At 66.3% G+C, this 57,671-nt stretch carries 47 protein-coding genes (1 of these 47 running past the window's edge); 31 read left to right on the top strand and 16 right to left on the bottom strand.

From position 1 onward, the window contains the following. The 3 genes from fepB to QMX96_RS07680 all read right to left on the bottom strand — a co-directional run. A protein-coding gene (gene fepB, locus QMX96_RS07690; RefSeq protein ID WP_282361503.1) for a Fe2+-enterobactin ABC transporter substrate-binding protein crosses the window boundary here: on the bottom strand, window positions 1-135 show its start. Its footprint begins 804 nt before the window's first position; the window shows 135 of its 939 coding nt (coding positions 1-135); it begins with the start codon at window positions 133-135; its stop codon lies off the left edge, out of view. Between the two features lie 3 nt (window positions 136-138). Beyond that, entirely contained in the window at window positions 139-1,449 is a 1,311-nt protein-coding gene (locus QMX96_RS07685; protein ID WP_213607423.1) for an NtaA/DmoA family FMN-dependent monooxygenase, read from the bottom strand. Window positions 1,450-1,513: 64 nt separating this feature from the next. Continuing rightward, the gene (locus QMX96_RS07680; RefSeq protein ID WP_282361502.1) at window positions 1,514-3,604 is read right to left on the bottom strand and encodes a TonB-dependent receptor; all 2,091 of its coding nucleotides are present in this window, start codon (window positions 3,602-3,604) and stop codon (window positions 1,514-1,516) included. 215 nt (window positions 3,605-3,819) lie between these two features. Between QMX96_RS07680 and QMX96_RS07675 the strand changes: the two genes are divergently transcribed. Continuing rightward, window positions 3,820-4,620, top strand: coding sequence for an IclR family transcriptional regulator (locus QMX96_RS07675; protein ID WP_229590123.1), 801 nt, complete (start codon window positions 3,820-3,822; stop codon window positions 4,618-4,620). Here the strand turns inward: QMX96_RS07675 and QMX96_RS07670 are convergent. The 6 genes from QMX96_RS07670 to QMX96_RS07645 all read right to left on the bottom strand — a co-directional run bounded on the left by QMX96_RS07670 (window position 4,588) and on the right by QMX96_RS07645 (window position 10,677). Then, window positions 4,588-5,412, bottom strand: coding sequence for an ABC transporter ATP-binding protein (locus QMX96_RS07670; RefSeq protein ID WP_282361501.1), 825 nt, complete (start codon window positions 5,410-5,412; stop codon window positions 4,588-4,590). The two genes, QMX96_RS07675 and QMX96_RS07670, sit on opposite strands and share 33 nt — an antisense overlap. An 86-nt stretch (window positions 5,413-5,498) precedes the next feature. Beyond that, on the bottom strand, window positions 5,499-6,557 hold the full coding sequence (locus tag QMX96_RS07665) for an NAD(P)/FAD-dependent oxidoreductase (protein ID WP_229590264.1): 1,059 nt from the start codon (window positions 6,555-6,557) through the stop codon (window positions 5,499-5,501). A gap of 5 nt (window positions 6,558-6,562) precedes the next feature. Next, the gene (locus QMX96_RS07660; protein WP_282361500.1) at window positions 6,563-8,506 is read right to left on the bottom strand and encodes a LodA/GoxA family CTQ-dependent oxidase; all 1,944 of its coding nucleotides are present in this window, start codon (window positions 8,504-8,506) and stop codon (window positions 6,563-6,565) included. A 130-nt stretch (window positions 8,507-8,636) separates the two neighbouring features. After that, window positions 8,637-8,852: a PLD nuclease N-terminal domain-containing protein gene (locus QMX96_RS07655; protein WP_282361499.1), complete on the bottom strand. Its 216-nt coding sequence runs from the start codon at window positions 8,850-8,852 to the stop codon at window positions 8,637-8,639. Between the two features lie 87 nt (window positions 8,853-8,939). Then, entirely contained in the window at window positions 8,940-9,686 is a 747-nt protein-coding gene (locus tag QMX96_RS07650; RefSeq protein WP_043861224.1) for a hypothetical protein, read from the bottom strand. Between the two features lie 118 nt (window positions 9,687-9,804). Beyond that, window positions 9,805-10,677, bottom strand: coding sequence for a LysR family transcriptional regulator (locus tag QMX96_RS07645; protein WP_043861265.1), 873 nt, complete (start codon window positions 10,675-10,677; stop codon window positions 9,805-9,807). 106 nt (window positions 10,678-10,783) lie between these two features. Between QMX96_RS07645 and QMX96_RS07640 the strand changes: the two genes are divergently transcribed. From QMX96_RS07640 to QMX96_RS07615, 6 genes are all read left to right on the top strand, one after another. Further along, window positions 10,784-12,175 (top strand): aldehyde dehydrogenase family protein, encoded by a 1,392-nt coding sequence (locus QMX96_RS07640; RefSeq protein ID WP_282361498.1) that lies wholly within the window; start codon window positions 10,784-10,786, stop codon window positions 12,173-12,175. A 257-nt stretch (window positions 12,176-12,432) separates the two neighbouring features. Continuing rightward, complete coding sequence (locus QMX96_RS07635; protein WP_229590265.1) at window positions 12,433-13,434, top strand: polyamine ABC transporter substrate-binding protein; 1,002 nt, start codon at window positions 12,433-12,435, stop codon at window positions 13,432-13,434. A 129-nt stretch (window positions 13,435-13,563) separates the two neighbouring features. Further along, window positions 13,564-15,117 carry a PucR family transcriptional regulator gene (locus QMX96_RS07630; RefSeq protein ID WP_100632735.1) on the top strand — a complete coding sequence of 518 codons (1,554 nt, stop codon included), beginning with the start codon at window positions 13,564-13,566 and terminating at the stop codon, window positions 15,115-15,117. A gap of 245 nt (window positions 15,118-15,362) precedes the next feature. After that, window positions 15,363-16,823, top strand: coding sequence for an NAD-dependent succinate-semialdehyde dehydrogenase (locus QMX96_RS07625; RefSeq protein WP_054914469.1), 1,461 nt, complete (start codon window positions 15,363-15,365; stop codon window positions 16,821-16,823). A 52-nt stretch (window positions 16,824-16,875) separates the two neighbouring features. Next, window positions 16,876-18,168, top strand: coding sequence for a 4-aminobutyrate--2-oxoglutarate transaminase (gene gabT, locus QMX96_RS07620; RefSeq protein ID WP_043861219.1), 1,293 nt, complete (start codon window positions 16,876-16,878; stop codon window positions 18,166-18,168). 122 nt (window positions 18,169-18,290) lie between these two features. Beyond that, complete coding sequence (locus QMX96_RS07615) at window positions 18,291-18,782, top strand: winged helix-turn-helix transcriptional regulator (protein ID WP_043861218.1); 492 nt, start codon at window positions 18,291-18,293, stop codon at window positions 18,780-18,782. Here the strand turns inward: QMX96_RS07615 and QMX96_RS07610 are convergent. Continuing rightward, the gene (locus tag QMX96_RS07610; RefSeq protein WP_043861217.1) at window positions 18,779-19,669 is read right to left on the bottom strand and encodes a LysR family transcriptional regulator; all 891 of its coding nucleotides are present in this window, start codon (window positions 19,667-19,669) and stop codon (window positions 18,779-18,781) included. The genes QMX96_RS07615 and QMX96_RS07610 overlap by 4 nt on opposite strands. A gap of 125 nt (window positions 19,670-19,794) precedes the next feature. Here QMX96_RS07610 and QMX96_RS07605 point away from each other — a divergent pair, with 125 nt between their 5' ends. Next, window positions 19,795-20,976 (top strand): acetyl-CoA C-acetyltransferase, encoded by a 1,182-nt coding sequence (locus QMX96_RS07605; protein WP_043861216.1) that lies wholly within the window; start codon window positions 19,795-19,797, stop codon window positions 20,974-20,976. A gap of 111 nt (window positions 20,977-21,087) precedes the next feature. Here the strand turns inward: QMX96_RS07605 and QMX96_RS07600 are convergent, their stop codons facing one another. From QMX96_RS07600 to QMX96_RS07590, 3 genes are read right to left on the bottom strand one after another with little or no spacing between them, the layout of a single operon-like run. Beyond that, on the bottom strand, window positions 21,088-21,879 hold the full coding sequence (locus QMX96_RS07600; RefSeq protein WP_282361497.1) for a transglutaminase family protein: 792 nt from the start codon (window positions 21,877-21,879) through the stop codon (window positions 21,088-21,090). Beyond that, complete coding sequence (locus QMX96_RS07595) at window positions 21,876-22,826, bottom strand: alpha-E domain-containing protein (RefSeq protein ID WP_043861214.1); 951 nt, start codon at window positions 22,824-22,826, stop codon at window positions 21,876-21,878. Before QMX96_RS07595 ends, QMX96_RS07600 begins: the two co-directional genes overlap by 4 nt. Window positions 22,827-22,829: 3 nt before the next feature. Next, window positions 22,830-24,239 (bottom strand): circularly permuted type 2 ATP-grasp protein, encoded by a 1,410-nt coding sequence (locus tag QMX96_RS07590; protein ID WP_043861213.1) that lies wholly within the window; start codon window positions 24,237-24,239, stop codon window positions 22,830-22,832. Between the two features lie 302 nt (window positions 24,240-24,541). On the opposite strand from QMX96_RS07590, the gene QMX96_RS07585 reads away from it, so the two are divergent. Next, entirely contained in the window at window positions 24,542-25,423 is an 882-nt protein-coding gene (locus QMX96_RS07585) for a bile acid:sodium symporter family protein (RefSeq protein WP_043861212.1), read from the top strand. A gap of 87 nt (window positions 25,424-25,510) precedes the next feature. Here QMX96_RS07585 and QMX96_RS07580 read toward each other — a convergent pair whose 3' ends face one another. Beyond that, window positions 25,511-26,776 carry an MFS transporter gene (locus QMX96_RS07580; RefSeq protein ID WP_282361495.1) on the bottom strand — a complete coding sequence of 422 codons (1,266 nt, stop codon included), beginning with the start codon at window positions 26,774-26,776 and terminating at the stop codon, window positions 25,511-25,513. Next, complete coding sequence (locus QMX96_RS07575; RefSeq protein ID WP_196932198.1) at window positions 26,776-27,696, bottom strand: aldo/keto reductase; 921 nt, start codon at window positions 27,694-27,696, stop codon at window positions 26,776-26,778. The genes QMX96_RS07580 and QMX96_RS07575 overlap by 1 nt, the downstream gene beginning before the upstream one ends. 130 nt (window positions 27,697-27,826) lie before the next feature. Between QMX96_RS07575 and QMX96_RS07570 the strand changes: the two genes are divergently transcribed. The 4 genes from QMX96_RS07570 to QMX96_RS07555 are packed head-to-tail and all read left to right on the top strand — an operon-like array spanning window position 27,827 to window position 31,281. Next, window positions 27,827-28,426, top strand: coding sequence for a paraquat-inducible protein A (locus tag QMX96_RS07570; protein WP_043860615.1), 600 nt, complete (start codon window positions 27,827-27,829; stop codon window positions 28,424-28,426). After that, window positions 28,423-29,055 carry a paraquat-inducible protein A gene (locus tag QMX96_RS07565; protein WP_043860614.1) on the top strand — a complete coding sequence of 211 codons (633 nt, stop codon included), beginning with the start codon at window positions 28,423-28,425 and terminating at the stop codon, window positions 29,053-29,055. The genes QMX96_RS07570 and QMX96_RS07565 overlap by 4 nt, the downstream gene beginning before the upstream one ends. Then, the gene (locus QMX96_RS07560; protein WP_100632732.1) at window positions 29,048-30,703 is read left to right on the top strand and encodes an MlaD family protein; all 1,656 of its coding nucleotides are present in this window, start codon (window positions 29,048-29,050) and stop codon (window positions 30,701-30,703) included. Before QMX96_RS07565 ends, QMX96_RS07560 begins: the two co-directional genes overlap by 8 nt. Window positions 30,704-30,720: 17 nt before the next feature. Then, window positions 30,721-31,281, top strand: a complete 561-nt coding sequence (locus QMX96_RS07555; protein WP_043860612.1) for a PqiC family protein — start codon at window positions 30,721-30,723, stop codon at window positions 31,279-31,281. Window positions 31,282-31,299: 18 nt separating this feature from the next. Here the strand turns inward: QMX96_RS07555 and QMX96_RS07550 are convergent, their stop codons facing one another. Beyond that, entirely contained in the window at window positions 31,300-32,997 is a 1,698-nt protein-coding gene (locus QMX96_RS07550; RefSeq protein WP_104572482.1) for a sulfatase-like hydrolase/transferase, read from the bottom strand. A 408-nt stretch (window positions 32,998-33,405) separates the two neighbouring features. Here QMX96_RS07550 and QMX96_RS07545 point away from each other — a divergent pair, with 408 nt between their 5' ends. The 18 genes from QMX96_RS07545 to QMX96_RS07460 all read left to right on the top strand — a co-directional run bounded on the left by QMX96_RS07545 (window position 33,406) and on the right by QMX96_RS07460 (window position 57,560). Then, window positions 33,406-34,758 carry a UDP-glucose/GDP-mannose dehydrogenase family protein gene (locus QMX96_RS07545; protein WP_043860610.1) on the top strand — a complete coding sequence of 451 codons (1,353 nt, stop codon included), beginning with the start codon at window positions 33,406-33,408 and terminating at the stop codon, window positions 34,756-34,758. After that, window positions 34,755-35,837, top strand: coding sequence for an NAD-dependent epimerase (locus tag QMX96_RS07540; protein WP_282361494.1), 1,083 nt, complete (start codon window positions 34,755-34,757; stop codon window positions 35,835-35,837). Before QMX96_RS07545 ends, QMX96_RS07540 begins: the two co-directional genes overlap by 4 nt. Then, window positions 35,834-36,580 carry a sugar transferase gene (locus QMX96_RS07535; RefSeq protein ID WP_043860608.1) on the top strand — a complete coding sequence of 249 codons (747 nt, stop codon included), beginning with the start codon at window positions 35,834-35,836 and terminating at the stop codon, window positions 36,578-36,580. Before QMX96_RS07540 ends, QMX96_RS07535 begins: the two co-directional genes overlap by 4 nt. Next, window positions 36,581-37,228 carry a CpsD/CapB family tyrosine-protein kinase gene (locus QMX96_RS07530; protein ID WP_043860607.1) on the top strand — a complete coding sequence of 216 codons (648 nt, stop codon included), beginning with the start codon at window positions 36,581-36,583 and terminating at the stop codon, window positions 37,226-37,228. It begins immediately after the preceding gene. Between the two features lie 23 nt (window positions 37,229-37,251). After that, entirely contained in the window at window positions 37,252-38,274 is a 1,023-nt protein-coding gene (locus QMX96_RS07525; protein ID WP_043860606.1) for a polysaccharide biosynthesis/export family protein, read from the top strand. A 20-nt stretch (window positions 38,275-38,294) separates the two neighbouring features. Next, window positions 38,295-39,887 (top strand): GNVR domain-containing protein, encoded by a 1,593-nt coding sequence (locus QMX96_RS07520; RefSeq protein WP_043860605.1) that lies wholly within the window; start codon window positions 38,295-38,297, stop codon window positions 39,885-39,887. 8 nt (window positions 39,888-39,895) lie between these two features. After that, window positions 39,896-40,981, top strand: a complete 1,086-nt coding sequence (locus tag QMX96_RS07515) for a glycosyltransferase family 4 protein (protein WP_123753062.1) — start codon at window positions 39,896-39,898, stop codon at window positions 40,979-40,981. Further along, window positions 40,978-42,348 carry an O-antigen ligase family protein gene (locus QMX96_RS07510; protein WP_054914458.1) on the top strand — a complete coding sequence of 457 codons (1,371 nt, stop codon included), beginning with the start codon at window positions 40,978-40,980 and terminating at the stop codon, window positions 42,346-42,348. Before QMX96_RS07515 ends, QMX96_RS07510 begins: the two co-directional genes overlap by 4 nt. Continuing rightward, the gene (locus QMX96_RS07505; RefSeq protein ID WP_282361493.1) at window positions 42,345-43,310 is read left to right on the top strand and encodes a glycosyltransferase; all 966 of its coding nucleotides are present in this window, start codon (window positions 42,345-42,347) and stop codon (window positions 43,308-43,310) included. The genes QMX96_RS07510 and QMX96_RS07505 overlap by 4 nt, the downstream gene beginning before the upstream one ends. Next, entirely contained in the window at window positions 43,303-44,439 is a 1,137-nt protein-coding gene (locus QMX96_RS07500) for a glycosyltransferase (RefSeq protein WP_043860601.1), read from the top strand. Before QMX96_RS07505 ends, QMX96_RS07500 begins: the two co-directional genes overlap by 8 nt. Window positions 44,440-44,447: 8 nt before the next feature. Further along, entirely contained in the window at window positions 44,448-45,458 is a 1,011-nt protein-coding gene (locus QMX96_RS07495; protein ID WP_043860619.1) for a polysaccharide deacetylase family protein, read from the top strand. Further along, complete coding sequence (locus QMX96_RS07490) at window positions 45,455-46,759, top strand: oligosaccharide flippase family protein (protein WP_043860600.1); 1,305 nt, start codon at window positions 45,455-45,457, stop codon at window positions 46,757-46,759. Before QMX96_RS07495 ends, QMX96_RS07490 begins: the two co-directional genes overlap by 4 nt. Continuing rightward, window positions 46,756-48,684 carry a hypothetical protein gene (locus QMX96_RS07485; RefSeq protein ID WP_282361492.1) on the top strand — a complete coding sequence of 643 codons (1,929 nt, stop codon included), beginning with the start codon at window positions 46,756-46,758 and terminating at the stop codon, window positions 48,682-48,684. Before QMX96_RS07490 ends, QMX96_RS07485 begins: the two co-directional genes overlap by 4 nt. Before the next feature lie 45 nt (window positions 48,685-48,729). Next, a complete protein-coding gene (locus tag QMX96_RS07480) occupies window positions 48,730-49,419 on the top strand; it encodes a GNAT family protein (protein ID WP_043860598.1) in 690 nt (229 codons plus the stop codon). A 4-nt stretch (window positions 49,420-49,423) separates the two neighbouring features. After that, entirely contained in the window at window positions 49,424-50,599 is a 1,176-nt protein-coding gene (locus QMX96_RS07475) for a GNAT family N-acetyltransferase (protein WP_282361491.1), read from the top strand. After that, entirely contained in the window at window positions 50,571-51,371 is an 801-nt protein-coding gene (locus QMX96_RS07470) for a ChbG/HpnK family deacetylase (RefSeq protein ID WP_043860596.1), read from the top strand. Before QMX96_RS07475 ends, QMX96_RS07470 begins: the two co-directional genes overlap by 29 nt. A gap of 60 nt (window positions 51,372-51,431) precedes the next feature. Then, on the top strand, window positions 51,432-55,832 hold the full coding sequence (locus QMX96_RS07465) for a leucine-rich repeat domain-containing protein (protein ID WP_282361490.1): 4,401 nt from the start codon (window positions 51,432-51,434) through the stop codon (window positions 55,830-55,832). Window positions 55,833-55,943: 111 nt separating this feature from the next. Next, window positions 55,944-57,560 carry an NADP-dependent glyceraldehyde-3-phosphate dehydrogenase gene (locus tag QMX96_RS07460; protein ID WP_282361489.1) on the top strand — a complete coding sequence of 539 codons (1,617 nt, stop codon included), beginning with the start codon at window positions 55,944-55,946 and terminating at the stop codon, window positions 57,558-57,560. Window positions 57,561-57,671 lie beyond the last annotated feature (111 nt).

Raw genomic sequence — 57,671 nt, 5'->3', positions numbered from 1 at the left:
CACGATGCGCTTGGGCGAGGCCTGCGCCGACGCCGTCGGCGCCTCGTCCGCAAGCTCGGCGGGCTGCCGGGCCAGCCACAGGGCGGCGCTGGCCACAGCGACGATGGCCAGCACGGCCACCACAGTCTTTTTCATCGTCTAGCCCTGCTCGTCAAGGTGGTGGGCGAAGGTCGAGCCGCTGTAGCCCTCGCGGAACAGGCCGGCCTGCACCAGGCGTGGCATCAACTGGTCGAGAAACAGGTTCAGCGACTCGACCGAGCCACCGGGCGCGGCTATGAAGCCGTCGATGGCGCCACTGGCAGCCCAGTCCGCGATCTGCTCGAAGGCATCGTCGACGGTGCCGACCACCTGCCAGTGCGCCGCCGAGATCACCTCGGGGCGCAGCAGCAGTTGGTCGATGCTCAGCGACTCGCGCTCGATCAGCCGGCGCAGCAGGCTGCTGTGGGTACGGCTGGAGGCGTCCGGCGCAACCACCGGCAGGTCGGCGCGGGTCACCGGGCGGTCGAGGGGCCAGTCGGCCAGGTCCAGCCCGGTCATTTCCTTGATCGAGGCCAGCTTGCGCGCGCGGTTCATGCGCCCGTGGGTTTGCATGAACACCGCCCGGGCCTGCTCGCGGGTGTCGGCCAGGTACAGGCTCAGGCCCGGCAGCAGGCGGATCGCCTGCGCCGAGCGGCCATGGCGTTCGGCGCGCCGGCCCAGGTCACGGCGCAGTTCAAGCGCCGCTTCCTTGTCGGGCGTGGGTGCGAACACCAGGTCGGCCACCGAGGCGGCGAAATCCCGCCCCGACTCCGAGGCACCGGCCTGGATCAGCGGAATGCGCGTGCCGGGGAAGGCTGGCAGGTTCAGCGGGCCCTTGACCTTGAGGTAGGTGCCCTCATGGTTGACCGGGCGCACCTGGGTGGTGTCGGCATAGCAGCCATTGGCACGGTCGATGGTCAGCGCCTCGAACGGGAAGCTGCCCCACAGCTGGTGCACCAGCTCGGTGAACTCGGCCGCCCGCGCATAGCGCTCGTCGGCGTCGGGCATCTGCTCAAGGCCGAAGTTCTCGTGCCCCTGCAAGGCGGTGACGATGTTCCAGCCCACGCGCCCGTTGCTGATCCAGTTCAGCGATTGCAGCTGGCGCGCCACCACATACGGCGGATAGAAGGTGGTCGACACCGTCGACACCAGGCCGATGTGCGAGGTCTGCTGGGCCACGGCGGCCAGCAGGATGGTGGGGTCGAGGCTGGTGAAGCCAGGGCCGCTTTCGAGCATTTCCACCGGCAGGCAACTGACGTCGGGGCGGAACACGAAGTCCAGGTGCGCCGCTTCGGCGCGCTGCGCCAGATCGATGGCGAAGGCACTGGTGAACAGGCCCTCGACGTTGCTGTCGGCGCGCCGCCAGGCGTCGCCGCTGAGCCAGGTGGGGGCCAGTGAAAGGCCGATATGGAGTCGCTTGGGCGAGGTCATCAAAGCTCCGGGTGCAAGTGATCGAGTACGGCGGCCCCAGGGCCGCCGTTGACAGTGGGTTGATTCAGAACGAGCCCTTGACGCCCACGCCGAACATGCGTGGCGTGGTCATGCTCGCCTCGGTGCCGCCAATGCCGCGGTTCTGCTGCAGGTAGGTGGCCGAGCGGTCGTCGAACACGTTCTTGACGTAGCCGTACAGTTCCACCGCCGGGGTGAACTGGTAGCTGGCACGGGCATCGGTCAGGGTGTAGGAGTCGACCGAATACGACGAGTTGTTGGCCGTGTCGGAGTAGTAGCCGTCGATATGCCGCACCTGGGCCGACAGGTTGAGCTTGTCGGTCACGTCCCAGCTGGGCCCGAAGCTCAGGGTGTAGCCGGGCGACTTGGCAAACTCGTTGGCCTGGTAGCTGTCATTGCTGGTGATGCGGTCGATGCGCGTGCGCAGGGTGCCGGCGCTGGCCTTGAGGGTCAGGCTGTCGAGCAGCTGGTAGTCGGCGCTCAGTTCCATGCCGTAGGCGTGGGCCTTCTCGGCATTGATGGTGTAGGACTGGCTGATCCCGGTGGAGATCACCACCGGAATGTTGTACTGCGAATCCTTCATGTCCATGTAGAACAGGTTGCCGCTCAGGCGCAGGCGGTCATCGAGCAGGCTGGCGCGGGTGAACAGCTCGTAGTTCCACACCGACTCTTCCTTGAAGTACTGCCACTGGCGCGTCGACAGGTTGAGCGAGACACCGCCCGGGTTGTAGCCGCGGCTGACCATCGCGCCCACGGTCCAGTCCGGGGTCTCGGCGTAGGCCAGCGATACCTTGGGCAGCACGGCGGTGAAGGTCTTCTGGTAGTCCAGCGCAGTGGGCGCCAGCACCGAGTTGCCGTCGCGCTCGATACGGTCCTGCTGGAAGCGCAGGCCCGTGCTCAGGGTCCACAGGTCGCTCAGGCGGTAGTTCAGCTCGCCGAAGAGGCCGAGGTTTTCCTTGGTGTCGTCGAACGCCGACAGCCCGGCCAGGTTGAGGGTTTCGTCGGTCCTGGTGCGCGCCACGTAGAGGCCGGTGGCGCCGCTGAGCACGCTGTGCTGGTCACCGAACACCAGGCGGGTTTCGTTGGACAGGTTCTTCTGCTTGATGTCGGCGTCGCCCTGCCCCGGGATGCCGGTGTAGCGCTGCACGCTGGACAACGAATACTGCGCCTGGTTGATCAGCTTGAGGCCGTTGTCGAAGTCGTAGCTCACGTCCAGCACGCTGGTGTTGGTGCTCTGCTCCCAGCTGGGCATGGTCGTGGTGGTGTGATCGAGCTTGTGGTACGGCGCCGAGGCGGCTTCCTGGGTGGGGCGGTTGCTCTCGTTGTGCGAGAAGGTGAACTTGGCCTCCAGCCCCTGGATGTCGGTGGGCAGCCATAGCAGCTTGGCGCGGGTGGTGAGCGCGCTGAAGTCGTGGTCGGTCTTGCCCTTCTGGAAGTTGGGGTTGGTGTAGTCGATGAAGGTATCGCGCGCCGAGTAGTCCACCGCCAGGCGCCCGGCCAGGTCGGTACCCATCAGCGGCCCGGACAGCGCGATGGAGGTGCGCTTGGCGTTGTAGTTGCCGATCTCGGCCTGGTAGGCGGCCTCGGGGGTGAAGGTCGGGTCCTTGGTGTTGACGATGATCGCGCCGGCGATGGCGTTGGCGCCTTGCGAGGTGGTCTGCGGGCCGCGGAACACCTCGATGCTGTCCACGTCCCACACCGAGGTGGCGCCGAAGAACATCTCGTTGTAGTTCAGGTAGTGGCCGTCCAGGTTGATGGTGGCCCGTGGCACGGTGCCGCCCCAGAACTGGTTCTGCCCGTTGTTCGGGCCCTGGGTGTCCTGGCCGCGGATGATCGGCGCGCCTACCGAGCCGGTATAGATCACGTTGGGCACGTCGTTGAGCACTTCATGCACGCTGGCGTTGCCGGTGTTCTGGCGCTCGATGTCGCGGGCAGTCTTGACCGACACCGAGGAGGCGGTGTTCTTCAGGTCACGCTCGAGCTTTTCCCCGGTGATCATGATCGGTTCGAAGGTGACTGCGCCTTTGCCCGGGGCAACAACGGCATCATCGGCCATCGCGGGCGCCATGCCGAGCACGGTCGCCAGGGTCAGCACGCTGAAACCGCAGGTGAGTTCAAGGGGTGAATAGGCCTTCAAGATACGCTCCAAATGATAATCATAATCGTTTGTGCGAAAGGTATCATGTGGCCACTTCATTCCTCAATAGAGAATTGATTCTGCAATGTGGTAAATCCAGGGGCCCGGCCAGCGCTCGGAAAAGTCGGTATCATGCGCACCGACGCCGCGCACAAGCGGCGCACACTTGATGCCTGATGAGGAACAGCCGCCAGCCGGCGATGAGGAGAGGCCCGTTGAAAAAAACCATTCCAGCTGCGGATGACGCCCCGCACGCGCCGGGCGAAAAACGTTCGGGCACCATTCAGTCCGTCGCCATCGCCGCCCGCTTTCTCAACGTACTGGCCAGCGCCGAGCACGAACTGGCCCTGGGGGAAGTGGCGCGGCGCACCCAGACCGGCGCGTCCACCGCGCACCGCTATCTGCAGAGTCTGGTCAAGGAGGGCCTGGCCAGGCAGGACCCGGCCAGCAGCCTGTACGACCTGGGCCCGGCGGCGCTGAGCATCGGTATCGGTGCGCTCAAGCGGGTGGATGCAGTGGAGATCGCCGCGCAGCACATGAAGGCGCTGGCCCACCAGCATGCGGCCAGCGGCGGCGTGGCGATCTGGACCGACCGTGGCCCGACGCTGGTGCGCTGGTACCGCAGCGCGTTCTTCTCGATCAACCCGCTGGCCCTGGGCGACGTGCTGCCCATCGACAACACCGCCTGCGGGCTGGTGTTCCAGGCCTTCCTGCCCAAGGCCACCATCGATGCGGCGCGCAAGCTGCAACCGGCGCACTTTCGCGGCACGGCGCCGGCCAAGGCTGTGCTGGACGAGGTGCGCAGCAGCCGCTGGGCCGAGAAGACCAGCCACCTGCTGTCGAATGTCACCGGGCAGGCCGCGCCGGTGTTCGACGCCCAGGGCGAGATCGTGTGTGTGGTGACCACGGTGACCGACCTGGGTCAGCTCAAGACGCCCGAAGACCGCGATGCGCTGTTCCGGGCGGCCAGCCGGGTCAACCAGTCAACCGGCGGCCTGCCGTGGCAAGGCGCCTGACACCATCGCCCGCTCGCGCGACAAGGGCACCAGCAGCGGCGTGCCGCTGACCGGGTCGGCGATGATCATCGAGGCCACGCCGAACACCTCCTGCACCAGGGCCTCGGTGAAGATGCGCGCCGGGTCGCCCTGGGCGACGATGGCGCCGGCCTTCATGGCGATCAGGTGCGAGGCATAGCGGCACGCCTGGTTGAGGTCATGCAGCACCGCAACGATGGTGCGGCCCTGGCGATTGAGCTCGGCCAGCAGCTCCAGCAGTTCGATCTGGTGCGCGATATCGAGGTAGGTGGTGGGCTCGTCGAGCAGCAGTACCGGCGTCTGCTGCGCCAGCACCATGGCGATCCATACCCGCTGGCGCTGGCCGCCGGACAACTCCTGCAGCAGGCGCTCGGACAGCTCGCTGACCTGCGCCGCCTGCATGGCTGCGGTCACGGCCTGTTCGTCGGCCTGCGACCATTGGCGCAGGAACGACTGGTGCGGGTAGCGCCCGCGGGCCACCAGGTCGGCCACGGTGATGCCGTCGGGCGCAACCGCGCTCTGGGGCAGCAGGCCGAGCCGCCGGGCCACGTCCTTGGCCGCGAGCGTGTGAATATCGACCTGATCGAGCAGCACCGTGCCGCTCGAAGGCACCAGCAGGCGCGACAAGGCCCGCAGCAAGGTGGATTTGCCACAGGCATTGGGGCCGACGATGACGGTAAAGGACCCTTCGGTGATAGCCACCGAAAGGTCCGTGGAGATCGTGCGCTGGTCGTAGCGAAGCGTCACGGCGTCAGCCTGCAGGCGATACGTCATGGAGAGGGTGTTCCAGTGAAGGGATTCGGCGCCAGTATTGCAGATGAGGAATTTATTCCGCAATCCGGAACGCCGGCGCCCTGCCCTCAGCCCGCGGCCATCAACGGCTGGCACTGCGCGTAGTGCCGCGCCAGGCCCTTGAGCGAATGCCCCAGGGTGATACGGGTGTGCCGGTCGTACTGGTGCAGCAGGTCCAGACGGCCCTGCTGCAACCTGGCCAGGATGGCGCGGGCAGCCAGGTCGGTGGCACCCAGCGCGTGGGTCAGGCCCTGGGACGACACCGGGTCGAAGGCGATGGCCGCCTCGCCCACCGCCAGCCAGTGCGCCGATGCACAGCGCTGCAGTGCACTGCAGCCGGCATCCAGTACCTGAACCTGCGCTGCGGCCAGTTCGTCGGCACCTGCATAGCGCTGCATCAGGCGCGTGCGCTGCAGTTGCTCGGCCAACTGCGGCGCGGTGCGCTGACCGTCACCGCCGGGAAAGAAGCGCACCAGGTGACGCTGGCCGCTGGCGGTGGTGGCCCCGGACCACCAGCCCTGGGCATCGGCCTCGATCAGCAGCCACTCGGTGTCGGCCAGTTCCGAGCCACCTCGCGGCAGGCGCGCCGCGACCGCCACCTGGCGACTCAGGCGCTGGCGCCGTGCCCCGCCGAGCCGGGCGATGCAACTGGCCTTGCCGGTGGCATCCACCACGAAACGTGCCTGCCCGCGCCAGGGGTGTTCACCTCGCCGACCGCCCAGGGTAATGCTGTCGTCGGCAAAATCGGCATGGGTCACCCGCACGTCGTCTTCACGGGTGATCCCAAGCGCCGCCGCCCTTTCCCGCAGCCGGGCGTCGAACACCCGTCGTTCCAGGAACGCGCCATGGGCGGCGCGCTCGCAGAAGTAGTCGCGAAATACCGGCTCGCTGGTCAGCCAGATCGACTGCACGCCGCAGCAGCGTCGCGCCACGGTGCTGTCGTCGAGCAGGTCGGCGTGCCCCAGTGCGGCAAGTGCAGGCAACGCCTCGGGAGACAGGCACTCGCCGGGGCGCAGCGCCGCCTCGGGTTCACGCTCCACCAGCCCCACCTGCAACCCGGCCTGCGCCAGGCGGATGGCCAGCGCGGTGCCGGCCGGCCCGGCGCCCACCACCAGCACGTCGTGCACGGGGTTCAAATCTCGTCCCTGCGCAGCCGACGACGTGGCGGTACCTTCTGCCTGGGCGGCTCCAGTTCGGTCTCGCCCAGCAACGGTGGCGGCGAATCCAGGGCCTCGATCACCGCCAGCAGGTCGAGCTTGGCATTGGAGCCGGTGACCCGCTCGGGCCGCCCGCTTTCGATCCAGGCCCGCGCCGGCAACCCCAGTGCGGTCGCCTCGGGGGTGGCGTCGTGGGCCAGCAGAATGCCCAACTCCCACCAGTGGCTCACCATCAGGTTGATGCGCGTGAAGTAGCTGCCCTTCAGGTCGCGCAGCCAGTCCTCGCGGTAGGAAAAATGCTTGAGCTGCTGCGCTGGCGTGGTACGTCTTGCGCCCACACGCTCCCACGCCTCGCTGCTCAGTACCTGGTTGGGCACGCGGGCCCCCCAGTAGCTGGGGAACGACAGGTAGGTACTGGGCTCGTACTCGGCATCCGACAGGCACGAGGCCTCGTCGGTCTGCCACGGCACGCCCAGCGCGCGGGTCAGCGAACCCGGGCCCACGCCGTCCAGCGGGCCCTGGGGTGCCAGGCACACCTGTGGCGTGAGTTCGTCCCCGAAATCCTGGCGCACCGCCTGCCCCTGGGGCAGTACCGCCAGGCGATAAGGGCTGCGCCACACGCTGGGCACACGCATGAACCAGGTCAGTTCGATGCCCGGGTGGAACGGGCCGCCCAGGCATTCATGCAGGCCGGCGCGGTCCAGCGCCTGGGCCTGGGCGCGCGGTTCGAGCGTGTCGAAGTCTGCCGGCACCGGCGCGCCCTGCCAGTCGGCGACGAATTCGCCTTGCACCCACTGGCTCAAGGCCTGGTACATCAGCGGGGTGACCGCGAGCCCGACCGCGGATGGCGGCTGGGGGTCGAGGTCATAGTCGCCGTAATAGTCGCCGTACAGGGGCAACAGCGCCGGGGCGAACTCGGCGGTGCTGGCGGGGTCGCGAAACAGCGCGAAGACCTTGCGCCGAAAGTCCGCACTGGCCTCACCGGGGTCGGCCAGCCGGGCCACCACGTCGGGGTTCTGGGTATCGAGTGGCGAACCGTGGCCGCTGAGCATGAACAGGCCCTGGTTGGTCCACTGCATGTGGGTCATGCGCTCGAAGATCGGCCAGATATCGCGGGTGAACGAACAGCCCGGTTCGGCCGGCAGCTGACCCTGGCGCACGAACAGGTCGCGCACCACCTCTTCCATGGTGACCACGCCGAACAGCCCTGGCGCGTAGTTGGGGGGCGTCACCACCAGGTAGCCGGGCTCGGCATCCAGGCGCTGGCCGTTGTTGAACGTCACCCGTGCGTACACCGGGCCGTCCGACACGTCGTCGTGCCAGTCGTCGTTGTTGGCGAAGGTCGTCGGTGGGGTCTTGTCCACCCGCGGTGCGCTGTGGCCGTGCCCGCCGAAAGCGATCAGGCGCCCGGCCTCGTCGGTGCGCAGTTCGCCCAGGTACACGGGTTTGCCGTGGAAGGTGCCGGTGTCGAAATGAAAGGGCTTGCCTTGCTGGCGGCGGCCGCTGATGGTCCTGGGGCCGGGGCGGATGTCCAGGGCCTGGCGCTGCGCGCCGGTCACGTGCGGGTTGCGCCGTTTTTCGGCGATGGCGTACTGGCCGGGCAGGTCCATGGCGTTTTCGAAGGCGTACCAGCCGGCCTTGAGGTTGGCGACTTCCACGGTCCATTCGATCTGCACGCCGTCGTCCAGGCTCAGCTCCTGTACGGTGCCGTCGTGCAGTTCGGCATAGAGGCGAAAGCGCACGGCCTGGCGCCGCACCTGGCCCCTGGCATCGCGAAATTGCCCGTCGGCGCTGCTGGCCAGTGCCCCTGGCACTTGCGCGGCGAGTACGTACTCCTCATCGCCATCGGCGTTGCCGACACGGGCAACGCCGAGCCCTGGGTGCACACGAATGGATTTGATCGATGCCGGGCTGATCATGGCCGTCTAGCCTCCTTGCCAGTGGGGTCTGCGCGAATGCGCAATTTCGCGCTCAACGCTAGATGGCGAATGGAGGGGTGTCAAATGGCCATATCAGCCAGCAATCCGAAGCTCAATTTGCGCCGTTGAGTCAGCCGTTGCGAGAGGCCGCGTTGTTGTTGATCGCCTTGGGCCCCGCCACGCCCCACACGATCAGGCCGACCAGCGGCACGAACACCACCAGCACGATCCACAACATCTTGCGGTCGGCTCTGCTCTTGCTGCCGATGATGCTCTTGATGGCCCACAGTTCCACCAGGGCCAGGATTACCGCCAATGTGATCCAGATATAACCGTTGTTTTGCATGCGTCATCTCCCGAATGGTATTGCGTTAGGTCAGGCGACGCCGCGATGGTTCAGTGAATCTGCGCCCAAAGGCGCCAGGCAGACACCTCACTGCACCGGCAGAAAGTTCATCAGCAACAGGCTCTGCGCATAGTTCAGGCCGATGCGCCGGTAGCGCTCGTCGAGCATCTGGGTCAGCAGGTCCAGGCGCGCGACGATCTTGCCGAACTCCACGGCAAAGCTCAGGTTGCTGCCCGCCTCGGAGATTTCGTTGGAGAACAGCAACAGCACGCCATTGGCATCCTGGCGCTGGCTCAGCAGCCAGGTGGCCTTCTCGATGTTGCGCGCTGCGTTGCTGACGAACTGCGGGTCGATGGTGTCGGTGATGAAGAATTCGGTACGCCCGCCATGGGCGGTCACCAGCATGCTGCCGATGGCGTAGATGAACGCGCCAACGCGATCGCCCCTGAACTCCGGGCTCAGGGCATAGCTCAGTGCCGCCAGGTCGCGGCGCTCGCCCAGCTGCGGCAAGGCCTGGCGCTGCTCGATGGCCTGGCGGATCTGCCGCTCGGCACTGGCAGCATCGAGAAAGCCCGATTCGCGCCACTGGTTGGGGTTGCGCAGGTACAGCTTGCTCATCAACAGGTACAGGCTCTGCAGGTTGTCCTGCATCGACAGTGTGGCCATGCGATCGACGCTGGTCTGGAACAGTTCCTGGGGCCGGCCGTTGCCCAGCTGGGTGGCGATATCGCGCCCCTGCTGCTGGGTACAGCCAGCGGCGCAGGCCATCAGCGTACCCGCCAGCAACAGCCGGCGCAGCACGCGCTGGGGTGGAACGCAAAGCGGATAAACCATCGGCACCGGGGTCTGGATTCACGGGCCGCGTTGGGGATCGACGCGGCCTGGCGATGAATAGAGCCGAAAAAACGTAAAAAGTGCGATAACCGCCAGACCGCAGTGGCGCCACGCCGCACTATTGGAGCACCGCGCCCCGCTCCTCCAGCAGTTTCACGAACATCGCCAGGCTGCGCGATACCGTGCCGCTGCGCCATACCAGCCAGGTGCGCAGGTAGCGAAAACGTTGCGACATCGGCCACACGCTGACCGTGGCGCACCCCGGCATGCTCTCGAGCATGCTGCGTGGCATCAGCGCCAGCCCCGCCCCTGCGCTCACGCAGGCGAGCATGCCGTGGTAGCTCTCCAGTTCGAAGATCTTGCCCGGCACGGCGGCATCCTGGGTGAACCAGCGCTCGAAATGATGGCGGTACGAACAGTTGGCCCGGAACGCATAGATGCTCTGCCCGTTGACGTCCTGGCCACGGTGGATCGGCGCATGGTTGAGCGGCGCGATGATGACCATCTCCTCCTCGAACACCGGCACGCCCTCCAGCGAGGGGTGCAGCACCGGGCCGTCGACGAAGGCCGCCGCCAGGCGTCCCGACAGCACGCCCTCGATCATGGTGCCCGACGGCCCGGTGGAGAGGTCCAGCTCGACCTTGGCGTACTGCTGGTTGTAGGCCGCCAGCAACGCGGGGATGCGCACCGCTGCGGTACTTTCCAGCGAGCCCAGCGAGAACGCCCCCTGGGGTTCCTCCCCCGCCACGGTCAGTCGGGCCTCCTGCACCAAGGCCAGGATGCGCTTGGCGTACTCCAGGAAGGTCCAGCCGGCCGGCGAGAGGCGCAGGCGCAGCTTTTCACGAATGAACAGCTCCACCCCCAGGTCGGCTTCCAGCTGCTTGATCCGCGTGGTCAGGTTCGACGGCACGCGGTGGATGTGCTGGGCGGCTGCGCTGATGCTGCCGTGCTCGGCCACGGCGGTGAAAATCTCAAGCTGTACCAGGTCCAAAAACATTCTCCAAACGTGAAAGAAACCGTTTTAATTATTCAGTTTTCGAAAGATTAGCACGGCATTACGCTGGGCCCCTGTTTCCCTTCTGACAGGAACGCCCGCCATGACCGACATAACCAGCCATACCCATGCCCTCTCGATCAACCCGGCCACCGGTGAACGCATCGGCCACTACGCCTATGAAACCGACGCACTGATGGACGCCGCCCTGGGCCGCGCCGCTGCCGGGTTTGCCGGCTGGCGGCGTACCCCGCTGGCCACCCGCTCGGCCCTGCTGGTGAAACTCGCCGGCGTGCTGCGCGACAACGCCCAGGCCATGGCGCGGATGATTACCCTGGAAATGGGCAAGCCTGCGGCCCAGGCCCGCGGCGAAGTGGAAAAGTGCGCCCAGCTGTGCGAGTGGTACGCCGAGAACGGGCCGGCCATGCTGGCCCCCGAGCCGACCCAGGTACCCGACGCCAAGGCCCACATCGAATACCGCCCACTGGGCCCGATCCTCGCGGTGATGCCGTGGAACTTCCCGCTGTGGCAAGCGCTGCGCGGTGCGGTACCCGCGCTGATCGCCGGCAACACCTACGTGCTCAAGCACGCGCCCAATGTGATGGGCTCGGCCTACCTGCTGCGCGATGCGTTCCAGCAGGCCGAATTCCCCGAAGGTGTGTTCGAGGTGCTCAACGTGACGCCTGAGGGCGTATCCAGGGCCATCGTCGACCCGCGCATCGTCGCCGTGACCCTTACCGGCAGCGTGCGTGCCGGTGCCGCCATCGGTGCCCAGGCCGGTGCCGCGCTGAAAAAATGCGTACTGGAACTGGGCGGCTCCGACCCGTTCATCGTGTTGAACGATGCCGACCTGGATGCCGCCGTACAGGCTGCCGTGATCGGCCGCTACCAGAACACCGGCCAGGTGTGCGCGGCAGCCAAGCGGCTGATCGTCGAAGCCGGCGTGGTCGAGGCATTCACCCGCAAGTTCGTCGAGAAAACCCGCGCGCTGGTGATGGGCGACCCGTTGCTGGCCGACACCTACCTGGGGCCGATGGCGCGTCATGACCTGCGCGACGAGCTCGACCAGCAGGTCCAGGCCACCCTGGCCGAAGGCGCCACGCTGCTGCTGGGCGGGCACAAGGTCGACGGCCCGGGCAACTACTACGCGCCCACGGTACTGGCCGACGTCACCGACCAGATGACCTCGTTCCGCCAGGAGCTGTTCGGCCCGGTGGCCTCGATCATCACTGCCCGGGATGCGCGCCACGCCCTGCAGCTGGCCAACGACAGCGAATTCGGCCTGACCTCGACCGTGTACACCCGCGATGCGGCACTGGCCCGACAACTGGCCGACGAACTGGAGTGCGGCGGCGTGTTCATCAACGGCTACAGCGCCAGTGATCCGCGCGTGACCTTCGGTGGCGTGAAGAAGAGCGGCTTTGGCCGCGAACTCTCGCACTTCGGCGTTCGCGAGTTCTGCAACGCGCAGACCGTATGGTTCGATCGCCACTAAAGTACGAAGCACCTTCCTATAAAGCGCAGGATAAAAAAATAGGCTTATCCTGCGTTTAATAGATACCCATGGCAGCGCTTATCCATTAGCCTCAACTCACTCTCAAACACAGCAGGCACCTTGCCACTATAAAAATCAGCACCTTTCATCTATTTTGCGCCCGCTTGCAACTGCCAAACATAACTCGAAATAACAGTCTTGATTGGAGCGTTCGAATGTCGAAAAAACTCTTCACCCTCACCGTGCTCGGTGGCCTGATGCTGGCCAACAGTGCCTTTGCCGACAAGCTCACGGTGATCTCCTATGGTGGCGCGAGCAAGGCCGCGCAGGTCACCGCGTTCTACAAGCCCTACGAAGAAAAGACCAAGACCCAGGTGATCGCTGGCGAGTGGAACGGTGAAATCTCCAAGCTCATCGCCATGAACGACACCAAGACCGTGACCTGGGACGTGCTCGATACCGAAGACACCGACCGTGCCCGTGGCTGTGAAGAAGGTCTGTTCGAAAAACTCGACTACGAACGCCTCGGCACGCCGGGCGACTGGATCGAAGGCACCAAGAGTGACGACGGCTGTGGCGTCGGTATCTTCGTGTGGTCCAACGTGCTGGCCTACAACGCCGACAAACTGAAAGTCGCCCCTACCGGCTGGGCCGACTTCTGGGACGTGAAGAAATTCCCGGGCAAGCGCAGCCTGCGCAAATCTGCCCGTGGCTCGCTGGAATTCGCCCTGATGGCCGACGGCGTGCCGCCTGCCGAAGTCTACAAGCTGCTCAGCACCAAAGAAGGTGTGGACCGCGCCTTCAAGAAACTGGACGAGATCAAGCCGTACATCCAGTGGTGGGAAGCCGGTGCACAGCCGCCGCAGTACCTGGTGGCTGGCGATGTGGTGATGGCGTCCTCGTACAACGGCCGCATCCACGCTGCACAGCAGAGCGGCAGCAACCTGAAGATCGTCTGGAACCAGAACCTGTACCAGTTCGACGAGTGGGCCATCCCGCGCGGCACCAAGAACCTGGACAAGGCCTACGACTTCATCAAGTTCGCCATGCAGCCTGAGCAGCAGAAGCTCTACACCGAGCAGATGGCCTACGGCCCGTCCAACACCAAGGCCGCCGAAATGCTCGACAAGTCGCTGGCTGACGACCTGCCCACCGCGGCAGAGAACCAGAAGAATGCACTGCGGGTAAACGTCGAGTTCTGGCTCGAGAACGCAGAAACGCTTGAACAGAAGTTCAACGCCTGGGCTAGCAAGTCCTGATTTCCCCTCCCTGTGCGCCTCATGGATGATCAGCGCACAGGTTCTATTCTCCTGTCCAGGGCCCTCCCCGCAGCCATGTCCAGTCCGCTAGACTGCGATCCCCTATCGTGTCTGGATCGTGGATTGCACATGAAACTCGCCACAGCCCTGGAACAGACCTCCCTCAGCCAGGCCACCGTGGTCGCGGGCAGGCAATGCCTGGACCGCGACCTGGCGTGGGTGCATATCGTCGATCACCCCGACATCTTCAACTGGCTGAAAAAGGGCGACCTGCTGCTGACCACCGGCTACAACTGGCCGCAAGACCCGCAAAAATGCCGCGACATGGTTCGCCGCCTGGCCGAGCTGGGCCTGGCCGGGGTCGTGATGGCAGTCCCGCACTTTCACGAACACTTCCCCCAGGCGGCCATCGAAGAGGCCGACCGCTGCTGTTTCCCTTTGCTGGAACTGCCTTGGGAAGTCGCCTTCAGCGACATCACCCAGCAGGTTCTCGAACAGATCATCAACTTCCAGACCCGCATCATCCGTCGCTCCGACCTTATCCACCGCATGCTCACCCGCGCTGCCATCGAGGCCGACAACCTGCAGAGCCTGGCCAGCGCCCTCACCAGCGCCCTGGAACTGCCGGCGCTGATCGTGGCCAGCTCCGGCAGTGTGCTGGGGGCCAGCGAGCCGGCCAATGACGCCGTGGAGCTTGCCGTGATGCGCCACCTGAACGAGCAGGCCAACCTGCTGCAGGGGGTCGAGCCGCAGGTGCTGGAGCTGGACGCCGATGCCGGCGCATTTCGCCTGGGCTGCCCCATCCGCCTGCAGGGCGAGCGGGTCGGGGTGGTGTGGCTCAAGGGCCAGCGGGACAGCTTCGAGGAGCTGCACTGCCGCGCAGTGGAACATGCTGCGCTGATCGCCGCCCTGCAGCTGTCCCATCAACGCGAATTGCTGGACCAGGAAAACCGCCTCGGCCATGCCCTGGTGGCAGGGCTGCTGGAAGGCAAGTTCCCCGAAACGCCGCGCGCCATCGAACGTGCGCTGGTGTCCGGCTGGTGTCATACCCGCGACTACCGCGTGTGCCTGGTGTTGCTGGACGAGCCGATTCCCCTCAGCCGCGAGGGCTTCCAGCGGCGCAAGGAGCAGGCCGAGCGCATCACCGAGATCATGCAGGGGCTGGGAATCGCGCCCCTGCTGTCGGTGTCGTTGAACCAGATCAGCCTGATCGTGCCGGCCGATGTGGTGCCCGAGTCGATCTGGAAGCATATTCGACTGGACGGCGGCGCCATGGCCGCCAGCCGCGTGCACCGGGGCGTGGCAGGCATGGCCCAGGGCGCCGGGGATGTGGCCACCCTGCTGCCGCTGCTGCGCCCGGGCAAGCTGCATGGGTTTGACGAAGTGCTGTTTCCGCGGGCGCTGATGGGCGACGACGATGCACGGCGCATGCTGCTGGAGCGCCTGGTGACCCCGCTGACCCGGCACAAGAACGGCGCCATGCTCATGGAAACCCTGTGCACCCTGGCCAGCGAAGGCTTTCAGCTGGCCAGCAGCGCCCGCTGCCTGGACATCCACATCAGCACATTACGCTACCGCGTGGAGCGCATCGAAGAGCTGCTGCAGCTGTCGATGGAGAACCCGCAGGCGCGCTTTCAGCTGCAGGTGGCAACCGAGATGTACCGCCTGCAGAACGACGCCTGACAAACAATCTGCTGCCTGTACCGCCCGGTGGCGGGCCAGGCCCGCTCCAGCAGGCCGTCAGTGGCCTTGCGGGAGCGGGCTTGACCGGCGCTGGAGACACCTCGACCACCCCCGCAGCATAGTGTGCTGCCAACCTCCTCAATACGGCATTTATGCCTGGCCCAAGCGGTCATCTCGGCATCGGTCACTGCGTGCCTGTTCTTACAATCGTGCCATTCACCGGACCCGTAGAAGGCACCCTCTCCATGTTGAAAAGCACACTGCGTGACCCCTCGCTGCTTGTCGAACGCGCTTACGTCAATGGCAGCTGGATCGATGCCGACAACGGCGAAACGATTGCCGTGATCAACCCCGCCGACGGCAGCGAAATCGCCCGGGTCCCGGCCCTCGGCGCCGCCGAGACGCGACGCGCCATCGAGGCCGCCCAGGCCCGTTTCGAAAGCTGGCGCGAAGTCCCCGCCGCCACCCGCGCACGTCACCTGGAAGCCTGGTACAGCCTGATCCTGGAAAACCAGGAAGACCTGGCGCTGATCATGACCGCCGAACAAGGCAAGCCCCTGAGCGAGTCGCGCGGCGAAATCGGCTACGGCGCCAGCTTCGTCAAATGGTTTGCCGAAGAGGCCCGTCGCATCTACGGCGACACCATCCCCGCGCCCACCAACGACCGCCGCATCCTGGTGCTCAAGCAGCCGATCGGCGTGGTGGCGGCCATCACCCCGTGGAACTTCCCCAACGCGATGATCACGCGCAAATGCGCGCCGGCCCTGGCCGCCGGCTGCACCGTGCTGGTCAAGCCGTCCGAGATGACCCCGCTGTCGGCCCTGGCCCTGGCGGTACTGGCAGATCGTGCTGGCATCCCGGCCGGGGTGTTCAACGTGCTCACCGGCCTGCCTGCCGGCATCGGCAGCGAAGTGACCGCCAACCAGGCCGTGCGCAAGTTGTCGTTCACCGGCTCCACGCGCATCGGCAAGCTGCTGATGAGCCAGTGCGCCGACACCCTCAAGCGCCTGAGCCTGGAGCTGGGTGGCAACGCGCCGTTCATCGTGTTCGACGACGCCGACCTCGACCTGGCGATTGCCGGGGTGATGCTGAGCAAGTTCCGCAACGCCGGGCAGACCTGCGTGTGCGCCAACCGCATTCTGGTGCAGGACGGCATCTACGACCGCTTCGCCGAGCGCCTGCGGGCTGCGGTGGCCGAGCTGAAGGTGGGTGATGGCCTGGGCGAGAACGTGACCATCGGCCCGCTGATCAACGCCGCCGCCGTCGCAAAAGTAGCCAGCCACATCGGCGATGCGGTGGAAAAAGGCGCCAGCATCTCGATTGGCGGCATGCCCGACGACACCGGCCTGTTCGTGCAGCCGACCGTGCTGCTGGACGCCACCACCGACATGCTGCTGGCCACCGAAGAGACCTTCGGCCCGGTTGCCCCGCTGTTCCGTTTCAAGGACGAAGCCGAGGCCCTGGCCATCGCCAACGCCACCCCGTTCGGCCTGGGCGCCTACTACTTCACCCAGGACATGCGCCGCGCCTGGCGTGTGGGCGAGCGCCTGGAGTTCGGCATGGTCGGCCTGAACACCGGGATCATCTCCATGGAAGTGGCACCGTTCGGCGGCATGAAACAGTCCGGTACCGGCCGTGAAGGCTCCAAGTACGGCCTGGACGAGTTCCTCGAAATCAAGGCCTGGCACATGGGCGGCCTCGACTGAATACCTGCGTTCCCGAACCCCTGACACCATCGTTAGTTAATGGAGCTGCACCATGAATTCTGCACTGACTGAAAATCAACGCCTGCTGGCCCTGCGCGAGCAGCACGTACCCCGCGGCATCGCCACCGCCCACCCGATCGTGGTCAGCCACGCCCAGGGTTCGGAGCTGTGGGACGTGGACGGCAAGCGCTACCTGGACTTCGTCGGCGGCATCGGCGTGCTCAACGTCGGCCACAACCACCCGCGTGTGGTCGAGGCCGTGCGCCGCCAGGTGGGCGAGATCTCCCATGCCAGCTTCCAGGTGGTGGCCTATGCGTCGTACATCGACGTGGCAGCGCGCCTGAACGCCATGGTCGGTGGCGGCGAAGCCTACAAGAGCGTGCTGTTCACCTCCGGCGCCGAAGCGGTGGAGAACGCCATCAAGATCGCCCGTGGCTACACCAACCGCCCGGCGGTGATCTCGTTTCGCGGCGGCTTCCACGGGCGCACCCTGCTGGGCGTCACCCTGACCGGCATGAGCCAGCCGTACAAGCAGAACTTCGGCCCGTTCCCGGCCGAGATCTACCACGCCACCTACCCCAACGAATACCGCGGCGTGAGCAGTGACGACGCCCTGGCCGAACTCGACCACCTGTTCGCCACCGACGTGGCCCCCGACCGCGTGGCGGCCATCCTGATCGAGCCGGTGCAAGGCGATGGCGGCTTCCTGCGCGCCCCCGATGCCTTCCTGCGCGCCCTGCGCGAACGCTGCACGCGCCACGGCATCGTGCTGATCCTGGACGAGATCCAGGCCGGCTTCGGGCGTACCGGCAAGCCGTTCGGCTTCCAGCACTCGGGCATCCAGCCTGACCTGGTGACCGTGGCCAAGAGCCTGGCCGGCGGCATGCCGCTGTCGGGTGTGGTGGGGCGTGCCGAGATCATGGACGCGCCGACCCCGGGCGGCCTGGGCGGCACCTACGGCGGCAACGCCGTGGCCTGCGCGGCTGCACTGGCGGTGATGGACCTGTTCGAGGAAGAAGACCTGCTGGCCCAGGGCGAGCAGCGTGCGGTGCAACTGCGTGAAGGCCTGCTGGCCCTGCAGAACCGCTACCCGTGCATCGGCGACGTGCGTGGCCTGGGCTTCATGCAGGCCATCGAGATCGTGGCCGACGACGCCGCGCAGACCCCGGACGCGAACCTGGCCCAGGCCATCATCGACCAGGCCCGTGAAGCCGGCCTGCTGGTGATCAAGTGCGGCGTGTACCGCAACGTGGTGCGCTTCCTGGCACCGCTGGTGACCACCGAGGCGCAGATTTCCGAAGCGCTGCGCATGCTCGACCAGGCGTTGACCCGCGCTACGGCGTAATCCGCCCCTCTGCGGCGCCACCTTCGCTGGCAATGCCGGCTCCCACCGGGAGCGGCCTTGCCAGCGAAGGCCCCGTGGGTGAAAGTGTGTTTTTTTGTCATCCCGCATTTCAGGAGTCAGGAATGGAAGCGGCAACCAAGCTCGATCGGATCGATATCAACATCCTGGTCCAGTTGCAGAAAGACGGCCGCATGACCAACGTCAGCCTGGCCGAAGCCGTGGGGCTGTCGCCCAGCCCGTGCCTGCAACGGGTCAAGCGACTCGAGGCGGCAGGCTATATCAGCGGCTACGAAGCCCACCTGAACCTGGCCAAGTTCGCCAACTCGGTAACCATCTTCACCGAAGTCACACTGAGCGACCACAAACGCTCCGACTTTCAGAAATTCGAATCGAGCATTCGCAACATCGACGAAGTGCTCGAATGCCACCTGATCAGCGGTGGCTATGACTACCTGGTGCGCTTTCTGACCAGCAGCATCCAGCATTACCAGGAGCTGATGGAAACCATCCTCGACCAGAACATCGGCATCGAGAAGTACTTCAGCTACATCGTGATCAAGTCGCCGGTGATGAAGAACAAGGTGCCCCTGCGCAGCCTGCTCGCCGCCGTCTAGCGCCTGGCCTCGGCCTGCTGTTCATGCAGGCTGTCGAACAACGCCTGGGCCGCAGCCGACAGTTCGTGGCCCGGCTTGCTCAGCACCCCGATGGCACGTTCCACCGGGTCGCGCAGGGTGATGCAGCGCGCGCCCAGCTCGTGCATCTGGCCGGCGCACAGGGCCGGCACCGCGCTGACCCCAAGCCCGCTGGCCACCATGCGACCCACTGTCACCAGTTGATGGCTCTCGAACTCCACCGCCAGCTTCATGCCGCGCGCCTTGAGGTGCTCTTCGAGCATCACGCGCACGTTCGAGGGCCGTTGCAAGGTGATGAACGGCTGCTGCAGCAAGGTCTGCCAGTCGATTTCATCCAGCGCGGCCAGGGGCGAATCCAGCGGCACCACGGCAGTGAACCGGTCGACGTACAGGGGCGAGAACACCAGCGACGAGCCTTCGAACGGTTCGAACGCCACCCCCAGTTCCACCTGGCGGTCACGCACCATCTCCAGCACCTGTTCGTTGATCACGTCGTTCACCGTGACCCCGATGTTCGGGTAGCGGGTGCGAAAGTTCTTCAGGATGGGCGGCAGCAGGTTGCCGGCGAACGACGGCATCGCCGCAATGGTCACGCGCCCGCGCTGCAGGGTGAAGCGCTGGCGGATCTCGTCCTCGGCGTTGTCCCAGTCGGCAAGCAGGCGGCGCGCCAGGGGCAGCAGCGATTCGCCTTCCGGGGTCAGCGTGACGTTGCGCGTGGTGCGCGTGAACAGCCGCCCGCCCAGGCCCTCCTCCAGCGACTTGATGGTCAGGCTCAGTGCCGACTGCGACAGGTGCAGACGCTCGCAGGCCACCGCAAAACTCAGGCTCTGGGCCACTGCCCAGAAGGCACGCAGTTGCTTGACGGTCATGCTGACTCCGGCAAAAGGGGGAATTGTTGAGGTTTATCGATCAATCCATCTCAAAAATCAACTTAACAAATATATGTAATGGCGCAACACTCACGCCACTGGACCACTAACAAGGAGAATATTCCATGCAAGACGTCGTCATTGTCGCGGCCACTCGTACCGCCATCGGCAGTTTCCAGGGTTCGCTGGCCGCCATCCCGGCCCCGGAGCTGGGCGCAGCGGTGATCCGCCGCCTGCTGGAGCAGACCGGGCTGGCCGGCAGCGAAGTGGATGAGGTGATTCTGGGCCAGGTGCTCACCGCCGGCAGCGGCCAGAACCCGGCGCGCCAGGCCGCGATCAAGGCCGGCCTGCCCCATGCGGTACCGGCCCTGACCCTGAACAAGGTCTGCGGCTCGGGCCTCAAGGCCCTGCACCTGGGCGCCCAGGCGATCCGCTGTGGCGACGCCGAGGTGATCATCGCCGGCGGCATGGAGAACATGAGCCTGGCCCCCTACGTGCTGCCTGCCGCGCGCACCGGCCTGCGCATGGGCCATGCCAGCATGATCGACAGCATGATCAGCGACGGCCTGTGGGATGCCTTCAACGACTACCACATGGGCATCACCGCCGAGAACCTGGTGGACAAGTACGCCATCACCCGTGAGGCCCAGGACGCCTTTGCCGCCGCCTCGCAGCAAAAGGCCTGCGCGGCCATCGAAGCCGGCCGCTTTGCCGACGAGATCACCCCGATCCAGATCCCGCAGCGCAAGGGTGAGCCGCTGGTGTTCGCCACCGACGAACAGCCCCGCGCCGGCACCACCGCCGAGTCGCTGGCCAAGCTCAAGCCGGCGTTCAAGAAGGACGGCAGCGTGACGGCGGGCAACGCCTCGAGCCTCAACGACGGCGCAGCGGCGGTGCTGCTGATGAGCGCGGCCAAGGCCAAGGCCCTGGGCCTGCCGGTACTGGCGCGCATTGCGGCCTATGCCAATGCGGGCGTGGACCCGGCGATCATGGGTATCGGCCCGGTCAGCGCGACCCGTCGCTGCCTGCAGAAGGCCGACTGGTCGCTGGATCAGCTGGACCTGATCGAAGCCAACGAAGCCTTCGCGGCCCAGGCATTGTCGGTGGGCCAGGAGCTGGGCTGGGACGCGAGCAAGGTCAACGTCAACGGCGGCGCGATTGCCCTGGGCCACCCGATCGGTGCCTCGGGTTGCCGGGTGCTGGTGTCGTTGCTACACGAGATGATCAAGCGTGATGCGAAGAAGGGCCTGGCAACCCTGTGCATCGGTGGTGGGCAGGGTGTGGCGTTGGCCATCGAGCGCGCCTGACCCTCGATCTGCAGCGCCTCGTCGCGGGTCAAGCCCGCTCCCACAGGATTGCCGTGGCCCCTGTGGGAGCGGGCTTGACCCGCGATGGCGTCGACACCTTGCATCGCCTGGCTACTGCACCTGCACCATCAGTTCCACCTGCACCTTGGCCAGCATGTGCTCCATCCCCCCGCCCCGGCGCATTCCGCGCACCGGGCACGCATCCAGGTAATCCAGCCCCACCGCCAGCTTCAGGTGGCGCTCGGGCCTGGCCAGCCGATTGGTGATATCGAAACTGTACCAGCCCTCCCCCAGCCAGGCTTCGGCCCAGGCATGGCTGGCAAGGTGCGTGGCGTCCTCGGTGCACAGGTAGCCCGACACGTAGCGCGCCGGGATACCCAGGCTGCGCACACAGCCCAGAAACGCATGGGTATGGTCCTGGCAAACCCCCGCCTGCCTGGCGAACGACTCGGCCGCGGTAGTGCCCACCTCGGTCGCGCCGGGGCTGTAGGGCATGTGCTCGGCCAGCCCATTCATCAGCTCGATCAGCGCCGCCCTGTCGCGCCGCTCGCCGCAATGCTGCGCGGCAAACGCCAGCAGCGCCTCGTCGGCGGCGGTCAGCGGGCTGCTGCGCAGAAACGGCAGCGGGGACTGCAGGTCCGGCTCCACCTCGCGGGTGGGGTCGATTTCCACCTGGCCGTGGGCGCACAGCACGATCTCACCGTGGGGCTCGTCCAGGGTCAGTACATGCAGCACGTTGCCATAGGGGTCGAGCTGGCTGCGCACCTTGCGCGGCATGTCCACCTGCCAGTCGATGACCCGCTGGCGCTCGCTGTCCTGGGGCGTGAGGCGCAGGAACTGGATGCTGGTGCACACCTCGTTGGCATAGCTGTAGGTGGTGTCGTGGCGAATGGACAGTTTCATACCACCTCCAGGTAGGCGTCGTGAATGGCCTGGCCCAGGTCGCGTACCTGATCGATGAACTCGATCAGCCAGGCGTGCAGGCCTGCATCGAGGATCTCGTCGATGCCGGTGTAGCGCAGGCGAGCGTTGAGGCCGGCGGCCAGGCGCTGCGCCGGGCGGCCGTTGATGCCGGGCAGGTTGGACAGTTCAAGGTCCAGCTCCTGGATGCAGGCATGCAGCGAGCGCGGCACCTCGGCGCGCAACAGCAGCATTTCCGAAACCTGCTCGGCGTTCGGTGCGTTGCGGTAGATCTCGTTGAAAGCCTCGAACGACGACAGGGCGCGCAGCAAGGCGCTCCACTGGTAGTAGCCACGGGCCGACTTGTCGCTGACCTCCTCCGACTCCTCGCCAAACATCTCGTAGCGCGCATCCAGCAGGCGCAAGGTGTTGTCGGCACGTTCGATGAAGGTGCCCAGGCGAATGAAGCCATAGGCCTCGTTGCGCATGATGGTGCCCGAGGTGGCCCCGCGAAACAGGTGCGAACGCTCCCGCACCCATTCGCAGAACTGGCTGATGCCGTAGCGGCCCAGGCCGTTGCCGGCAATGGCGCGCATCTCCAGCCAGGTGGCATTGATGTTCTCCCACATGTCGGCGGTGATGCGCCCGCGCACGGCGTGGGCATTGCTGCGCGCCGCACGCAAACAGCAGTAGATGCTGCCGGGGTTGGCCTCGTCCAGGGCAAAGAAGTGCAGCATGTGCTCGGTGTCGAGCGCGCCGTGGCGGGCCTTGTAGTCTTCCAGCGTGCCGGCCGCCAGCAGCGACATGGCCAGCTCCGCGTGGCCGTCGCTGCGTCCGGCCTGGGGCATCAGCGACAGCGAATAGCTCACTTCGAGCATGCGCGCGAGGTTTTCCGCGCGCTCCAGGTAACGCGACATCCAGTAGAGGTCTGCAGCGGTTCTTGAAAGCATGGTTCAGTCCTCCACCACCCAGGTGTCCTTGGTACCGCCGCCCTGCGACGAGTTGACCACCAGCGAGCCTTCGCGCAGCGCCACCCGCGTGAGGCCGCCGGGCACCAGGCGGGTCTGGCTGCCCGACAGCACGAACGGGCGCAGGTCGATATGGCGCGGGGCAATGCCGCTTTCGACAAAGGTCGGGCAGGTGGACAGGCACAAGGTGGGCTGGGCGATGTAGTCCTGCGGCCGGGCCTTGAGGCGCAGGCGGAATGCTTCGATCTGCGCTGCCGTCGACGCCGGCCCCACCAGCATGCCGTAGCCCCCGGAGCCCTGGGTTTCCTTGACCACCAGGTGCTCCAGGTTGGCCAGCACATGGGACAGCTCGGCCGGCTTGCGGCACTGCCAGGTGGGCACGTTCTTCAGAATCGGCGCTTCGTCCAGGTAGAAGCGGATCATCTCGCCCACGTAGGGGTAGATCGACTTGTCGTCCGCCACCCCGGTGCCGACCGCATTGGCCAGCACCACGTTGCCCAGGCGGTAGGCGGCAATCAGGCCGGGCACCCCGAGCATCGACTCGGGGTTGAAGGTCAGCGGGTCGAGGAAGGCGTCATCCAGCCGGCGGTAGATCACGTCCACCGGCTGCGGGCCGCAGGTGGTGCGCATGAACACGCGGTCGTCACGCACGAACAGGTCGGCGCCTTCCACCAGTTCCACCCCCATTTCGCGGGCCAGGAACGCATGCTCGAAGTACGCACTGTTGAAGCGCCCCGGGGTCAGCACCACCACCGTGGGGTTGTCCAGCGGGCTGGCGCTCCTGAGCGTGTCGAGCAGCAGGTTGGGGTAATGGTCGATGGGCGCGATGCGCTGGGCGGCGAACAGCTCGGGGAACAGGCGCATCATCATCTTGCGGTCTTCGAGCATGTAGCTCACGCCGCTGGGGGTGCGCAGGTTGTCCTCGAGCACGTAGTAGCTGCCGTCGCCATCGCGCACCAGATCCACCCCCGCGATATGCGCATAGAGGCCCCGGTGCAGCCCCAGGCCACGCATGGCCACCTGGTAGCCCTCGTTGGCCAGCACCTGCTCGGCCGGGATGATGCCGGCCTTGAGGATGCGCTGTTCATGGTAGATATCGGCCAGGAACATGTTCAGTGCCTGCACCCGCTGGATGCAGCCACGCTCGATGACCTGCCATTCGCTGGCCTTGATGCTGCGCGGAATGATGTCGAACGGGATCAGGCGTTCGGTGCCCTGCTCGTCACCGTAGAGCGTGAAGGTGATGCCTGCGCGGTGGAACAGCAGGTCGGCTTCGCGGCGGCGTTGCGCCAGCAGTTCCAGCGGCGTGTCCGCCAGCCAGCGGGCAAACTCGCGGTAGTGCGGGCGACACTGGCCCCCTGCGGCATACATTTCGTCAAAAAAAGCTCCGGACATACCCCACTCCTCGCCGTGTTCGTAACGGCTTCTTCTAATTGGCTGCTGTCTTCCAGTACCCGGGCCTTTCAACAGACTTTAGCAAGGGCTGTGCCCAACGCCCGGGAATCGCTCTGCCACGCCCCTTGAACGCGGCGGGCGACCCGAGCGGTGCATGCATTTGCCCCATAACGGTGCGCGCAACCTGCCCGGTGCACGCTGCGCACCTTTTCGTAAAGACTTGTATCTACGGGGCCTCCCCAGCAGCACATGGCGATCTGGTGGCCTAGAATGCCGACACCTCTTTTCTGCGAGTTGCTGCCATGACCGCTTCGCCATTGCTGACCGCCTTCCTGCCCGTTGCGCTGGGCATCATCATGTTCGGCCTGGGGCTTTCGCTGACCCTGGCCGACTTCGCCCGGGTGGTGAAATACCCCAAGCCGGTGGTCATCGGCCTGGTGTGCCAGATCCTGCTGCTGCCCTTCATCTGCTTTCTGATTGCCAACGGTTTTGGCCTGGCACCGGCCCTGGCGGTCGGCCTGATGCTGCTGGCGGCCTCGCCCGGCGGCACCACCGCCAACCTGTTCAGCCACCTGGCGCACGGTGACGTGGCGCTCAACATCACGCTGACGGCGGTGAACTCGCTGATCGCGATCCTGACCATGCCGCTGCTGGTCAACCTGTCGCTGAGCTACTTCATGAGCGCCGACCAGGCCATCCCGCTGCAGTTCGCCAAGGTGCTGCAGGTGTTTGCCATCGTGCTGGTGCCGGTGGCGCTGGGCATGCTGGTGCGGCGCCTGACCCCGGCCTTCGCGGCGCGCATGGAGAAACCGATGAAGCTGGTGGCGGCGCTGTTTCTGGCCGGCACGGTGATGCTGGCGCTGATGAAAGACTGGGCCACCGTGGTCGAGTACGCGCCCCTGGTAGGCGCAGCCGCGCTGTTGTTCAACCTGGTGAGCCTGGGGCTGGGCTACTATGTGCCGCGGATGCTGAAGATTCCGAAGCGCCAGGCCATCGCCATCGGCATGGAGATCGGCATCCACAACGGTACGCTGGCGATTGCACTGGCGCTGAGCCCGACCCTGCTCAACAACTCGACCATGGCCATTCCGGCGGCGCTGTACAGCCTGATCATGTTCTTTACCGCCGCCGGGTTTGGCTGGTGGGTGAGCCGCAACCCGGAACCGGTGGCAGTGCTCGACTGACTGCACGGCAAGGCCGGCTGCTACGGGGTTCTGTGAACGGCGCAACCCCCTGTAGGCGCCGGCCTTGCCGGCGAAGGCCAACACCGTTCAATTGCGTTGCTCCAATCGCCGCTGCCGTCTGCCCAGCCAGCCCCCGGTAGCCGCCCACCCCAGCGCAATCCCCGCCCCGATCAGCATCGCCAGTTGCGGGTGCTCGCCCAGCACATCCAGCCCGCGCTTGACCCAGCCACTGAGCGCATCGCCACCGCGATAGACCACCGTGTCGATGAAGTTCTTGGCGCGGTACTTCTGCTCGGCCGGCAACACGGTGTACAGCATCTCGCGCCCCGGCCGTACCAGCGCATACTCCCCCGCACGGCGCACCACCATCACCACCACGAACACCGCAAACAGCGGGGCCAGGGCCAGCCACAGGAAGCCGGCCACCATCACCAGCGGCACCGCCACCAGCAACACGCCCACCCCCATGCGCCGCGCGATGCGCCCTGTGAAAAACAGCTGGGTGAGGATCGCCAGTGCCTGCACCACGGTGTCGATCAGGCCGAACACCTGGGTCTGGCGGGTGCGGTCGGTAAAGGTCTGTGCCACCAGCCGCGCCTGCTCGAAGTACAGGAAGGTACTGATGCTGGCCAGCAGCACCACGAACAGCGCCAGCATCAACAGGTAGGGCGAGCGAAGCACCTCGCCGGCCCCGGCGAACGGGTTGCCGCCCAGCGGCCGGGAGCGCGGGTGTTCGGCCTCCGCCGGCAAGGGCGCACGGTCGCGCCAACGCTGCAGGTAGGTTGCCGCGCCGATGCTGCCCAGCAGAAACAGCGTGGCCAGCATCACCAGCCCGGCATGCCCGACCACGCCCACCAGCAGGGTACCCAGTATCGGCCCCACCAGCCCGCCCAGGCTCGCACCGGCTGCCAGCAACCCGAACAGGCGCTTGGCCTGCTCGTTGCTGAACAGGTCGGCCAGTACGCTCCAGGCCAGCGAGATGCTCAGCAGGTTGAACACCGACAGCCAGATGTAGAACGCCCGGGCCACCCACAGGTTGTCGGGCTGCACCGCGAACACCAGGGCGAAGGCCAGCAGGTTGCTTGCCAGAAAGCCGTAGGTCCAGGGCAGGATCCTGCGCCGCCGGGCCCGCGCCACCACCCAGCCGAACAGCGGCAATGCCAGCAAGGTGACGATGAAGGTGCCGGTGAACAGCCATTGCAGGTTGTCGACGCCGCCGGCCACCCCCATGGTCTCGCGTACCGGGCGCAGCATGAAATAGCCGGCGAACAGCAGGAAGAACAGCGCAAGGCCGCCCACCACCGCCGGGGTTTCGTCGTCGTGAAAGGTGAACAGCCGGCCCAGCAGGCGCATCAGCCGAACATCTTGATCAGCGCCTGCTGCCGGGCCGTGTCGAGCAACGCGCCACTGCCGGCCTTGAGCTGGTCGCGTTGACGGTCCGGGCGGCTGGTGGCCGGGATCACGGTCGTCACTGCCGGGTGACTGAGGGCAAATTTGAGAAACAGCTGCGCCCAGCTGCCAATGCCGGCTTCGCCGGCCCAGCCCGGCAACGGCTGGCCCTTGACCCTGGCAAACAGCCTGCCGTCGTCGAAGGCGCGGTTGATCAGTACCGCCACGCCCTTGTCCTGTGCCAGCGGCAGCACCGTGCGCGCGGCGCCAGGTGCATTCACCGAATAGTGGATCTGGATGAAGTCCAGCGGCTCGCGGCGCAGGATGCGCTCCAGTTCGTCCAGCCCGCCATCGGTGTAATGGGTAACGCCCACGTAACGGGTCTTGCCCTGGGCCTTGAGTTCACGGGCGTAGGGCAGTTGGCGCTGCCAGTCGCGCAGGTTGTGCACCTGCAGCAGATCGACCTTGTCGGTGCGCAGGCTGCGCAGCGTCTGGGCCCATTGCGCCTGCGCCGCAGCCTGGCTGTCGGCGGCGATCTTGGTGGCCAGGAAGGTGCGCTCGCGCCAACCGCCCTCCTCCAGCAACTGGCCCAGTATCGCGTCGGCGCCGCCATAGTTGGGCGAGGTATCGATGACCCGGCCGCCACCGTCGAAGAACACCTGCAGCACCGCTTTGAGCTGCTGGTACTCGGGGGAACCCGCCGTCACCTCGAAACTGCCCGAGGTGCCGGCGCCGATCACCGGCAAGGCCTCGCCGGTGGACGGCACCTTGCGCTCGAGCAGCGCCGTGTGGGGCTGCGCCAGGGCGTGCGGGCGGCTCAGCAGCAGCCCCAGGCCAGCGGCCAGGGCAGCACTGGTGGCGAGAAAACGGCGACGCGTAGGCATGCGCAGGCCTCCTGCAAAGCGGCGTTGGAAGGGGTCAAAGGGTCAAGCATAGACCATGGCCCAACGGCGCCGATTTGCTCAATTGCCATGCGCTTCTATATTGAGCTAGTCCCTGTTGCGAGTGCCAAGCGTGGCCAGCACCGATCGGTTGATCATCTGCGAACACTGCGACTGCGTGTATGAACGGGTCGAGCTCGCCAAACACCAGAAAGCGCTATGCCTGCGTTGCGGCGCCGTGCTGCAGCGCCATAACGGCCTGGATGTACAGCAGCGCCTGGCGCTGAGCCTCACTGCAGCGATCCTGTGGATGTTCGCCAACTTCTACCCGGTGATGAGCATCAGCCTGCAAGGCCTGCACAACAGCGCCACGTTATGGGACTCGGTGCGCGCCCTGGCCACCGGGCCGATCACCTTCATCGCCCTGGTGGCCGCCATCGCGATCATCATCGCGCCGATGTTCCAGCTGTTGCTGCTGCTGTGGGTGCTGGTGCATGCCCTGGGCCGACGCCGCTCGCCGGCCTTCAGCCTGTGCATGCGCTGGCTGGAAACCCTGCGCCCGTGGAGCATGCTGGAGGTGTGCCTGCTGGGGTCGATGGTGGCGGTGTTCAAGCTGGCCGGGCTGCTCGATGTGCTGCCAGGCCTGGGGTTGATCGCCCTGGCCGCCCTGAGCCTGCTGATGATCCGCCTGGCCGGGCGCGATATCCGCGACCTGTGGGTGTACCTGTCTTGAACGCGCCGCCGCTGGCCAGCGAGCTGGGCCTGGTGCTGTGCCATGCCTGCGGGCTGGCCTGCGACAACCGCGACCACCCCACCCAGTGCCCTCGCTGCGCAGCGCCGCTGCATGAGCGCAAGCCCGAGTCGCTGACCCGAACCTGGGCGTACCTGATCGCCGCCCTGGTGTTCTACATCCCGGCCAACCTGCTGCCGGTGATGAACACCAAGCTGTTCGGTGCCGGCGACGACAGCACCATCATGAGTGGCGTGCTCGAGTTCTGGGCCCATGGCTCATGGGACATCGCACTGATCATCTTCATCGCCAGCATCGCGGTGCCGGCCACCAAGTTCGTGGCCCTGGGCCTGCTGCTGGTGACGGTGCAGCGCGGCAGTACCTGGGCCCAGCGCCAGCGTTCGAAGCTGTTCCGCTTCGTCGAGCTGATCGGCTACTGGTCGATGCTCGATGTGATCGTGGTGGCGCTGGTTGCCGCGCTGGTCAAGTTCCAGGCCCTGGGCGACATCGAGCCGCGCCTGGGCATTCTGTTTTTCGGCATGGTGGTGGTGTTCACCATGCTCGCGGCCATGAGCTTCGACCCCCGCCTGATCTGGCAACCGCCCAACGGCAAGGAACCCGCGCATGAGTGAAGACAGCAACCACAGCGCGGCACAACCGGCTCGCCCGGCGGTGCAGACCCGGCGCTTCAGCGTGTCGCTGGTGTGGATCGTGCCGATCGTGGCAGTGCTGGTGGGCATCTCGCTGGTGGTGCACAACTGGCTGCAGGAAGGCCCCAGTATCCAGGTCACCTTCAAGACCGGACAGGGGCTGGAGGCCAACAAGACAGCAGTGAAGTACCGCAACGTGGTGATCGGCCAGGTCAGCGAAGTGGAGCTCAGCCAGGACCAGAAGAGCGTCACCGCCACCATCAAGCTGGTCAAGCAGGCCGAGAACTTCACCCGCCAGGACTCGCTGTTCTGGGTGGTGCGCCCGCGCATCGGTGCGGGCGGCGTAACGGGTATCGACACGCTGTTCTCCGGTGACTTCATCGGCGCCGATGCCGGGCAGTCGGACACCCGCGCCAAGACCTTCACCGGCCTGGAGACACCACCGCCAATCACCTACGGCGAACCCGGCAAGCGCTTCAACCTGCATGCCTCCGACCTCGGCTCGCTGGGCGTCGGCTCGCCGGTGTACTACCGCAAGATCCAGGTCGGCCAGGTGGTGTCGTACGCGCTGGACGCCAACGGCAAAGGGGTCAATGTCGAAGTGTTCGTGCACGCCCCCAACGATGCCTTCGTCACCGACAACACGCGGTTCTGGAACGCCAGCGGCGTGGATGTCGAGGTGGGTGCCAACGGCTTTGCCCTGCGCACCGAGTCGCTGTCGTCGCTGATGGTCGGCGGCGTGGCCTTCAGGGCCCCGGACTACAGCCCCGACGACCAGCCGGCAGCCGAGGACAAGACCTTCGAGCTGTTCGACGACCGCCCCGCCGCCCTCGCCCCGCCGGCGGGCAAGGCGCAGTACCTGGCGCTGCGCTTCGACCAGTCGCTGCGCGGGCTCAAGGTAGGCGCACCGGTGGAGTTCCTGGGCATGGAATTCGGCCGGGTAGTCGCCATCAACCTCGACTTCGACGCCAAGACCCGCACTTTTCCGGTGAATGTGGGCATCGTGATCTACCCGCAACGCCTGGGCCAGGCGCATACCAAGATGCTCAAGGTGCTCAATCACAACCCTGACGATGAACAGGCCGGCGTCCGCCTGATGGGCACCTTCATCGACAACGGCCTGCGCGCCCAGGCCCGCAGCGGCAACCTGTTGACCGGACAGTTGTACATCGCCCTGGATTTCTACCCCAAGGCGCCCAAGGTGACCTTCGACCCGAGCGCGCGCCCCATCACCATCCCGACCATCCCCAGCAGCCTGGAGCAACTGCAGGAGCAGTTCCAGGCCATGGTCGAGAAGATCAACAAGCTGCCCATCGAACGCATCGCCGGCAACCTGGACGCCAACCTGGTGGAACTGCGCAAGGCGCTCAAGCAGTTCAACGGCAAGACCCTGCCCGGCATCGAGGGCACGCTGCAGGACATGAGCACCACGCTCAAGAGTGCCAATGCGACCCTGGCCGACGACTCGCCACAGCGTGAGCAGCTGTCGCAGACCCTGGACGACCTGGGCCGCATGACCCGCTCGATGCGCGAGCTGGCCGACTACCTCAAGCGCAACCCCGAGTCGCTGCTGCGCGGGCGGCCCGACAATGCCCCTGCCGATGCCTTGCAACCTTCCTCGCGCCAATGAGCACTGGAGCCCGCCCCATGACCTATCTGCTCAAACCTTCGCTGCTTGGCATCGCGCTGTTGCTGGCGGCCTGTCGCAGCGAGCCGGTGCACTACCACACCCTGGTGCCTGCGCAGCTGCAGGCCGGGGCTACCCGTGCGGTAGACGTACGCATAGAGTCCATCAGCGTGCCGCCCCAGGTCGACCGCGAGCAGATTGTCGTGCGCCAGGGCGACAGCGGCCTGGCGGTGCTCGACAGTGAATGGTGGGGCGCCAGCCTGGTGGATGAACTGCGCAGCGCCTTGAGTGGCCAGCTCAACAGCAATGCACCGCGCACCCTGGGCCTGCGCCTGGAGGTGCAGCGCTTCGACTCGGTACCCGGGCAATACGCCCTGCTGGAGGCGCGCTGGCGCCTGCGTACGCTGGGCGGCGATGCCAACCGCCCCGCCCTGCGCTGCCACAGCCTGGTACGCAGTGCGGCGGGCACCGGGATTGCCGAGCTGGTAGCAGCCCAGCAACGCAACGTGGCGCGCCTTGCAGGGCTGATAGCCCAGGCGGCCGATGACACCCGGGCCGGGTGCCCGGCCTCCGGTTCCTGAGGCATCGGGCCGGTCAGCTTACTGGGCCGAGCCCACCGGCATGCCCTGCGGCCCCGGTGTGACCACCACGTCCAGGTCGATATGCTTGAACTCGGGCTTGGCACCAAGGCGTGCATTGAAGCGGTAGTTGAAACTGAACGGATCGTTGGTCGGCACGTTGAGCGCGTGTCCGTAGATCGGCTCGACCGCCGCGGCGTCATACCCCAGCAACTGCAGCAGCGTGGGGAAGATGTTGTAGTGGCTTGAGCGGTCCTTGTTGGTCGCCAGTTGCGCCTGCCAGTCCAAGGTCTTCAGGCCCTGACCCTGGATTACCACCAGCGGCACCAGGCCCTCTTCCTCCACCGGGTTCTCGCCACAGTGGGTGTTGAGCCCCGGGTTGCCGCGCTCATGCAGGTCCTGGCCATGGTCGGAGGTGTAGATGATCACCGCCTGGCTCAGGTCGGCCTGGGCAAACAGGCGCTTGAAGAATTCGCCCACGCTCCACAGCACGCTGTTCTTGTACGAGTTGCGGTACAGCACCCAGTCCTGCGGGGTACCACTGAACCCGTCGCGCTGACCGGTATCGGCGATGTCGGCATAGTGGCCCCGCGGCAACGCCGGCGTGTAGGTCATGAACGCATCCGGGTACTTGTCGTGCACCGGAAAATGCACCCCCACCTTGTTGATCACGATCAGTTGCGGCTTGCCGTCGCCCAGCAGCTCCACGAGCTTTTGCAGTGCGGCCATGTCGCGGTCGCGCACCGGGGTGGTGTCGAACTGGATGAACTGGTCGATGTCGCGCTTTTCGGTGGCATCCATCAGGTTCTGCAGGTTGCCGCCGGTGCGCTGGCTGTCGATGTAGACGGTGCCAAGCCCGGCCTGTTTGGCGTACTGCCAGATCGACGGCAGGGTCGAGTTGATGCGCAGGTAATCGCTGCGGGTGCCGCCGTAGCGCAGCGTGACGTTGGTGTCGGCGCTGCAATTGGCGATGGAGGCGGCATAGCCGTAGTTGAAGATGCTGGCCCCCGGCTGGGGGTGGGTGAGGTTGCTGGTGACCCCGTTGGGGGTATTGAGGTCCAGGTAGTTGCCCGAAACGCTCTCGTCGATGATCAGCACGATATCGCGCGCCAATGGCGGGCCGCTGCGCGCCAGCGTCACTGGCTGGCGCGGGCCCACGCTGTCGTGCAGCGATTCGTAGAGGAACAGGTTCAGGTAGGCCAGCGGCGTGTACATCACCGGCAGGCCGCGTGCGCCCTCGCCGGCACGCACGAACAGGATGCCGGTCAACAGCGCCAGGCCCAGCAGCGGTGCGGCCCACGCCAGGGTGCCGGGCAGCCGCTGCACCGGGTCCGGGCGCAGGCCCAGCCCCAGCAGCAACAGCAGCCCCTTGGCCGCGACCCCCAGGATCACGCTGTGGTACTGCTCAAGCGCCTCGCCGATGAACCCACCCGAATACACCATCGAAACGAAGGCGCTGTAGGTGAGGTATTCGGCGGTTATGCGCGTATAGGCGTCGAAAAACACCGCGCTGGCACAGAACCCCACTGCAAACAGCCAGCGCACCAGGCCCTGGCGTATGTTCGCGCACAGCCACAGGGCAGCCACCAGCAGCACGAACACACCGGCATACAACACCAGTGCCACCCCCAGCCCGATCGCCTCGAGACGCTCGAGGTAGTACGCATGGAAACTCAGAAGGTAGACCAGCAGCAACAGTCCCTTGATGTAAACGCGCATGACTTCCCCGCCAGAATTGTTTCCCCCCAGCCCACTGAGGTTTCCCACACGGTAGCAGGATGCCGACAAAGCGCAAACCACAGTTTGTCAAAAAAATGACGAAATGTAGGGCGCCGATTATGACGCTTTTGAAGCGCGAATCTGATGCATTCGCGAAACAACCCACATTCCACGAGCCACGTTTTACGCGGGCTACGACCGTTCATCGCATTGACAACCGGCCAAGTGCCAGCCCATTTCGACGCTAAGGTACGGATTGGAAAAGGGTTGATGGCAAAACAGTGGAACTCCTACCACCTGTAACTCTACAGATACATGCCATAGGTTTGACACAAACCGGCTCAGCTGGTCTATACCGAATTCACACCCGCTGTTTCACTTTCATTACTCCATACGAGGCACGCCAGCATGGATGTGAGCGTATTTGGCACCGGTTATGTCGGACTTGTGCAAGCTGCCGCTTTGGCTGACGTAGGTCACCGGGTACTTTGTGTCGATGTAGACGCCCATAAAATCAGTCAGTTGCGACAAGGTGTTCCACCTATTCATGAGCCTGGCCTGTCGGGCATGCTCGAGGAAAACATCAAGGAAGGTCGGCTGTCGTTCAGTACCCAGGCCAGCGATGCCGTCGCCCACGCCGAGCTGATCTTCATTGCAGTCGGCACCCCACCGGACGAAGACGGCTCGGCCGACCTTTCCCACGTGCTGGGCGTCACCCGGCAGATCGCCGGCCTGATGGCGGCGCACCGCACCCTGATCATCAAGTCCACCGTGCCGGTGGGCACCGCCGACAAAGTGGCCGCGCTCGCCCGCGAGGAGCTCGACCGGCTGGGCAAGCATCAACTGCAGGTGCGCGTGGTCTCCAACCCCGAGTTTCTCAAGGAAGGCAGCGCCCTGGCCGACTGCATGCGCCCGGATCGGATCATCGTCGGTACCGCCGATGACCAGGCCCAGCAGCAGTTGTCCGAGCTGTACGCGCCGTTCTGCCGCAATCATGAAAAGCTCATGTTCATGGACAACCGCAGCGCCGAGCTGACCAAGTACGCGGCCAACGCCATGCTCGCCACGCGCATCAGCTTCATGAACGAACTGGCCAACCTCAGCGAGTTCCTCGGTGCCGACATTGAATCGGTGCGCAAGGGCATCGGCTCGGACCCACGCATCGGCTACCACTTCATCTACCCGGGCTGTGGCTTTGGCGGGTCGTGCTTCCCCAAGGACCTGCGTGCGCTGCTGCATACCGCCGAACACAGCGGCATGCCGCTGCGCCTGCTGCAGAGCGTGAGCGAAATCAACGACAGCCAGCGCCAGATCCTGTTCAGCAAGCTCAAGCGCAGCTTCCCCGGCAGCCTGAAGGGCAAATCCATCGCCCTGTGGGGCCTGGCCTTCAAACCCAATACCGACGACATGCGCGAAGCCCCCAGCCGCTACCTGATGGAGGCGCTGTGGGCCGAGGGCGCCACGGTGCGCGCCTTCGACCCCGAAGCCATGGCCGAATGCCGGCGCCTGTATGGCTACCGCGACGACCTGCAACTGTGCGCCACCCGTGACGACACCCTGGAGGATGCCGATGCGCTGGTGATCTGCACCGAGTGGAAGACCTTCCGCGTGGTGGATTTCAACCTGCTGGCGCAAAAGCTGCGCCAACGCCTGATCATCGACGGACGCAACCTCTACAGCCCCGAACAGGTGGCAACCTTCGGCCTGACCTACAGCGGCATCGGCCTGCGCCAGGTACAACCGCAGGTATCGGCGCCATGAGAATACTGGTCACCGGTGCGGCCGGCTTCATCGGCGCACACTGCACACTGCGCCTGTTGCGCGACGGCCATCAGGTCGTGGGCCTGGACAATTTCAACGACTACTACGACCCCGCGCTCAAGCAAGACCGCGTGCGCTGGGTCCAGGCCCAGGCCGGCGATTTCGACCTGCGCCGCCTGGACCTGGCCGACGGCCCAGGCATCGAGGCGCTGTTCGCCGAGTTCGCCCCCGAGGTGGTGATCCACCTGGCCGCCCAGGCCGGGGTGCGCTATTCGCTGGACAACCCGCGCGCCTACGTGGACAGCAACCTGGTGGGTTTCCTCAACATGCTCGAGGCCTGCCGCCGCCATCCGGTGCAGCACCTGCTGTATGCCTCCTCAAGCTCGGTGTACGGCAGCAACCAGCGCACACCCTATGCCGTGCAGGACGCAGTGGACCATCCGCTGTCGCTGTACGCCGCGAGCAAGAAGGCCAACGAACTGATGGCCCACAGCTACAGCCACCTGTTCGCCATCCCCACCACCGGGCTGCGCTTTTTCACCGTGTACGGCCCCTGGGGGCGCCCGGACATGTCGCCCATCCAGTTCGCCCAGGCCATCAGCCAGGGCCACCCGCTCAAGCTGTTCAACTACGGCCAGCACCAGCGCGACTTCACCTACATCGACGACATCGTCGAAAGCCTGGTGCGCCTGATCCCGCTGGCCCCGGTCAGCGACCCGGCCTGGGACCGCCTGGCCAGCGACCCGGCCAGCAGCCACGCGCCCTGGCGCATCTACAACATCGGTGGGCAACGGCCGGTGGCCCTGACCGACTACGTGGCGCTGCTGGAAAAACACCTGCAGCGCACCGCCCAGGTCGAGTTGCTGCCCCTGCAGCCCGGTGACGTGCTGGACACCTGCGCCGATGCCAGTGCCCTGGCCCAGGCCACCGGCTTCACCCCGTGCATCTCGCTGGACGAAGGGCTGCGCCGCTTCGTCGCCTGGTTCGTCGATTATTACGCGCACACGCCCGACGACGCTGTGCGGTCCATCGGGCAAACGCCGGTTGCCGCGCCCGAGCATCAACGGAGGGTGGTATGACAGGCCAACAGAAAAGTGCTGAAACCCAGGCCCTGCGCCAGGACAAACGCATGGACCCCAATCACCGCATGCGCATCGATGCGGCGATTCACATGCAGGGCCGTGGCTGGATGACCGGGCGCGCCGGCGGGCGGCCGTGGACGCTGTCGCGCACCAACCGCGTGCTGTCGTTCATCGGCGCGCTGATGATCGTGCTGTTGATTTCACCGCTGCTGCTGGTGCTGGCCGTGCTGGTCAAGCTGAGCAGCCCCGGCCCGGTGTTCTTCGTGCAGCAGCGCACCGGCTACCGCGGGCGCAGCTTCGGCATGTACAAGTTCCGCACCATGGTCGCCAACGCCGAGGACCTCAAGGAGTCGGTGCGCCACCTGAACAAGCACGGCGCCGACGCCATCGACTTCAAGATCGACAAGGACCCGCGCGTAACCCGCATCGGCAGCTTCCTGCGGCGCAGCAGCCTGGACGAGCTGCCCAACCTGTTCAACGTGATCCGCGGCGAAATGCGCCTGGTGGGCCCTCGCCCGACCTCCTTCAACGCCTATCGCTACAAGGACAGCCACCTGGCGCGCCTGAGCATCTACCCCGGCATGACCGGCCTGTGGCAGATCTCGGGGCGCAGCAACATCGACTTCGACCAGCGGGTCGAGCTTGACCTGAGTTACATCGCCGAACAGAGCTTGAGCCTGGACCTGAAGATCCTGCTCAAGACCCCCTTCAAAGTCTTCAGCGGCCACGGAGCAAGTTGAATGGACGGTTCTACTTCGAGAAGTCTGACCATCGCCACCCCCAGCGAAACCAACCTGACGTCCACCGTGCTGGACCAGGAGCAGCGCGTGCTGCTGCTGACCGCGGCCAATACCGGCAGCGGTACCAGCACCAGTGCGCTGGCCTTCGCCAAGCAGCTGACGCTGATGAGCGGCGGACCGGTACTGCTGGTGGACAGCAGCCCTACCAGCAACAGCCTGACCCAGCAGATGGGCCTGCAGAAGCTGCCCGGCTTTCGCGACCTGCTGTTCGAGCAGGACACCCCGCCCGTGCTGCAGGACTGCCTGGTGCGGGTGTCCGACCAGCCTTTCGACATGCTGCCGTGCGGCCAGTACCGGCGTGGCAACGAACGCCTCAACCCGGACCGCCTGCGTGCCCTGCTGAGCCAGCTCAGCGCGCACTACCGCTTCGTGGTCATCGACGGCGAGGCGGTGTACTCCAGCGTCGACAGCCTGGTGATCGGCACCCTGGTCGATGGCGTGATCCTGGTGGTCACCGCCGAGGACACCCGCTGGGAGGTCGCCCAGGCCGCCGCCCAGCGCCTGACCCAGGCCGGCGCCAAGCTGATCGGCAGCGTGTTCAACCGACGCCGCTACTACATGCCCAAATGGCTTTACAACAATCTCTGAGCAGCCAGGCTAAGGATGACGCTATGAATGTGAAACTGTTCGCCCTGCTGGCGCTGCTGCCTCTGGCAGCCTGCACCAGCCAGGAGCCACGCCAGATGCCGGTGCAGATCATGACTGCCAACGCGGCCAACGCCCAGGACACCGAGCTGCCACGCGGCGAGCAGGCGCTGCGCCCGGGGGACGTGCTCGATGTGATCTTCCATATCAGCACCAGCGGCTCGCAGGCCTATCGCATCCAGCCCGGTGACACCGTCGGCCTGGGCTTCCTTGCGGCCAGCTCGCTCAACGGCAACCAGCTGGTGCTGCCCGATGGCACCATCGAACTGCCACGGGCCAACACCTCGGTGAACGTCGCCGGGATGACCCCGGACGAAGCGCGCCAGGCCATCCAGCAGGCCTACCGCAACAAGCGCCTGTTCCAGCCCAACCGCGACCAGATGACCGTGCAGGTGATCAGCCCGCTGACCAACGAACAGAACCTCAAGAGCGCACTCAACCACCCCGCCACCGGCATGAGCCGCGAGATCACCGTGGGCACCGACGGCCAGGCCAGCTTTCCGGAGGTGGGCGCGGTGCCGCTGCAGGGCATGACCGTCACCCAGCTGCAGACCTTCCTCAACAAGCGCTACGCCGACCTGCCCGGGCGCATGACGGTGGACGTGATGCTCAAGTCCACCGCGGTCAACGAGATCTATGTGCTCGGTGAGGTGGCCCAGCCCGGCGCCTATCCGATCCGGCGCCCGGTATCGGTGCTCGAAGCCCTGACCCTGGCCCGCGGGCCCAGCCTCAAGGCCCGGCTCGACTCGGTGGTGATCATGCGGCGCAACGGCAACCAGGTGCAGGCCGTGCCCTACAACGTCGACAAGGCCCTGGACGCCAGCGCCGCGCAGGTGGCCTACCTGCAGCCCGACGACATGCTCTACGTGCCCAAGACCAAGCTGGCCAGCGCCGGCGAACTGGCCCGGCAACTGGCCGACGTGGTGCTGTTCCAGGGGGTGGGCTTCAGCTTCTCCTACCGCGTCGACAACAAAGACAGCGATAACTAAACCCAGGCAGGTGCACGCGCATGACTACCAAAGAAAACTACCTGCATGAATTCTTCAGGATCCTCTTCGCCAACCGTCAGTTGGTGAAGCGGGTATTCCTGGTGTTCGCAGTGATTGCCCTGTTGCTGCCGCTGGTGCTCAAGCAGAGCTTCGACATCACGGCCGAAGTGATCGTGCAGTCGAAAAAGCTCTCCCAGAGCGATACCAACACCGCCCTGGCCCAGGAGACCGACAAGTTCATTCCGCCTTCGCTGGCCGACATGGAGACCGAGAGCAACATCCTGCGTTCACCCACGCTGATCCGCCAGACCATCACCCAGCTGCGCGACGAGGGCCTGTATGACGTGCCCCCCGGCCTGCTGCAGCGCCTGGTGTTCGGGCCGATCCGCAGCCTGATCGTCAACCCGCTGCGCGAGTATGTGGTCAACCCGGTGCGCAGCCTGTTCGGGCTGGAGGTCGACCCGGTACGCGATACCCAGCTCGACACCCTGACCGACGACGCGATCAAGGACCTGAAGATCGAGACCCTGCCCGGCTCCAACGTGGTGTCGATCACCTACAGCTTCCCCGACCCCAAGGTCGGTACGCTGTTCGTCAGCCGTCTGCTCGACAACTACCTGCGCAACCGCCAGAACCTGCAGTCCAACGAACTGCCGCAGGAGTTCTACGAGCAGAAGAAGATGCAGTACCAGGTGCGCATGGATGACCTGGAAAGCAAGCGCCTGGGCATGCTCGAAGGCATCGGCTCGTCCGACCCCAAGGAAGAGATCACCTTCCGCCTCAATGCCATCAACACCGAGGAACAGGCACTCAACCAGTACCGCGATCGCCTGCTGCAGAGCCAGCAGTGGCTGGAATACCTCAAGACCAGCCTGGCTGCGGCCAGCAACGCCAACATGCGCGACTTCGCCTTCCCCTTCACCTTCACCCAGACCGTCGACAACGTGGCCTTCGAGGACCGCGAGATCAAGCAACTGGGCGAGCAGCTGACCACCCAGGTACTGACCTACGTCAGCGACCTGGCAGTGTTCCAGCCCGGCAGCGAGCAGATGCTGCTGCAGCGCGAGCAGATCGCCAAGACCCGCCAGCAGTTTCTCAAGATCGTCGCCAACCGTATCCAGGAGCGCGAGAAGGACCTGGCCGTGGTGCAGAACGTGATCGCGCAGAAAACCCAGCGCATCGCCGACTACAAGAGCCGCGTGCACCAGTTGCAGGAAACCCAGAGCAAGGCGCGTCAGCTGGATACCGAGATCGACGCCCTGCACAAGGCGTTCTTCACCTACACCCAGCGCTACGAAGAAGCCCGTGGCGAGCGCCTGCTGTCGGGTGACGTGTCCAACGCACGGATTCTCAGTGCGCCCTATGAGCCCGCCGAGCCGGCCTTTCCCAAGCCGATGCTGATCATTCCGTTCGGCATGCTGACCGGCCTGCTGCTGGGCATCGCCCTGGTGTACGTGCGCGAGTTCTTCGACCATCGCTTCAAGCACCCGGCGCAGATCACCCAGCAGCTGGGCTTGCCGGTACTGCTGGTGATCAACGACCAGACCCCGGAAACGCACAACCCGCACAAGGGCTGGTCGCTGCCACGGCTGGTGCACTGGGTGCGCAATTGAACGCAGCCATGAGCCCGCAGCGGCCGATCATCCACCTGCTGGGCAGTGGCGGCTTCTATGGCGCCGAACGGATGTTGCTGGACCACTGCCAGGCCACCCCGGGACAGCACGTGGTGCTGTTTCTGGGCGCGCCGCAGACGCTGGTGGCGCGCTTTGCCGCCGCCGGCGTGGACTGTCGCACCTGCAACGGGCTGGGCGAGGTGCTGCGGGCGCTGGACCAGTACCGCAGCCAGCAGCCGCTGATCAACAGCCACAACTTCAAGGGCCTGCTGTTCGGCTGGGTGGGCGCCACCCTGTGGCGCCTGCCGATGGTCGCCACCCAGCACGGCTTCACCCCCAGCAGCCGCAAGCAGCGGCTGTACACCTGGCTGAGCCTGCAACTGTGCCGCACCGCCACCATCGGCAAGGTGGTGTGCGTGGCCGAGAGCATCCGCCGGATCCACCTGCGTGCCGGCGTGGCGCAACGCAAGCTCGATGTCATCCCCAACGGCCTGCCGGATGCTGGCGCCCTGCCCGCCCATGCCCACGGCCACGAACGCTGGCTGGCCGGCTACGTGGGGCGCCTGAGCAGCGAAAAGGGTCCTGACCTGTTCCTCGATACGCTGATCCCGCTGTGCCAGCGCCACCCGCACCTGGACGCGGTAATGCTCGGCGACGGCCCGGAACGCGAAGCACTGCAGGCCCGCGTCGATGCCGCCGGGCTGCACGAGCGCATCCGCCTGCCAGGCTTCCAGGAAGACATGCGCCAATGGATGGTGCGCCTGGATGCGCTGGTGATCAGCTCGCGCACCGAAGGCACCCCGATGATCCTGCTCGAAGCCATGCAGGATGGCGTGCCGGTGGTGGCCTTTGGTGTCGGCGGCATCCCCGACGTGATCGAGCACGGGCGCAGCGGGCTGTTGGCACCGCCCCTGGCGGTGGACGAACTGGCCGCCCAGCTCGAAGCGCTGATGCTCGACCCGGCCCAGGCCGGCGAGCTGATCGCCCAGGCACGACGCACCCAACGTGAACGTTATCACCTGCCGACGCTGGCGCAACGCTGGGCCCAGGTCTATCGCGGCACGGCAGGTGCGGCCAAGGAGACCTGCGCATGATCATTCCCCTGTCCCTGATCGGCCTGCTGGCGATCGTCAGCGTGGTACTGCTGGCCAGCCCCTACCCGTTCCTGGCCCCCGGCGCGGTGATCGGCCTGGCCGGCGTGCTGGTGCTGTACCGCCGCCCGGCGTGGGGCCTGCTGGCCATCATCACCCTGGTGCCGCTGGAGGGCCTGTTCAAGGACAGCGAGCTGACCGCCTCGAAATTCATCGGCGCCGCGCTGGCCATGGTGCTGCTGCTGCAACTGGCCGTGGGGCAGCTGCCGGGCGAACGCCTGCGCAGCTCCATGTGGCGCCTGCTGCTGGCCTTTATGGCGCTGTACCTGCTGAGTTTTCTGGCCAGTGAAAGCAGCGAGATGTCCATGGGGCACTTTCGCGAACTGGCGGTGGGCCTGGTGCTGTTCGTGCTCACCCTGCTGATCGGGCGCGAACTCAACCTGCCGATGATGTACCGCCTGGTGACCCTGAGCGTGGGCGTCACCTGTGCCATGGCGATGTTCTCGGCCAAGTACCAGGACGAAGGCCGCGCCTCGGGCCTGCTCGAAGACCCCAACGTGTTCGCCATGCTCATCGCCATCGCGGTGCCCATGGCCCTGTGGCTGGTGTTCAGCAGCCCCAACCGCCTGCAGCGGCTGTTCTGGCTGGCCTGCGTGGTGCTGTTGCTGGCCGGCATGACCAAGACCAACTCACGTTCCGGGCTGGTGGTGCTGGCCATCAGCCTGGTGATCGGCCTGGTGCACTACCGCGAAAAACTCACACACCTGCGCCCGCGTCACCTGGGCTTCGCCATGCTCGGCCTGGCCATCGTGCTGCCTGTGGCGGTCGCGGTGATGCCGGCCAGCTACATCGAGCGTATCCAGTCGCTGGCCTTGCTCAAGTCCGGGGTCAATGCCTACAAGGACGACTCCCTGGGCCGGCGTTCGTCCTACATCGTGGTGGGCAGCAAGATGATCCGCGAACATCCGCTGCTGGGCACCGGCCCCGGCACCTTCCCGCTGGAATACGCCACCACCGGCTACGCCAAGGCGTTCTCGGCCAACCGCAAGGTCGGCGACCTGTACCGCCGTGCCCACAACACCTACCTGGAAATCTTCAGCGAAGTCGGCGTACCGGCGGGCCTGGCATTCGTCGGCATGGTCATGCTGGCCCTTTACAACCTCTGGCATGCACGGCGCCTGTGGCTGCAAAAGGGTGATCAGGGGCAGGCCGACATGCTCACGCACCTGTCCACCAGCATGCTTGCCATCGGCCTGTTCCTGATGTTCCTCAGTGCGCCGAACCACAAGTACCTGTGGATTCTGCTGGCGCTTTCCAGCGTGCTGCGCCTCAAGGCCGAACAGGCGCGCCCCGTGCAGGTGGCCGGATGAAGATCAGTATCGTGATGCCGATGTTCAACGAGGCACGCCATATTGCCCGCACCCTCCACTCGGCGCGTCGCGCCGCCGACCTTGCCGGCCTGGACTGCGAGCTGATCGTGGTGGACAACGGCTCCTCCGACGATGGCCCGCAGATTGCCCGTAACCTCAGCGCCAAGGTGCTCGACCTGCCGGGGCTGACCATCGGCGCCTTGCGCAACCGGGGCGTGCAGGCCAGCTCCGGGGAATGGGTGGCGTTTCTGGATGCCGACATCGAGGTGCCGGAGCAGTGGCTGAGCCTGCTGCTGGACCTGCACGCCCAGGGCCGTGGCGATGTATTCGCGCTGGACTGCGACACCCCGCGCCAGGCGCCCTGGTTCGCCCGCGCCTGGCAGCGACGCACACTGCGCGCCGGCCGGCCGGCGCTGCACAGCATGCAATGGCTGCCCACCCCCAACCTGCTGATGCGCCGCGACTGGTTCGACCGGGTGGGCGGTTTCAACGAAACCCTGCGCACCGGCGAAGACAAGGACTTCACCTGGCGCCTGGGCCAGGCCGGTGCCCGCCTGTTGGCCCTGCGCGCACCGGTGGTGCTGCACTGGGGCTACGAGGGCAGCTGGAGCGAATGGCTGGGCAAGGAGCTGTGGCGCCAGGGCAGCAACCTGCAACTGCTGCGCAGCAATGGCGCGAGCCTGCGCCTGCTGCGCTTCCCGTTGCTGTCCCTCGGGGCCTGGGTGCTCGATGCGCTGGCATTGTCCGCGCTGCTCGACGGCTTTCCGCATCTGGCAATGCTGCTGCTGTTCTTCACCAGCCTGCCGGCGCTGGCGCTGACCCTGCGCCAGAGTCTCAAACACCGCGACCCGGTGTTCACCCTGCAACTGTGGGGCCTGCACTGGGTTCGCCTGCACCTGGCTGGAGCGGCCTTCGTGCTCAGCCTGTTCAACTGGAACGCAAGGAGGCCCGCACGTGGCTGAGTTCATTTTCTGGCTTTGCCTGCTGTTGCCTTTCTATGCCTGGCTGGGCTACCCGCTGCTGCTCACACTGGTGGGGCCGTTGTTCCCGCGGCACACCCCGCCGCCGCTGCCGCCGCAACGGGTCAGCGTGGTGGTTGCGGCGCACAACGAGGCGCGCAACATCGAGAACAAGCTGCGCAACCTGCTGGAGCAGGACTGCCCGCTCGCCAGCCTGCAGATCGTGGTGGCCAGCGACGGCTCCAGTGACCAGACCGTGGCCCTGGCGCGCACCTTCGACGACCCGCGCATCCTGGTGCTGGACCTGCCACGGATGGGCAAGAACCGCGTGCTCAATGCCGCCGTCGAGCACTGCAGCGGCGACATTCTGGTGTTCACCGATGCCGACGTGCACTGGGTGGAGGGCACCTTCGCCGCACTGCTCGCGCCCTTCGCCGACCCCGAGGTAGGCGGCACCGTGGGCAACATGACCATCCCGGTGGCGGGCAAGGGCCTGAGCCTGGGCGAGAGCCTGTACCGCCACTACGAAGCCTGGCTGCGCCGGGTAGAGAGCCGCACCGGCTGCACGGTGTCGGCCGACGGTGCGCTGCAGGCCCTGCGCCGCGAGCTGTACCAGCCGATCCCGGACCGGGTCAACGACGACTTCTTCATCAATACCTGCGCCCCGGTGGCACACAAGCGCGTGGTCTACGTCGACCAGGCCAGGGTGCTGGACTACGGCGTGGACGAGGCCGAGCGCCAGTTCAGCCGCCGCCAGCGCGTCACCGTCGGCGGGCTGATCAGCCTGGCGGCCCGGCGCGAACTGCTCAACCCGCTGCGCCACGGGCTCTACGCCATCGCCCTGATCAGCCACAAGCTGGTACGCCGCCTGGCCCCCGTGCTGCTGGTGCCCCTGCTGCTGGCCAACCTGTGGCTGCTCGACGGCCACGGTTTCTATCGCCTGACCCTGGCCGCCCAGCTGCTGGGTTATGCCATCGCCGTGGTCGGCCTGCTGGACAAGGGCCACCGCCTGCCCAAGCCGTTTCGCCTGGCCGCCTTCGTGCTGGTGACCCTGGCCGGCATGAGCGTGGGCCTGTGGCAGTTCCTGCGCGGGCACAGCTACAACCAATGGAACCCCGACCAGACCCGATGAGTGCCTTCATGCCGATCAAGACCAGTCTCAAGCGCGCCAGCGGTTGGTTGTACCTGCACTCCCCGAAGGGCCGCAGCCAGCTGCGCGGCGCCGGGGTCATCCTGATGCTGCACCGGGTGCTGGCCGACGACGCCAGCGCGGCCCTGCCCCATCGCAACGAACTGTGCGTGGGCCCGCAGGCCTTCGAGCGCCTGCTGCGCTGGCTGCGCCAGCACTTCGATTGCGTGCACCTGATGGACTTGCTCAAGGACCATCAGCAGCCCAGGGGCGACAGCCGCCCCAAGGTTGCCCTGACCTTCGACGACGGCTGGCGCGACAACGCGCTCAATGCGTTCCCGTTGCTGCAGCAGTACCAGGTACCGGCCAGCATCTTCCTGTCCACCGACTACATCGGCAGCCGCCAGCGCTTCTGGTGGGAGAGCCTGGGCGAAACCCTGTGGGGCAGCCATGGCGAAGGCCCGCGCCACACCCTGATCGAGGCGTTGCGCAAGATCGGCCGGCCGCTGCCGGCTGCCTACTTCATGAACCAGCGGCCCAACGCCCGCAGCCAGGCGCTGGCCGGCTACCTGCAAAGCCTCAAGACCCTGAGCCCGGCCGCCCTGCACCAACTGACAGACGCCTGCCCGGCCGAATCCCTGCCCCAGGCCCTGGACTGGCAGCAGGTGCGCGAACTGGAAGGCTCCGGGCTGATCAGCTTCGGCCCGCACGGGGCCAGTCACGCGCTGCTGCCGGGGCTGGACAACCAGCGCCTGGATGAAGAACTCAGCCGCAGCCACCACGCCTTGCAGCAAGGCTGCCAGCAGCCGCTGCCGGTGTACTGCTACCCCAACGGCGACCATGACGCCCGGGTACGCGCGCGCCTGGCCGCCCATCGCTACCCCTTCGCCCTGAGCACCCGCGCCGGGATCTGCCAGGGTCATGACGACCCACTGGCCTTGCCGCGCATCGGCGTGAGCCAGCGCAACGCCAGCCGCCCCTCGCTGCTGGCCTGGCGCATCAGCCGCGGAGGCCGCTCATGAGTCGAGGCAACTACCTGCGCCACCTGCTGCTGAGCATGGGCACACGCCTGGCGATGATCGCCCTGCGCCTGGCGCGCAACGTGCTGCTGGCGCGCATCCTGGGGCCCAGCGAGCGCGGCCTGTTCGCCCTGCTCAGCACCCTGCCCGACCTGATCAGTGCCGCCACCAGCGGCGGGCTGAACACCGCGGTGGGCTATCAGGCGGCGCAGCAACGCTCGATGGGCCTGCTGCTGAGCCAGGTGCTGATCTACGGGTGCCTGCTGGCCGGGGTGCTGACCCTGATCTGCGTGGCGCTGATGCGCGAGTTCGGCACTGAACTGGAAGTGACCCTGCAACTGGGCCTGCTGGCCTGGCTGTTGCTGCTGGCGGTGCCGCTGACGGTGCTCAAGAGCGGCCTGCTCACCCTGCACAACGCCACCGGCGGGGTGGGCGCATTCAACGCACTGCGCCTGACCGAATCGCTGGTGCCGCTGCTGCTGTTCGTGGGCATGTTCTGGATGTGGCAGCACGCCGCGCTGGAGGCCGCGCTGATCAGCTGGCTGCTGGGCCTGGGGCTGGTCGCGCTGCTGGGCCTGGTGTGGCTGGGCCGCCAGCACGACATCACGCTGTGCTGGAACCGCGGCGGGCAGCGCGAGCTGCTGGCCTACAGTGCGCGCAGCCACCCGGACGTGCTGTTCCAGCAGGTCATCCTGCGCTCGGACTACCTGTTCATCAGTGCCTTCCTGGGCAGCGCCGCCCTGGGGCACTACGCCATGGCCAGCGCCGCCGCCGAACTGCTGCTGATCATCCCCGAGGCCGTCACTACCCCGCTGATGAAGCGCCTGCTGCAGCAGGATGCCGGCATGGACAAGCTCACCCCGCTGGCCCTGCGCCTGACTGCCACCGTGATGCTGGGGGCCTGCCTGAGCATGGCCCTGGTGGGCGAATGGCTGATCGTCACCCTGTTCGGCGCGGCCTACCAGCCGGCCTACCCGGCCCTGCTGGCACTGCTTCCCGGCTTGTTCGGCCTGTGCTACGCAAGCATCCTGCGCCTGGACCTGCTGGGCAAGAATCGCCCCGGCGCGGTCTCGCTGATGATGGGGGTGGGCGCGGCGGCAAACCTGATTCTCAACGTGGTCCTGATTCCCCGTTTTGGCATCGCGGGTGCGGCCCTGGCCTCCTCCATCGCCTACCTTGGGGTGACGGTGGCCATGCTCGTGCTGTACTGCAGGCTGAGCGGCGTACCGTTGCTGCGGACCTTGTTTGTGTTGCCTGGCGATCTGTTGCCTTTGCGCCAGATGCTGCAACGGAGAACGGTATGAAACGTACATGGATGTTGTTACCCGGCCTGCTGCTGGCCGCCACTGCCCACGCCGCCACCCTGCGCTGGCCGGACATTCGCGACGGCAGCCTGTACCTGGCGCCGCAGCGCAGCGCCCCGCTGCAACTGAGCTGGGTGCCGGCCTGGCAGGCCGATGCCAACCAGGAACAGGTGTACCTGCTCGACGCCACCGGCAAGCTCGATGCGCAACGCATCATTGCCCCCCATGAAGGCCGCGGCCAGCTGAGCTGGCCACTCACCGCCGGCACCGGCACCTACCAGGTGGCCATCCCCGGCTACAGTTTCAGGCGCTACCGCCTCGAATACGACGATACCACCGGCGCCCAGTTCGCCCCCGCCAAGGTGCACTTCAGCCTCGAAACGGACCGCGCCACCACCCTGTACTTTCGCGTGAAAGCCGGTGAAACGGCGGTGCTTGCCGGCAAGTATCACGACGGCGTGCGCAACCTGACCCTGGAGCGCGTGGACGATGGCAAGCGCCTCAGGCTGGCGCTGCTCGAACACCGGGCCTATTGGCAGTTCGATCAGGTGAATCTGCCCGCAAGCGCCCAGGACCAGACATGGCGCCTGAACTTCGAAGGCACCGGCAAGGTGGCCTTCTGGCTGGACGGCAGCGCCAACCTGTTCGCCCTGCGCCCCCAGGACCTCGCCCCACTGGTGCACCGCGACGGCCAGGTAAGCCTGCGCAGCAGTGCCAAGGTACTGGGCCCCACGCCCAGGCTGGGCAACAACCTGCCCTACGTGATGCCGCCACCGTCCAGCCATGCGGTGATCGATGCGCTGCAACTGCAGGCCGCCGGCTACTACACCTTTGCCGACGTGCTGGCACGCAAGCCGCGCTACGAACTGCCGTTTCGCCAGCTGTACCAGGAACGCTTCGGCATTCACCACGACATCACCCTGATGGCCGCCACCGGGCGCAAGTCCGACCTGATGCGCAGCCGCGCCAACGATGGCGCGCTGGACGACTGGCTGGCCACCAGCGTCGCCCTGGGCGGCAAGGGCCTGCATTACATCGCCTTTGCCGACGAACCCAACCTCAACTACGCCGACTACGCCACCTACCGCACCTTCTTCGCGGCCATGGCCCAGCGTGTGCGCGCCTACCCCGGCGCCCATGAAGCCGGCGTGCGCATCGCCATGCCGGCCAGCTCGCGGCTGGTCAACGGCCCGTTGCGCGGCGATGCGGCGCAGCGCGTCGGCCTGGACTGGGCACGGCGCCTGCTCAAGGAATTCGAACCGCAGATCGACGCCATGGCCTGGCACGAGTGGATGGTCCGCGACCTGCTCGCCACCCGCACCTACCGCGACTCGGTACGCCGCGCCGCCGAACTGGTGGGGCTGGACGCCAACGGTCGCCCGCGCAAGGCGCTGCTGCTCGACCAGACCAACCTGTCCAGTGGCTCGACCCTGAGCCTGTACGAGCAGAACACCCACTATGCCGGCGTATGGTGGGCCTCGGTGGTCATCAATGCCTCCCAGGACGGCCTGCTGGACATGCTCAACTGGTTCCACATCGCCGACGAGCCCGAGTGGCCCAAAGGCATGGTCAAGGTGCTGGGCAACAACCGCTTCGAACTCAAGCCGGTGGGCCTGGCCCAGCAGTTCATCGCCCAGCACTGGCTCGACCAGGTGCTGCACCTGGACAACGACGCCTTCGAGGTCGATGCACTGGCCATGGCACGCGGCGCACAGCGCAGCCTGCTGGGCGTCAACAAGGGCGAACGCCTGCAACACGTCAGCTTCGCCACCCCGGCCAGCCGATGCCCGCAGGCCGCTGCCACGCTCACCCTGTTCGGGCCAGACAACCAGCCACGCGCCGCGGCACTGGATTGCCAGCACGGCCAGGTACGTTTCGAACTGCCCGGGCAGACCCTGTTTGCCCTGCGATGGAGCGCCTCATGAACACAGTGCCGAAGATCTCTTCCCCTGCCGGATACGGGAGCCACCATGAATATCGTCAGCAAGTTCAGCCAGCGCGTACACCAGAAAGGCCTGCGCGCCACCCTTCGCAGCGCGTACAAGCGCTACGTGTTCTTTCACTGGGAGCTGCTGTGGATGGAGCGCGACCTGGTCAGCCCGGTGCCGCCGCATACCCTTAAGCCCTATGCGCCACTACGCGTGGAGCGCATCACGGTGCACAACGTGCAAGGCTTTGCCAAGCACTTCGGCGACCGAGTCGAAACCATGCGTGAACTGGCCGCCGAAGGGCATACCGGGCTGATGTTCCTGGACGAAGACAGCCACGTGGTGGCTTTCATCTGGGGCAGCCCGCGTCACTACCACGACCGTCACTACTATGGCTGCTGGTTCCCGGTCGAGCCGGGCGAGTTCTTCGAGTTCGGCGGTGAACTGGCGCGCCAGTACTGGGGTACGTCGCTGTCGGTCGACCTGCAACTGGCCCTGTGGCGCGCCATGGCCGAACAGGGCTGCGACAAGGTGGTCGACGTGTGCGAGACCCACAACATTCCGGCGCTCAAGCTGCACCTGCGCATGGGCTACGTCGAGCAGGGCCGTGTGATGCACGTGTACTGCCTGTTCGGTCGCTGGAAATTCTTCCGCGAAACGCGCTACAGCGGCTCGCGCCTGGATGCCTTGCGCAAACCGGCGCCGCGCAGCACTACTGCCACGGTGTCCTGAACCGATGACCCTGACCTTTACCTGGCACGCCTCGTTGCGTGCCGACGACTTCCCCGCCGACGCCTACGAGCAGTTGCGCGAGCGGCTGCCCGATGCCACCCCCTTCAACAGCCTGGCCTGGCTGCGCGCCGCCGAGGCTGCCTTGCCGGCCAGCCAGCACCTGCAGGTACTGCTGGGGCACGCACAAGGACGCCTGGTGCTGTGCCTGCCGTTGGTCCGCACCCTTGAGCGCCACGGGCCGCTGGACTTTGCCGTGCTGCACCACCTGGGCTACCCCATGAGCGACCGCATCGGCCTGCTCATCGACCTGCCGACCAGTGCCGCCGGCCAGGTACTGGCAGCCATTCGCACGCGCCTGCCCCATGCCCTGCTGCAACTCAACGAGGTAACGGGCGATTCGCCCTGGCTGCAGCAGTGGGCACGCCGCAGTTCCACCCACGAACAGCGCACCGCCTGCCGTGCGCCGGTGCACCAGATAAGCGAGACCGACCGCCAGGAAGTCAGTGGCGACCCACGCTACAAGTTGCGCCGCGCGCGCAAGCGCATCGCCGCCTGCGGTGCACAGGTGCGCCGAGTAACCCCCGATACAGCCAACGCAGCTTCCTGGCTGGAAGCCGTCAGCGCGGTCGAGGCCGTGAGCTGGAAAGGCGACGACGGGGTCGGCATCTTCTCGGTGCCCACACAGCGCCAATGGATGTTCCAGGCCTTCACCGCGCTGGCGGCCGATGGCCGTCTGCGCCTGGTGGTGCTGGAACTGGACGGGCGCTGCATCAGCTACCGCCTGGGCCTGCTCGAACGGGGCCGCCTGTACGACTACAACCTCGCCTTCGTGCCGCAGTATGCCGACCTTGGCAGCGGCCGGGTGCTGCTGCAGGAATGGATCGACTGGGGGCTGGACGAAGGCTGGACGTGGATCGACGCTTCAAGGGTGAGCCTGGAGAACTCCAGCCACCAGCTGCATGAGCGCATGACCGGCCAGGTCGAGCACCTGCGCCACAGTTTCTACAGCTGGCGCCCGTCGGGCCTGTGCCTGGGCATGGCGCTGCGCCTGTGGCAACGCATCAAGCCCTGGCTCAAACGCCGCCAACAGCAGCCCGTGCCGGCACCTGCCACTTCCCCCACTGCCACACGCACAGCACAGGAGCGCCCGGATGCCGTCCCAAGTCATAGTCAACGCTGACGATTTTGGCCTCAACGAACACACCAACGCGGTGATTCTGCGCGCGTTCCAGTGCGGCCTGATCAGCTCTGCCACCGCCATGGCCAGCATGCCGGCATTCAAGGCCGCCTGCGCGCTGGCCCAGCAACCGGCCCTGCGCGGGCGCGTGGGCCTGCATTTCAACCTGACCTACGGGCGCCCGCTGAGCGAGCCGATCCGCGCGCTGGCGCAGTTCTGCAATGCCGAGGGCGAGTTCGACCTGGGCCTGTCGCGCAAGCGCCTGTGGCTGGGGCGCGCGGCCCGCCAGGCGGTGCACGAGGAACTGGCCGCGCAATGGCAGCGCTGCCTGGACCATGGGCTGACCCCCAGCCACCTGGACTCCCACCAGCACGTGCACAACCTGTGGCCCATCGGCGAAATCGTCGCCCGCTTCGCCGCCCGCGAAGGGGTGCCGATACGCCTGGCACGCAACGTGGGGCACAACATCGGCCCGGCAAAACGCCTGTTCAAGACGTTGCTCAACCAGCGCCTGCGCCAGTTGGCCAGGCTGACCGCCGACCATGTGTGTACCCCGGTCGACCTGCGTGACGGCCTGGCCCCACGCCATGGCGTGCTCGAAGTGGTGGCGCACCCCAGTGCCCTGGGCAGCCACGACTTCGGCGATGCCTACCTGGGCAGTGGCGAGTCCTTGCAGGCCTTGCTCGACCAGCGCCTGGCGGGCGTGCCCAGGGTCGGCTACGCGTCGCTGCGCGAGGCGCGCCAGAGCACCCTGGACACTGCCTCCAACAGATAACTACCACCGCTTCGCCCGGCTGATCGGTTGTGCTGTCGGTCCACCGACCGGAGCACGACCATGCCTACCTCCCCTTCACGCATTCCCCACTCACCGTTCATCGTCCAGCGCCTGCCCACCTGGCTGAAACACACCAGCGCCCAGGACGCCGAAGACATTCGGCGCCATCTGGCCCTGACCCATGTCATCCCCGATGCCGAACCGGACTGGCTGGCCAACGGCCTGCCCGATCAGCGTGACGCCGTGCGTGCAGCCAGGCGTCGCTATCGGCGGGCCAGCCAGACACTGGCAGGCACCCTCAAGGCCTTCCAGGGGTTGCTGGCATTTGCCGAGCCGCTGCTGCAGGCGCGCCTTGACGCCGAACTTGGCGAAACCCTGAACCTGCACACCACCGACCTGGTGCAGTTTCACGAAGAGGCCGACCTCTGGCAGCTCGCCACACGTACCACCTACCAGAAGCAGAGCCTGCTGCAGGCAGCGCTGCAGAACTTCGGTGACGACGTGACCTTCCTCGGCAAGAGTGCGATCACCCTGCAAGGCCATTTCCACCTCGACCTGACCGACGCCGGCCTTGCCTACCGCTATACCCGCCATCGCCTGTCACCGGCCGTGTTCGCCCGCCTGTGCCGCGAACTGGACCTGGGCGCCCGCTACCAGCAGCACCTGCAGGCAGTGTTCGAAACACCTGCCACGCAAGACGGGGTGCGTCGCGACTCGATCGATGCCAATCGCCAGTTGCTGCGCCTGGAGGTCACCGTGGCGAAAGCGCGCCAGCGCATCGGGCCAACCGCCAGCCGCCGGTTGCTGGCGCTGCTGGACGCGCCCGCCGCAGCAGGCGCCGAGGCCCCGCCAGTGCAGGCCAGCCTGCTGAGCATGAGCGGCGTACCGTTGCACGACATCCTGCTGTTTGCCCTGGCATCTGAGCAGCAGGCAGACAGCCTGCTGCTGTACCTGCCCGGCGACCCGGACGATGCCCTCACCGAGCATGCGTCGATGCCGGCGCTGGAGCGCTACCTCAAAGGGCGCCTCAACCACCCCGGGTTTCGCAGACTGTTTCAGCGCTACGTACCGCTGCAACAGCAGCAACACCTGTTCGATGTGCTCGGACACAACCTGGCCCGGCAGGTGGTCGACAAGGACGGACCGTGGCACTCGCAGGAGCAGGACAGCCTGTACCTGAGCCTTGCCCCGGTTGCCGGCGAGCTGTTCGGCGTGCTGCAGGACCGCCACCTGCAACGCCTGAAGGATGAAGCACGGGTACTGATGGTGCCCACCGCTGAAGCCGACGAGAAAGCGCGCAAGGCCCGCCTGGAACAATGGGAGACACGCGCGCTGAACGTGCTCAATGCCGCGGCGATGTTCGTTCCCGCGTTGGGCCCGGTCATGCTGGCGGTCACTGCGGTACAGCTGATCAAGGAGGTGTATGAAGGCGTGGAGGACTGGCAGGACGGCGACGTCGAGGGCGCCATGGCGCACCTGCAGTCGGTGGCGATCACTGCCGGCATGCTGGCCGGTTCGGTGCTGGCGCTCAAGGCAGCACCAGCGCTGGTCGATGCGTTGATCGAAGTGCCGCTGCCCGATGGCAGTACGCGCCTGTACCTGCCCGACCTGGCACCCTACCGGCTGGACACGTCGCTACCCGCCGAGGTGACAGCCAACGACCAGGGCCAGTACCGGCACGCGGACCGGCACTACATCAGGCTCGGCGCCGACCTGTACGAGCAGCAGTTCGATGCGCACCAGCAGCAATGGCAACTGCGCCACCCCGAGCGTGAAGACGCCTATCGCCCCGCGCTGGAGCACAACGGCCAGGGTGCCTGGCGCAGCGTGCATGAACAGCCGCTGAGCTGGTCGCGGGCCACCCTGCTGCGCCGTCTGGGCCCGCTTGCGCAAGGCCTGAGCGATGCAGAACTCGAACAGGCCTGCCAGGTCAGCGGCACCCGCGAAGACGCGCTGCGTCGGTTGCACGCCGCCAATCTGGGCCTGCCACCCTTGCTGGCCGATACGCTGCAACGGCTCAGGATCGCCCGGCAACTGCGCGCCGAAAACGTCACGGGCAGCGTCGGCAAGGCCCTGTTCGAGCAGCGTTACCTGGCCCTGGTGCCCCCGCAGCCGCACATCACGGCCCTGTGCGCACGCTTGCCCGGGTTGAGCCCGGTGCTGGCCCGCAGCCTGCTGGACACTGTCGGCCCGGCCCGGCTGGCACGCTGGGTGCCACCGGCAGCCATCCCCACCAAATTGCTGGAAGAGGCCGCCACGCTGGCCGCCCGTGTTCCCCTGGTACGCGCGACCGAAGGCCTGTATTGGCCAGCCCTGGCGACGCCGCAAAGCACGCGCCTGGCGCTGTTGTGCCTGGAGCACGCCCCTGGCTGGGACGCCTCGGTCGTGCTGGAAGCACGCAGTGGTGGCCCGCGCGGCCCTCTGCTGCAGCGCGTGGGTCGTGCCACCCAGGCGCAGCGCAGGGTTCTGGTGCACGGTGCAGAAGGCTACCAGGCCTGCAAGGACGACCTCCCGCTGCACGCGCCCGGCGACGACCTGTTCGCGGCCCTGCATGACAGCATCGCTCCCCGCTATCGCCAGGTGCTGGGCCTGGACACCAGGGCGGCGCTGCAGCAACGCGTGCTGTCGATGCTCGAACGCCCCCGCGGCGAACTTGCCACCTGGCTGTGGTCCGGCGAGGTCCGCGGCTGGGCCAGCGAAGCACGCCTGCTGGGCGGCAGTGACCGCCCCGGCTACCCGCCGGTGTCGGCTGCCAGCTCTTCACAGGAGGCCCGCTACCGCACGCTCTACCCGCATGCCAGCGGCGAAGAGGCGCGTGCCACACTGGCGGCCTGGGAGGCCAGCGAGATTCCGGCACAGGCGCGCTTGCGCACGCTCGAACAAACCCTGCAACGCCTGAAAAGCGCGTTGACCCTGTGGGCCCTGCCCAGTACAGCCCGGCAATCAGCGCGGGAAGAAACCATCGCCGCCTGGCAGCGCCTGTCGGTGCGCGAGGTCGCCGATGGCGAAGCCATCGTTCAGCTGAACCTGGACTACCTGGACCTGACCGACGGCGACCTGGAAAGCTTCCCTGTGCTGGAGGCCAACTTCGATCACGTGAATGAGCTGTCACTGGAGCAGAACTCCCTGACCCGGCTGCCTGACGCCTTCCTGCGCCACTTCACCCAGCTGCAGCGCGTCAGCCTGAACGGCTGCGAACTCACCAGCCTGCCCACCGGGCTGGGTGATCGGCTCAGCGTGCTGGACCTGGCCAACAACCGCCTGGTCTGGGACGAGCACCTGCAGCACGCCCTCGAAGGTTACCCGCAGTTGCGCGACCTGAGCCTGGCGAACAACCCGCTGGCAACCCCGCCCGACTTCGCCCGCCTGAACCGGCTGCAGGGCGTGGACCTGTACAACTGCAGCCTGGCGACCTATCCGGCAGGGCTCGATCAGCTGGACGCGCCGAACCTGGTGGACCTGTCCGGCAACCAGCTGCAGGAGCTGCCACCGACCGCCATCCTCTCACCTCCGCTGGCCCGGGCGCTGCGCCTGGAACACAATCCGCTGAGCGATGCTGCCCTGCAGGCGGCCGATGCCTACTACACCACCCACCGTATCGACCTGCTGGTGGCCGAGATCGATTACAACGAACTGCTCGACGACGCCACGCCACAACAGCGGGCCAGCTGGCAACGACTGCAGCAGAGCCTGCCGTCGGGGTTCTTCCGGGACCTGCGTGCCATGTTCGACAGCCCGCCCTACATCGTCGCCCCACTGACCTACCGGCGCCGCCTGTGGCGCCTGCTGACCTGGATGGACGCCAATGCGCCCCTGCGTGAGCAGATTCTCGCCCGCACAGGCGGCACCCTGCTCGACCTCGAACAGTTGGGCGAGGTGTCACAGGCCCTGGCCATCCCGGACCTGGCAACCCGCTCGCGCACCTTGCTGGCGACCATCGTCAACCACGTGCGTCTCAGAAAGCTCGGCTTCGGCGTGCTGAGCCTTTCGTTCAACATGTCCGAAGACAGCTACGCGACGCTCTACCAGTGGGCGCTCAAACGTATCACCCGCCTGCCGGGCCTGGACCTGGCCCAGGCGGCGCGTGCCGACGAGCCGGTGATCATCGACGCACTGGTCGATGTGATGCCGCTGCCGGGCGAAGCCTGGATAGAACAGCAGCGCAACCTGCTGCTGGCGGTTGACCCGACCACCTCCCACGGCCTGGACGAAGTACTGGCCATGAACCATGAAGAGGAACCGGTCTACCCTGCATGGGAGCACCACTTGCGCGAACGCTTCGCCGCACAGTTCGCCGCCTCGCGGGCAGCGCTGGACGACAGCCTGGAGCAGGCAGCCGAAACGCTGAGCGAAGGTGAACTGCTGGTGGAGGCGCAGCGCTTGCGGCAGGTGTACGAACAACGCCTCGTCGACCTGCGCAGAACCCTGACCGAGGGAGTGGCGCGAGGCACCATCGACTGACAGGCGGGCGCCGGCCCGGAGCGCACCCGGGCCCAGGCTGGCTTTTGTGCCGGGGCCGGCGTTATGCTCGGCTGAACCGTTTCATTCACCATGGAAAAGAGGTATTGCGTCATGGATCGTCTGGACTCGCTGTTTCCCGCTGCCACGGATATCCCCGAGGCCTATCGCCTGGGCGACCCGCTCGAGCAGCGCGACTACCTGGTGGATGGGCAACTGCACCGCTGGGAAGGCCCGCTGGCCACGGTGCGCAGCCCGGTGTGGCTCAAGACCGACGACGGTGAGCAGCAGGTGATACTCGGCAGCGCCCCGCTGCTGGACGCCGATACCGCCCTCACCGCCTTGGACGCCGCCGTGCGTGCCTACGACAAGGGCCGCGGCGTGTGGCCGAACATGCGCGTGGCCGAGCGCATCCAGCATGTCGAGGCGTTCCTGGCCCGCATGCGCGAGCAGCGCGCGGTGGTGGTCAAGTGGCTGATGTGGGAAATCGGCAAGAACCTCAAGGACTCCGAGAAGGAGTTCGACCGCACCTGCGACTACATCGTCGAGACCATCGGCGCCCTCAAGGAACTCGACCGGCGCTCCAGTCGCTTCGAACTGGAGCAGGACACCCTCGGCCAGATCCGTCGCGCGCCCCTGGGCGTGGCGCTGTGCATGGGCCCCTACAACTACCCGCTCAACGAGACCTTCACCACCTTGATCCCGGCACTGATCATGGGCAACACCGTGGTGTTCAAGCCGGCCAAGTTCGGCGTGCTGCTGATTCGCCCGTTGCTGGAGGCGTTTCGCGACAGCTTCCCGGCCGGCGTGATCAATGTCATCTACGGGCGTGGCCGCGAGACCGTCAGCGCGCTGATGGCCAGCGGCAAGGTCGACGTGTTCGCCTTCATCGGCACCAACAAGGCCGCCAGCGACCTGAAGAAGCTTCACCCGCGCCCGCACCGCCTGCGCGCCGCGCTGGGGCTGGACGCCAAGAACCCGGGCATCGTGCTGCCCGAGGTCGACCTGGACAACGCGGTCAACGAGGCGGTCACCGGCGCCCTCTCGTTCAACGGCCAGCGCTGCACGGCGCTGAAGATCCTGTTCGTGCACGAGCAGGTGGTGGACGCCTTTCTCGACAAGTTCCAGCGCAAGCTGGCCGACCTCAAGCCCGGCATGCCATGGGACCCGGGCGTCAGCCTGACCCCGTTGCCCGAAGCAGGCAAGGTCGACTACCTGGGCGGCCTGGTAACCGATGCAGTAGCCCACGGTGCCAAGGTGATCAACCAGGGCGGCGGCCAGAGCCGCGGTTCGTTCTTCTACCCGGCGCTGCTGTACCCGGTGAACCCGCAGATGCGCGTGTACCACGAAGAGCAGTTCGGGCCGGTGATCCCGGTGGTGCCCTACCGCGACCTGCAGACAGTGATCGACTACGTGCTGGATTCGGATTTCGGTCAGCAGTTGAGCATTTTCGGCACCAATTCGGCCACCGTGGGCCGGCTGGTCGACACCTTCGCCAACCAGGTCGGGCGCATCAACCTCAACGCCCAGTGCCAGCGCGGGCCGGACACCTACCCCTTCAACGGGCGCAAGAACTCGGCCGAAGGCACCCTGTCGGTGCATGACGCATTGCGCGTGTTCTCGATCCGCACCCTGGTGGCCACCAAGTTCCAGGAGGCCAACAAGCAGCTGATCAGCCAGATCATCCGCAACCGCGAGTCGAGTTTCCTGACGACTGACTACATCTTCTGATTGCGTGGTGGGCAAAACGGTACAAGCATAGGCTTGGATCGCGGCGCACCTATCGCGGGTCAAGCCCGCTCCCACAAAGGCAGTGATGAACACGTGGGAGCGGGCTTGACC

This window comes from Pseudomonas sp. PS01300, from assembly GCF_029960155.1.
Classification (GTDB): Bacteria; Pseudomonadota; Gammaproteobacteria; order Pseudomonadales; family Pseudomonadaceae; genus Aquipseudomonas; species Aquipseudomonas palmensis.
This window is presented reverse-complemented; position numbering and strand designations above follow the sequence as displayed.

Bases quoted from the DNA above. Each gene is read 5' to 3' on its own strand.
- QMX96_RS07640 (WP_282361498.1), top strand. From the start codon at position 10,784: ATGACCGACATAACCAGCCATACCCATGCCCTCTCGATCAACCCGGCC.
- QMX96_RS07490 (WP_043860600.1), top strand. From the start codon at position 45,455: ATGAGTCGAGGCAACTACCTGCGCCACCTGCTGCTGAGCATGGGCACA.
- QMX96_RS07545 (WP_043860610.1), top strand. From the start codon at position 33,406: ATGGATGTGAGCGTATTTGGCACCGGTTATGTCGGACTTGTGCAAGCT.
- QMX96_RS07610 (WP_043861217.1), bottom strand. From the start codon at position 19,669: ATGACCGTCAAGCAACTGCGTGCCTTCTGGGCAGTGGCCCAGAGCCTG.
- QMX96_RS07495 (WP_043860619.1), top strand. From the start codon at position 44,448: ATGCCGATCAAGACCAGTCTCAAGCGCGCCAGCGGTTGGTTGTACCTG.
- QMX96_RS07585 (WP_043861212.1), top strand. From the start codon at position 24,542: ATGACCGCTTCGCCATTGCTGACCGCCTTCCTGCCCGTTGCGCTGGGC.
- gabT (WP_043861219.1), top strand. From the start codon at position 16,876: ATGAATTCTGCACTGACTGAAAATCAACGCCTGCTGGCCCTGCGCGAG.
- QMX96_RS07540 (WP_282361494.1), top strand. From the start codon at position 34,755: ATGAGAATACTGGTCACCGGTGCGGCCGGCTTCATCGGCGCACACTGC.
- QMX96_RS07525 (WP_043860606.1), top strand. From the start codon at position 37,252: ATGAATGTGAAACTGTTCGCCCTGCTGGCGCTGCTGCCTCTGGCAGCC.
- QMX96_RS07550 (WP_104572482.1), bottom strand. From the start codon at position 32,997: ATGCGCGTTTACATCAAGGGACTGTTGCTGCTGGTCTACCTTCTGAGT.
- QMX96_RS07480 (WP_043860598.1), top strand. From the start codon at position 48,730: ATGAATATCGTCAGCAAGTTCAGCCAGCGCGTACACCAGAAAGGCCTG.
- QMX96_RS07670 (WP_282361501.1), bottom strand. From the start codon at position 5,412: ATGACGTATCGCCTGCAGGCTGACGCCGTGACGCTTCGCTACGACCAG.
- QMX96_RS07590 (WP_043861213.1), bottom strand. From the start codon at position 24,239: ATGTCCGGAGCTTTTTTTGACGAAATGTATGCCGCAGGGGGCCAGTGT.
- QMX96_RS07655 (WP_282361499.1), bottom strand. From the start codon at position 8,852: ATGCAAAACAACGGTTATATCTGGATCACATTGGCGGTAATCCTGGCC.
- QMX96_RS07580 (WP_282361495.1), bottom strand. From the start codon at position 26,776: ATGCGCCTGCTGGGCCGGCTGTTCACCTTTCACGACGACGAAACCCCG.
- QMX96_RS07520 (WP_043860605.1), top strand. From the start codon at position 38,295: ATGACTACCAAAGAAAACTACCTGCATGAATTCTTCAGGATCCTCTTC.
- QMX96_RS07615 (WP_043861218.1), top strand. From the start codon at position 18,291: ATGGAAGCGGCAACCAAGCTCGATCGGATCGATATCAACATCCTGGTC.
- QMX96_RS07685 (WP_213607423.1), bottom strand. From the start codon at position 1,449: ATGACCTCGCCCAAGCGACTCCATATCGGCCTTTCACTGGCCCCCACC.
- QMX96_RS07530 (WP_043860607.1), top strand. From the start codon at position 36,581: ATGGACGGTTCTACTTCGAGAAGTCTGACCATCGCCACCCCCAGCGAA.
- QMX96_RS07505 (WP_282361493.1), top strand. From the start codon at position 42,345: ATGAAGATCAGTATCGTGATGCCGATGTTCAACGAGGCACGCCATATT.
- QMX96_RS07470 (WP_043860596.1), top strand. From the start codon at position 50,571: ATGCCGTCCCAAGTCATAGTCAACGCTGACGATTTTGGCCTCAACGAA.
- QMX96_RS07510 (WP_054914458.1), top strand. From the start codon at position 40,978: ATGATCATTCCCCTGTCCCTGATCGGCCTGCTGGCGATCGTCAGCGTG.
- QMX96_RS07515 (WP_123753062.1), top strand. From the start codon at position 39,896: ATGAGCCCGCAGCGGCCGATCATCCACCTGCTGGGCAGTGGCGGCTTC.
- QMX96_RS07535 (WP_043860608.1), top strand. From the start codon at position 35,834: ATGACAGGCCAACAGAAAAGTGCTGAAACCCAGGCCCTGCGCCAGGAC.
- QMX96_RS07635 (WP_229590265.1), top strand. From the start codon at position 12,433: ATGCTGGCCAACAGTGCCTTTGCCGACAAGCTCACGGTGATCTCCTAT.
- QMX96_RS07460 (WP_282361489.1), top strand. From the start codon at position 55,944: ATGGATCGTCTGGACTCGCTGTTTCCCGCTGCCACGGATATCCCCGAG.
- QMX96_RS07485 (WP_282361492.1), top strand. From the start codon at position 46,756: ATGAAACGTACATGGATGTTGTTACCCGGCCTGCTGCTGGCCGCCACT.
- QMX96_RS07465 (WP_282361490.1), top strand. From the start codon at position 51,432: ATGCCTACCTCCCCTTCACGCATTCCCCACTCACCGTTCATCGTCCAG.
- QMX96_RS07560 (WP_100632732.1), top strand. From the start codon at position 29,048: ATGAGTGAAGACAGCAACCACAGCGCGGCACAACCGGCTCGCCCGGCG.
- QMX96_RS07575 (WP_196932198.1), bottom strand. From the start codon at position 27,696: ATGCCTACGCGTCGCCGTTTTCTCGCCACCAGTGCTGCCCTGGCCGCT.
- QMX96_RS07605 (WP_043861216.1), top strand. From the start codon at position 19,795: ATGCAAGACGTCGTCATTGTCGCGGCCACTCGTACCGCCATCGGCAGT.
- QMX96_RS07625 (WP_054914469.1), top strand. From the start codon at position 15,363: ATGTTGAAAAGCACACTGCGTGACCCCTCGCTGCTTGTCGAACGCGCT.
- QMX96_RS07475 (WP_282361491.1), top strand. From the start codon at position 49,424: ATGACCCTGACCTTTACCTGGCACGCCTCGTTGCGTGCCGACGACTTC.
- QMX96_RS07595 (WP_043861214.1), bottom strand. From the start codon at position 22,826: ATGCTTTCAAGAACCGCTGCAGACCTCTACTGGATGTCGCGTTACCTG.
- QMX96_RS07630 (WP_100632735.1), top strand. From the start codon at position 13,564: ATGAAACTCGCCACAGCCCTGGAACAGACCTCCCTCAGCCAGGCCACC.
- QMX96_RS07600 (WP_282361497.1), bottom strand. From the start codon at position 21,879: ATGAAACTGTCCATTCGCCACGACACCACCTACAGCTATGCCAACGAG.
- QMX96_RS07650 (WP_043861224.1), bottom strand. From the start codon at position 9,686: ATGGTTTATCCGCTTTGCGTTCCACCCCAGCGCGTGCTGCGCCGGCTG.
- QMX96_RS07660 (WP_282361500.1), bottom strand. From the start codon at position 8,506: ATGATCAGCCCGGCATCGATCAAATCCATTCGTGTGCACCCAGGGCTC.
- QMX96_RS07555 (WP_043860612.1), top strand. From the start codon at position 30,721: ATGACCTATCTGCTCAAACCTTCGCTGCTTGGCATCGCGCTGTTGCTG.